At 67.3% G+C, this 57,671-nt stretch carries 49 protein-coding genes (2 of these 49 only partly in view); 30 read left to right on the top strand and 19 right to left on the bottom strand.

Features of this window, described 5'->3' with window-relative positions; all coding sequences use genetic code 11:
- Positions 1 to 95: the final stretch of a ferredoxin--NADP reductase gene (locus CXR42_RS02140; RefSeq protein ID WP_103255860.1), read on the top strand. It extends 727 nt beyond the left edge of the window; only the last 95 of its 822 coding nucleotides appear in the window; the start codon falls outside the window, past its left edge; its stop codon occupies positions 93 to 95.
- Between the two features lie 271 nt (positions 96 to 366).
- Here CXR42_RS02140 and CXR42_RS02135 read toward each other — a convergent pair whose 3' ends face one another.
- Positions 367 to 969: a hypothetical protein gene (locus CXR42_RS02135; protein ID WP_103255859.1), complete on the bottom strand. Its 603-nt coding sequence runs from the start codon at positions 967 to 969 to the stop codon at positions 367 to 369.
- A 169-nt stretch (positions 970 to 1,138) separates the two neighbouring features.
- Here CXR42_RS02135 and infC point away from each other — a divergent pair, with 169 nt between their 5' ends.
- Positions 1,139 to 1,717 (top strand): translation initiation factor IF-3, encoded by a 579-nt coding sequence (infC, locus tag CXR42_RS02130; RefSeq protein ID WP_425444848.1) that lies wholly within the window; start codon positions 1,139 to 1,141, stop codon positions 1,715 to 1,717.
- 49 nt (positions 1,718 to 1,766) lie between these two features.
- On the opposite strand, the gene CXR42_RS02125 is transcribed toward infC, so the two are convergent.
- From CXR42_RS02125 to CXR42_RS02095, 6 genes are all read right to left on the bottom strand, one after another.
- On the bottom strand, positions 1,767 to 2,762 hold the full coding sequence (locus CXR42_RS02125) for a molybdopterin-binding protein (RefSeq protein WP_103255857.1): 996 nt from the start codon (positions 2,760 to 2,762) through the stop codon (positions 1,767 to 1,769).
- Positions 2,763 to 3,749: an XdhC family protein gene (locus tag CXR42_RS02120; protein ID WP_103255856.1), complete on the bottom strand. Its 987-nt coding sequence runs from the start codon at positions 3,747 to 3,749 to the stop codon at positions 2,763 to 2,765.
- A gap of 93 nt (positions 3,750 to 3,842) precedes the next feature.
- Positions 3,843 to 6,182 (bottom strand): OmpA family protein, encoded by a 2,340-nt coding sequence (locus CXR42_RS19645; RefSeq protein ID WP_219727915.1) that lies wholly within the window; start codon positions 6,180 to 6,182, stop codon positions 3,843 to 3,845.
- 136 nt (positions 6,183 to 6,318) lie between these two features.
- The gene (locus CXR42_RS02105) at positions 6,319 to 7,578 is read right to left on the bottom strand and encodes a vWA domain-containing protein (RefSeq protein WP_103255855.1); all 1,260 of its coding nucleotides are present in this window, start codon (positions 7,576 to 7,578) and stop codon (positions 6,319 to 6,321) included.
- Positions 7,579 to 7,676: 98 nt separating this feature from the next.
- Positions 7,677 to 8,582 carry an AAA family ATPase gene (locus CXR42_RS02100; protein WP_103255854.1) on the bottom strand — a complete coding sequence of 302 codons (906 nt, stop codon included), beginning with the start codon at positions 8,580 to 8,582 and terminating at the stop codon, positions 7,677 to 7,679.
- Entirely contained in the window at positions 8,579 to 9,517 is a 939-nt protein-coding gene (locus CXR42_RS02095) for a LysR substrate-binding domain-containing protein (RefSeq protein ID WP_103255853.1), read from the bottom strand. Before CXR42_RS02095 ends, CXR42_RS02100 begins: the two co-directional genes overlap by 4 nt.
- 88 nt (positions 9,518 to 9,605) lie before the next feature.
- On the opposite strand from CXR42_RS02095, the gene CXR42_RS02090 reads away from it, so the two are divergent.
- The 3 genes from CXR42_RS02090 (at position 9,606) to CXR42_RS02080 (ending at position 13,045) form a co-directional block, all read left to right on the top strand.
- On the top strand, positions 9,606 to 10,838 hold the full coding sequence (locus tag CXR42_RS02090; protein ID WP_103255852.1) for an acyl-CoA dehydrogenase: 1,233 nt from the start codon (positions 9,606 to 9,608) through the stop codon (positions 10,836 to 10,838).
- A 108-nt stretch (positions 10,839 to 10,946) separates the two neighbouring features.
- Positions 10,947 to 11,975 (top strand): glycosyltransferase family 2 protein, encoded by a 1,029-nt coding sequence (locus tag CXR42_RS02085; protein WP_103255851.1) that lies wholly within the window; start codon positions 10,947 to 10,949, stop codon positions 11,973 to 11,975.
- Between the two features lie 176 nt (positions 11,976 to 12,151).
- Positions 12,152 to 13,045 (top strand): phosphoadenosine phosphosulfate reductase, encoded by an 894-nt coding sequence (locus CXR42_RS02080; RefSeq protein ID WP_103255850.1) that lies wholly within the window; start codon positions 12,152 to 12,154, stop codon positions 13,043 to 13,045.
- Positions 13,046 to 13,195: 150 nt separating this feature from the next.
- Here CXR42_RS02080 and CXR42_RS02075 read toward each other — a convergent pair whose 3' ends face one another.
- Positions 13,196 to 13,588 carry a lysozyme inhibitor LprI family protein gene (locus CXR42_RS02075; protein ID WP_103256978.1) on the bottom strand — a complete coding sequence of 131 codons (393 nt, stop codon included), beginning with the start codon at positions 13,586 to 13,588 and terminating at the stop codon, positions 13,196 to 13,198.
- A gap of 88 nt (positions 13,589 to 13,676) precedes the next feature.
- Between CXR42_RS02075 and pyrC the strand changes: the two genes are divergently transcribed.
- From pyrC to CXR42_RS02055, 4 genes are all read left to right on the top strand, one after another.
- Entirely contained in the window at positions 13,677 to 14,717 is a 1,041-nt protein-coding gene (gene pyrC, locus CXR42_RS02070) for a dihydroorotase (protein WP_103255849.1), read from the top strand.
- 82 nt (positions 14,718 to 14,799) lie between these two features.
- Positions 14,800 to 15,480 carry an orotate phosphoribosyltransferase gene (locus CXR42_RS02065; RefSeq protein ID WP_103256977.1) on the top strand — a complete coding sequence of 227 codons (681 nt, stop codon included), beginning with the start codon at positions 14,800 to 14,802 and terminating at the stop codon, positions 15,478 to 15,480.
- Between the two features lie 220 nt (positions 15,481 to 15,700).
- The gene (locus CXR42_RS02060) at positions 15,701 to 17,203 is read left to right on the top strand and encodes a replicative DNA helicase (RefSeq protein WP_103255848.1); all 1,503 of its coding nucleotides are present in this window, start codon (positions 15,701 to 15,703) and stop codon (positions 17,201 to 17,203) included.
- A 128-nt stretch (positions 17,204 to 17,331) separates the two neighbouring features.
- On the top strand, positions 17,332 to 18,111 hold the full coding sequence (locus CXR42_RS02055; RefSeq protein ID WP_103255847.1) for an L-fucose dehydrogenase: 780 nt from the start codon (positions 17,332 to 17,334) through the stop codon (positions 18,109 to 18,111).
- A gap of 39 nt (positions 18,112 to 18,150) precedes the next feature.
- Here the strand turns inward: CXR42_RS02055 and CXR42_RS02050 are convergent, their stop codons facing one another.
- Positions 18,151 to 20,046 carry a heavy metal translocating P-type ATPase gene (locus CXR42_RS02050; RefSeq protein ID WP_103255846.1) on the bottom strand — a complete coding sequence of 632 codons (1,896 nt, stop codon included), beginning with the start codon at positions 20,044 to 20,046 and terminating at the stop codon, positions 18,151 to 18,153.
- A 102-nt stretch (positions 20,047 to 20,148) separates the two neighbouring features.
- On the opposite strand from CXR42_RS02050, the gene alr reads away from it, so the two are divergent.
- The 9 genes from alr to CXR42_RS02005 all read left to right on the top strand — a co-directional run bounded on the left by alr (position 20,149) and on the right by CXR42_RS02005 (position 28,006).
- A complete protein-coding gene (alr, locus tag CXR42_RS02045) occupies positions 20,149 to 21,198 on the top strand; it encodes an alanine racemase (RefSeq protein WP_103255845.1) in 1,050 nt (349 codons plus the stop codon).
- Entirely contained in the window at positions 21,195 to 21,971 is a 777-nt protein-coding gene (locus CXR42_RS02040) for an MlaE family ABC transporter permease (RefSeq protein WP_103255844.1), read from the top strand. Before alr ends, CXR42_RS02040 begins: the two co-directional genes overlap by 4 nt.
- Complete coding sequence (locus CXR42_RS02035; protein WP_103255843.1) at positions 21,968 to 22,714, top strand: ABC transporter ATP-binding protein; 747 nt, start codon at positions 21,968 to 21,970, stop codon at positions 22,712 to 22,714. Before CXR42_RS02040 ends, CXR42_RS02035 begins: the two co-directional genes overlap by 4 nt.
- A gap of 94 nt (positions 22,715 to 22,808) precedes the next feature.
- Positions 22,809 to 23,234, top strand: coding sequence for a paraquat-inducible protein A (locus CXR42_RS02030; RefSeq protein WP_103256976.1), 426 nt, complete (start codon positions 22,809 to 22,811; stop codon positions 23,232 to 23,234).
- 100 nt (positions 23,235 to 23,334) lie between these two features.
- Entirely contained in the window at positions 23,335 to 24,690 is a 1,356-nt protein-coding gene (gene radA / locus CXR42_RS02025) for a DNA repair protein RadA (RefSeq protein WP_103255842.1), read from the top strand.
- Positions 24,691 to 24,722: 32 nt separating this feature from the next.
- Positions 24,723 to 25,334, top strand: a complete 612-nt coding sequence (locus tag CXR42_RS02020) for a CvpA family protein (protein ID WP_103255841.1) — start codon at positions 24,723 to 24,725, stop codon at positions 25,332 to 25,334.
- Between the two features lie 98 nt (positions 25,335 to 25,432).
- Positions 25,433 to 26,896, top strand: a complete 1,464-nt coding sequence (gene purF, locus CXR42_RS02015; RefSeq protein ID WP_103255840.1) for an amidophosphoribosyltransferase — start codon at positions 25,433 to 25,435, stop codon at positions 26,894 to 26,896.
- The gene (locus CXR42_RS02010; protein ID WP_103255839.1) at positions 26,893 to 27,270 is read left to right on the top strand and encodes an iron chaperone; all 378 of its coding nucleotides are present in this window, start codon (positions 26,893 to 26,895) and stop codon (positions 27,268 to 27,270) included. The genes purF and CXR42_RS02010 overlap by 4 nt, the downstream gene beginning before the upstream one ends.
- A gap of 79 nt (positions 27,271 to 27,349) precedes the next feature.
- Positions 27,350 to 28,006 carry an SDR family NAD(P)-dependent oxidoreductase gene (locus CXR42_RS02005; RefSeq protein WP_103255838.1) on the top strand — a complete coding sequence of 219 codons (657 nt, stop codon included), beginning with the start codon at positions 27,350 to 27,352 and terminating at the stop codon, positions 28,004 to 28,006.
- Positions 28,007 to 28,061: 55 nt separating this feature from the next.
- On the opposite strand, the gene CXR42_RS02000 is transcribed toward CXR42_RS02005, so the two are convergent.
- From CXR42_RS02000 to CXR42_RS01970, 7 genes are all read right to left on the bottom strand, one after another.
- Entirely contained in the window at positions 28,062 to 29,168 is a 1,107-nt protein-coding gene (locus CXR42_RS02000) for a cystathionine gamma-lyase (RefSeq protein ID WP_103255837.1), read from the bottom strand.
- Between the two features lie 2 nt (positions 29,169 to 29,170).
- Positions 29,171 to 30,070 (bottom strand): NAD(P)-dependent oxidoreductase, encoded by a 900-nt coding sequence (locus tag CXR42_RS01995; protein WP_103255836.1) that lies wholly within the window; start codon positions 30,068 to 30,070, stop codon positions 29,171 to 29,173.
- 40 nt (positions 30,071 to 30,110) lie between these two features.
- Positions 30,111 to 31,544: an aldehyde dehydrogenase family protein gene (locus CXR42_RS01990; protein ID WP_103255835.1), complete on the bottom strand. Its 1,434-nt coding sequence runs from the start codon at positions 31,542 to 31,544 to the stop codon at positions 30,111 to 30,113.
- Between the two features lie 7 nt (positions 31,545 to 31,551).
- Positions 31,552 to 33,105 carry a trimethylamine methyltransferase family protein gene (locus tag CXR42_RS01985; RefSeq protein ID WP_103255834.1) on the bottom strand — a complete coding sequence of 518 codons (1,554 nt, stop codon included), beginning with the start codon at positions 33,103 to 33,105 and terminating at the stop codon, positions 31,552 to 31,554.
- The gene (locus CXR42_RS01980; RefSeq protein WP_103255833.1) at positions 33,102 to 33,932 is read right to left on the bottom strand and encodes an isocitrate lyase/PEP mutase family protein; all 831 of its coding nucleotides are present in this window, start codon (positions 33,930 to 33,932) and stop codon (positions 33,102 to 33,104) included. The genes CXR42_RS01985 and CXR42_RS01980 overlap by 4 nt, the downstream gene beginning before the upstream one ends.
- Entirely contained in the window at positions 33,929 to 36,367 is a 2,439-nt protein-coding gene (locus tag CXR42_RS01975; RefSeq protein WP_103256975.1) for a GcvT family protein, read from the bottom strand. Before CXR42_RS01975 ends, CXR42_RS01980 begins: the two co-directional genes overlap by 4 nt.
- A 68-nt stretch (positions 36,368 to 36,435) precedes the next feature.
- A complete protein-coding gene (locus CXR42_RS01970) occupies positions 36,436 to 38,862 on the bottom strand; it encodes a GcvT family protein (RefSeq protein ID WP_103255832.1) in 2,427 nt (808 codons plus the stop codon).
- 177 nt (positions 38,863 to 39,039) lie between these two features.
- On the opposite strand from CXR42_RS01970, the gene CXR42_RS01965 reads away from it, so the two are divergent.
- The 7 genes from CXR42_RS01965 (at position 39,040) to CXR42_RS01935 (ending at position 48,342) form a co-directional block, all read left to right on the top strand.
- Positions 39,040 to 39,885 carry a LysR family transcriptional regulator gene (locus tag CXR42_RS01965; RefSeq protein WP_103255831.1) on the top strand — a complete coding sequence of 282 codons (846 nt, stop codon included), beginning with the start codon at positions 39,040 to 39,042 and terminating at the stop codon, positions 39,883 to 39,885.
- A 140-nt stretch (positions 39,886 to 40,025) separates the two neighbouring features.
- Complete coding sequence (rffA, locus tag CXR42_RS01960; RefSeq protein ID WP_219727913.1) at positions 40,026 to 41,171, top strand: dTDP-4-amino-4,6-dideoxygalactose transaminase; 1,146 nt, start codon at positions 40,026 to 40,028, stop codon at positions 41,169 to 41,171.
- 10 nt (positions 41,172 to 41,181) lie between these two features.
- Positions 41,182 to 41,757, top strand: coding sequence for an acyltransferase (locus CXR42_RS01955; protein WP_103255829.1), 576 nt, complete (start codon positions 41,182 to 41,184; stop codon positions 41,755 to 41,757).
- Positions 41,754 to 42,647 carry a hypothetical protein gene (locus CXR42_RS01950; protein WP_103255828.1) on the top strand — a complete coding sequence of 298 codons (894 nt, stop codon included), beginning with the start codon at positions 41,754 to 41,756 and terminating at the stop codon, positions 42,645 to 42,647. The genes CXR42_RS01955 and CXR42_RS01950 overlap by 4 nt, the downstream gene beginning before the upstream one ends.
- 96 nt (positions 42,648 to 42,743) lie before the next feature.
- Positions 42,744 to 43,649, top strand: a complete 906-nt coding sequence (locus CXR42_RS01945; protein WP_103255827.1) for a DMT family transporter — start codon at positions 42,744 to 42,746, stop codon at positions 43,647 to 43,649.
- Between the two features lie 455 nt (positions 43,650 to 44,104).
- Positions 44,105 to 47,791 carry a vitamin B12-dependent ribonucleotide reductase gene (locus CXR42_RS01940; protein WP_103255826.1) on the top strand — a complete coding sequence of 1,229 codons (3,687 nt, stop codon included), beginning with the start codon at positions 44,105 to 44,107 and terminating at the stop codon, positions 47,789 to 47,791.
- Positions 47,791 to 48,342: an ImmA/IrrE family metallo-endopeptidase gene (locus tag CXR42_RS01935; RefSeq protein WP_146037979.1), complete on the top strand. Its 552-nt coding sequence runs from the start codon at positions 47,791 to 47,793 to the stop codon at positions 48,340 to 48,342. Before CXR42_RS01940 ends, CXR42_RS01935 begins: the two co-directional genes overlap by 1 nt.
- A 432-nt stretch (positions 48,343 to 48,774) precedes the next feature.
- On the opposite strand, the gene hutU is transcribed toward CXR42_RS01935, so the two are convergent.
- The 3 genes from hutU to hutI form a co-directional block, all read right to left on the bottom strand.
- A complete protein-coding gene (hutU, locus tag CXR42_RS01925) occupies positions 48,775 to 50,460 on the bottom strand; it encodes a urocanate hydratase (RefSeq protein WP_103255823.1) in 1,686 nt (561 codons plus the stop codon).
- A gap of 65 nt (positions 50,461 to 50,525) precedes the next feature.
- Positions 50,526 to 52,082, bottom strand: coding sequence for a histidine ammonia-lyase (gene hutH / locus CXR42_RS01920; RefSeq protein WP_103256974.1), 1,557 nt, complete (start codon positions 52,080 to 52,082; stop codon positions 50,526 to 50,528).
- Positions 52,060 to 53,253, bottom strand: a complete 1,194-nt coding sequence (hutI, locus tag CXR42_RS01915) for an imidazolonepropionase (protein ID WP_103255822.1) — start codon at positions 53,251 to 53,253, stop codon at positions 52,060 to 52,062. The genes hutH and hutI overlap by 23 nt, the downstream gene beginning before the upstream one ends.
- A 66-nt stretch (positions 53,254 to 53,319) precedes the next feature.
- On the opposite strand from hutI, the gene CXR42_RS01910 reads away from it, so the two are divergent.
- From CXR42_RS01910 to CXR42_RS01890, 5 genes are all read left to right on the top strand, one after another.
- Positions 53,320 to 54,663 (top strand): formimidoylglutamate deiminase, encoded by a 1,344-nt coding sequence (locus tag CXR42_RS01910; RefSeq protein ID WP_103255821.1) that lies wholly within the window; start codon positions 53,320 to 53,322, stop codon positions 54,661 to 54,663.
- Entirely contained in the window at positions 54,664 to 55,347 is a 684-nt protein-coding gene (locus tag CXR42_RS01905) for a histidine utilization transcriptional repressor HutC (protein ID WP_103255820.1), read from the top strand.
- A gap of 127 nt (positions 55,348 to 55,474) precedes the next feature.
- Positions 55,475 to 56,752: a phosphopyruvate hydratase gene (eno, locus tag CXR42_RS01900; RefSeq protein ID WP_103255819.1), complete on the top strand. Its 1,278-nt coding sequence runs from the start codon at positions 55,475 to 55,477 to the stop codon at positions 56,750 to 56,752.
- Positions 56,753 to 56,853: 101 nt separating this feature from the next.
- The gene (locus CXR42_RS01895; RefSeq protein WP_103255818.1) at positions 56,854 to 57,384 is read left to right on the top strand and encodes a pseudouridine synthase; all 531 of its coding nucleotides are present in this window, start codon (positions 56,854 to 56,856) and stop codon (positions 57,382 to 57,384) included.
- On the top strand, positions 57,369 to 57,671 hold the 5' portion of the coding sequence (locus CXR42_RS01890) for a cupin domain-containing protein (protein WP_103255817.1). Its footprint extends 129 nt past the window's final position; the window shows 303 of its 432 coding nt (coding positions 1-303); the start codon lies at positions 57,369 to 57,371; its stop codon lies off the right edge, out of view. The genes CXR42_RS01895 and CXR42_RS01890 overlap by 16 nt, the downstream gene beginning before the upstream one ends.

Raw genomic sequence — 57,671 nt, 5'->3', positions numbered from 1 at the left:
AGGCGATCCTGGAAGGGTTTGGCTTGCGCGAGGGGGCAAATTCGGATCCGAAGGAATTCGTGGTCGAAAAGGCCTTTGTGGGCGACGGGATCTGATCTGTCCACGGTGGACATTTTTGGATAATCCCACTTATTCAAATTCTTAACCCGCCGCGTTAGGGTGGTGTTAACCTTTGCCGACAGAGGGGGCCGCGGGGTGATCCTGCGGCCTTTTGCATGGGCGGCAGGCGTGGCACCGGCAAGACAAGGCTGGGCGCGGGGCGTCCGCGGGCGTCTTTCGGACCTGCGGCACCGATCCCGTCCAGCCATGAAAAAGGCCGCAAGGTTTCCCTTGCGGCCTTTCGTTTTCCGGCCAAGGGCCGAAGGCTTACATGCCCAGAGCGGTCTTGACCTGGGCGACGGTGTCGGCAACCAGCGCGGGGTTCGCGCGGGCGGCTTCGACGGCGGTCTTCAGCGTGGTCTTGGTCGCATCGTCCAGAGCCGAGCCGTCGATCAGCGCGACCACGGCATCGGCGTTGAAGTTCGCCGGGTCCAGAGCGGCAGCAGCCGCGTCGGTAGCGGCGGCAGCGCCTTCGGTAGCAGCCTCGGTCGCAGCGGCAGCACCCTCGGTCGCGGCTTCGGTCGCGGCGGCGGCGCCTTCGGTCGCTGCTTCGGTTGCGGCGGCGGCACCTTCGGTCACGGCTTCAGCCGCGCCTTCGACGGCTTCGGCAGCGCCCTCGACCGCGTCGGTCGCAGCTTCGGTAGCGGTGGCAGCAGCTTCGGCAGCGGCAGCGGCCTCAGCCTCGGCGGCGGCGGCTGCTTCTGCAGCAGCGGCTTCGGCGGCAGCAGCTTCCGCGGCGGCAGCTTCGGCGGCCTTGGCGGCAGCCTCTTGCTCCATCGCGGCTTCCTGCGCCGGCTTGTAGCTGAACTGGTAGTAGCCGAGACCGGCAAGAATGACGACGATCGCGCCGATGATGACAGTTCTGTTCATGTGAAATACTCCATTGACCCGAGCTGGGGCCCGGACGCGGCTGATATGGCAGCTTGCACCGGCAATGAAAAGGCCGCATGTCCCGGAAGCCGCCGCACCGCCGTTTTTCCGCTGATTTTCTGGCAATTCCCCCTCGCAGCCGGTTGCGGGCCGGCGCTGCACAGACTAGATTGCCGCCGCCTGTATCCACGACCAAAGGACCACTGCCATAGCCCGTCGCCCCCACAATGCCCCGCCGCAACGCGAAACCGGCCCTCGTATCAACGACCGCATCCGCGCTCCGGAAATCCGCCTGATCGGGGCGGATGGCGAAAACGTCGGGGTCGTGACCCCCGCCCGCGCCATGCAGATGGCCGAAGAGGCCGGGCTGGACCTGGTGGAAATCTCGCCTACCGCCGTGCCACCGGTCTGCAAGATCATGGACTTCGGCAAGTTCAAGTACGAGACGCAGAAGCGCGAGGCGGAAGCGCGCAAGAAGCAGAAGATCATCGAGATCAAGGAAATCAAGTTCCGTCCCGGCACCGACACGCATGACTATGACGTGAAGATGCGCTCGGTCGTGAAGTTCCTGGAGGAAGGCGACAAGGTGAAGGTCACCCTGCGCTTCCGCGGCCGCGAGATGGCCCACCAGGAGCTGGGGCTGGAATTGCTGAAGCGGGTCGAGGCCGATGTGGCCGAGATCGGCAAGATCGAAAGCTTTCCGCGGCTGGAAGGCCGCCAGATGGTGATGATGATCGGCCCGAAGTAAGGCATTCCGGTTCAGTCTGGACCTGTGCGGGGGCAATTTGCCCCCGTTTTCATTTCGCCTCGCGCAGGCGGCCGCGCTGGGGGATTTCCTTCAGCAGCCCCCCTACCCCCATGCAGGCGATGTCACGCGCCGTGACGGGCAGGCCACAGATCACCCGCTCCAGCACCCAGTCGGCCCCGTTCAGCGCCGGGCTGCGGACACAGCCGGGCAGGCCGATGACCGGCGTGTCGTCAAGGCTGCCCAGGAACAGAAGATTGCCCGGATCGACCGGCATCCCGAAGCGGTCGACCCGGCCCCCCGCCCGGCGCAGCGCCGCTGGCGCCACGTCAGCCGGGTCCGAGGTGGCCGAGGCGGTCAGGATCAGGATAAGATCGGCCCCGGCGATGCCCGACAGGGTGGCGGCCAGATCGGACTCGCGGTGCGGGCTGTGCAGATGGGCCGCCAAGCTGACCCCCAGCGCGGCAAGACGGTGGGTCACCGCCTCGGCCCCCAGGGGGCGGGCGGCGGGGTCGGTGTGGGTCTCGACCAGGACCGCGCGGGTGGCGCGCGCGGGGTGCAGGCAAAGCGCCCCGGCCCCGGCGGCGCAGGCAGCCGCAACCGCTGCGCCGGGAACGCCATAGGCGATGATCTTGACCGTGGCCGCCATCTCGCCCGCCGCCAGGCGTTGCCAGCGGGGGACGGTGGCAAGCGTCAGCATCGGATGGGTGGCGTTCAGCGCATCGACGCGGTCGGCCAGCACCTCGACCACGCCGGGCGCGGTGGCGTGCAGGTTGACCCGCCCGGTGCCGACGGCGCGCAGGTCCAGCCCCTGCGTGACCGGATCGGGCACCAGCGCCTGCGCCACGGCCAGGGCAGCGGCATCTTCGTGCAGGTCGTCGGGGTCAAGGCGGGCGACCGTGACGTGGGTCAGTCCGGCGGCGGTCAGGCGGGCCAGTTCGTCCGGGCCAAGGGTGCAGCCCTTGCGCAGCCGGCCCCCCGGCAAAGGCACGGAATGGGCAAGGATTGCGCCGGCCGCTTCCGTCAGGGGAACCGGACCGAAGCGCATCTAGGTCCGCAAGGCGTGGGTTATCTGGGCCATGATCGACAGCGCGATCTCGGCCGGGGTGCGGGCGCCGATGTCCAGGCCGACTGGGGCATGGATGCGGTCGATCTGCTCGGGCGAGAGGCCGGCGGCTGCCAGCCGCTCCAGCCGCTTGGCATGGGTCTTTTTGGAGCCCAGGCAGCCCAGGTAAAAGGCGGGCGAGGCCAGCGCCGCGCGGATCGCCGGGTCGTCCAGCTTTGGGTCGTGGGTCAGCGTCACGATGGCGGTGCGGGCGTCGGGGGCTAGGGCCGCCAGCGCCTCGTCCGGCCAGTCGTCCAGGATCGTCTCGCCCGGGAAGCGGGACTGAGAGCCGAAGGCGGCGCGGGGGTCGATCAGGGTGGGGGCATAGCCGCAGGTGCGTGCGATGGTCAGCAGGGGCTGGGCGATATGGACCGCACCGACGACGATCAGGCGCAGGGGCGGGTTGTGGACGGCGATGAAGCGGCCGTCCTCTTCCATGCCGGCGCGGTCGGACTTGAAGCGGGCGTCGGTGGCGGGGTCCTCTCCCGGTGCGGCAAGGTGGCGGGTCCAGGTGGCCGGGGTGGTGACAAGGGCGAGGGCGCGAGACGCGGAGCGGGCGTCGACAAGGGCGGCCAGGAGAGAGTCGGGCAGCGCCTCGGGGCCGTCGCCGACGGGTTCCACCAGGACGCGGATCGTGCCGCCACAGGCCAGGCCCGCGGCGAAGGCGGTTTCGTCGCTGACCCCGAAGGTCAGGATGCGGGACTTGCGGTCCTGGAGGGCCTCCAGCGCCTCGGTGATGACGGCGCCCTCGACGCAGCCGCCCGAGACCGAGCCAAGCATCTCGCCCGTGCCGCTGATGGCCAGCTGGCTGCCGGCCTGGCGCGGGGCCGAGCCCCAGGTCTCCACCACGGTGGCAAGGGCAGCGCCCTGGCCCGCGCGGTGCCAGGCGAGGGCGGCTTCGGGGATCTGGTCATGCTGGGCGCGGGTCATGGCGCGAGTATGCGTCTCTGCGCCCGGGGATGCCACCAAAATGAACGCGCCGCGAGGAGGACCCCGCGGCGCGTCTTTGGTCTGGGCGGCAGATCAGCCGCGGTCGGCGGTGCGCAGAAGCGGCGTGATCACCCGGACCTCGACGCGGCGGTTGGCCGGTTCGTTGGCCTGGGTGTCGACCAGAAGCTCGGTCTCGCCATAGCCCTGCACGACCATGTTCTCCGGCGGGATGTCGAAGTACTCGGTCAGGGCCAGAGCCACCGATTCCGCGCGGCGGTCAGAGAGGGCGAGGTTCATCGCCGCCTTGCCGGTCGCATCGGTGTGGCCTTCGACCAGGAACACCTCACGCGGGTTTTCGTCCAGCAGCTCCTGCATCACCCGGCCCAGGTCGGCCAGGTTGCGCGCCTCGCTGGCCGAGATGGCCGCCGAGCCGGAAGCAAACGTGACGTTCTGGACGTCGATCACCGCCGCCAGCGCCCGGACTTCCGGGATCTCGCGGATCTGGCGCAGGCTGAACTTGCGACCCACGCTTTCCGCCTCAAGCGCGGCAAGCTCGCGCTTCAGGGCGGCATCGCTGTCCGAGGACGAGATCACGATGCGGCGTTCCGGGCGCGGCAGGTCGCGGACCACCACGACTTCCTCGGGCGCCAGGTCGTCGATCAGCACGATCTCGCGGCCCAGGTCGTCATAGGTCGCCCGGCGCAGCACGCGGCCGGTCGCATCGCGGATTGTCACCACCTGGGTGCCATCGGCCCGCTCCACGATCGTCCGGGTCGAGCCGTCGCGGAAGGTTTCCGTCCGCACATCCGAGCCGGGGCGACGGATCACGGTGTCGTCGTCCTTCAGCACGCGGTAGGTCCCGTCGGGCTGCAGCACGATCACGCGGTCGCCGGTGTTCGAGACGACACGGCTGCCGCCGCTGGTCGAGACAGTGGTGTCCGCCGCGGCCTCGCGGTTGTTCTTGATGATCGCGCCGACGGCCAGCGCGCCCAGCACCAGCAGACCGGCCTTTTCAAGGTCGGAAAGACCGCTCTTCTTGCCTTCCGACAGCGTCACCGGCGCGGCCGCGAATTCCTCGGACGAGGTGCGGACCGAGTCTTCGGTGATCCGGGTTTCGGTCACTGCCGACAGCAGTTCTTCCGGCGTCGGGGCGAAGGTGGCAGGCGCGCCCTCTTCGGCGGGAGGCGCCTCGGCCACCGCCTCGGCAGCCGCAAGCGCGGCCGGATTGATCGCGGTCGGATCGGCGGTCAGAAGTTGGGTCAGCGTCTCGACCTCGGCTTCCGAGACTTCGGGCGCATCAACCGGCTCGACTTCGGTCATGTCCACCGGCTCGGCCACACGGAGGCCGGCTGCGGGATCGATGATCTCGCCCCCGTCGGTGATGGCCAGTTCTTCCTCGGCCGCCTGGACCGCCTGCATCGCGGTTTCCGCGTCGATCAGATCGCCGGTGGCAGGGTCGATGACGCTGCCTTCGGGCACTTCGGTCGGTTCGACGACCAAAGCTTCGGCAGCGGCTTCACCTTCGACTGCAGCTTCGCCTTCCACGGCGGCGTCGGCGGCGGGTTCTTCCGTTGCCGGTTCTTCCGTTGCAGGTTCTTCGGCCACCGGTTCCTCGGCAGCGGGTTCTTCAGCCGCAGGCTCTTCTACAACCGGTTCTTCGGCGACAGGTTCTTCGGCAGCCGGCTCGTCCGCCACAGGCTCCTCGGCAACCGGTTCTTCGGCGGCAGGCTCCTCGACAGCGGGTTCTTCAGCGGCAGGTTCTTCAACGGCAGGCTCTTCCGCAGCCGGTTCTTCAGCAACCGGTTCTTCCGCCACGGGTTCTTCCGCAGCCTGCTCTTCGGCGGCAGTCACCGCTTCAGAAGCGGCGGCCTCGGCCTCGGAGGCGGCGGCCGATGCGGCATCGGCTTCGGCTTGTGCCTGGGCGGCAGCCTCGGCTTCAGCCTGGGCCTGCGCGGCGGCTTCGGCCTCGGCCTGGGCGGCGGCTTCGGCAGCAGCAGCGGCTTCGGCGGCGGCCTGGGCCTCGGCCTCGGCAGCGGCCTGGGCTTCCGCGTCGGCTTCGGCGGCGGCAGCTTCGGCAGCGGCCTGGGCTTCGGCTTCCGCCTGGGCGGCGGCCTCGGCCTCGGCCTGGGCGGCGGCTTCCGCAGCAGCGGCTTCGGCAGCGGCGGCTTCGGCGGCAGCAGCCTCGGCGGCGGCAGCTTCAGCGGCGGCCTGCGCCTCGACCTCGGCCTGGGCGGCGGCTTCGGCGTCGGCCTGCAATTGCAGCACGATCGCGTCGAAATCGCAGGCCGCGTCAGCGGTCGGCGCGCAGATCACGGTGCCGTCCGGCCCGGTGACTGAGCCGTCGTCGTTCAGCACTTGGGCATAGCTTGGCAGCGTGCCCATCGGGCTCATGGCGACCGAGAGCGCCGTGGTGGAGATCAGAAGCTTTCTCATATCCAGGTCCTTATCCTGATGGGCTGTGCAGAAAACGCAGACGATTCGTCCCGGTTCCCGTTGGCCCGACACCGTGTAACTAGGGCTTGGCGCCGTGATATGCGATATCACGGACTTGCCAAGGGATAACCTGCACTTAACCCGAAGGGTTGCGGAGAAGCGCCAACAGCCGCGCCTTCTCTCCCCCGTCGCCCGGGTCCGAGATCGCCTGACCGAGGGCCTGAAGCGAGGCGATGGAGTGCCCGGCGCGAAAGCTGTCGACATGGGGCAGCATGGCGCGGATTCCGGCGGCTTTCGGGGCAAAGCCGGTCCAGCGCAAGAGCGGGTTCAGCCAGATCAGCCGCCGGCAGGAGAGGTGCAGACGCTCGATCTCTTTGCCCAGGAGCCCGGCGTCGTCGCGGTCAAGGCCGTCGGTGATCAGAAGGACCACTGCCCCCTGCCCCAGCACGCGGCGCGACCAGTCGCGGTTGAAGGCGTGCAGCGACTGGCCGATCCGGGTGCCGCCGGACCAGTCCTGCGCTTCGGCCCCCGCCGCTTTCAGCGCGGCATCCACGTCGCGGGCGCGCAGGTGGCGGGTGATGTTCGTAAGGCGCGTGCCGAAGGTGAAGGCGTGGACGCGCGCCCAGCCCTGGCCCTTGCGGTTGGCGACGGCGTGGACGAAGTGCAGGACCATGCGGGAGTAATCCGACATCGAGCCGGAGATGTCGCAGAGGACCACCAGGTTCGGCCAGCGCGTGACCGGGGCCTTGCGGGCCAGCGTGGTGACCTCGCCGCCGTGGCGCAGGGCCTCGCGCAGGGTGCGGCGGGCGTCGATGCGCGGGCCGGCGGGGGTGGGCTGGCTGCGGCGGGTCAGGATCGGGCGGACCGGCAGGGCAAGTCGCGCAAGCATCCGCTTGGCCTGGGCCATCTCGTCCGCCGACATCTGTTCGAAGTCGAGGGTCTTGAGCCGTTCCTCGGCGGACATGGTGGCGGAGGCGTCGATCTCGATCTGCTCGGGCGCCTCGCCGGTTTCGGGCATGGGGGGGAGTTGCCCGTCCAGAAGCGCCTCGGCCGCGCGCTTTTCGGCGGCCTGGGCGGCGCGGTCCTCGGCCACCCCGCGGATCTGGGGCAGCATGAGGGTCATCATGTGCTCCATGTAGCGCGGGTCGCGCCAGAAGAGGCGGAAGACCTGGGCGAAGAGGGCGCGTTCCTCGGGGCGGGAGACGAAGATGGCTTGCAGGGTGTGGAAGAAGTCGTCCTTGCGGGCAAAGCCGGCCGCCGCGACCGCGCGGATGGCGTCAAGCGTGCGGCCGGGGCCGACGGGCAGGCCGGCCTTGCGCAAGGCGCGGGCGAAATGCGCGATGTTCTCGGCCAGTTTGCCGTTTTCGGGCAGGGGAAGGTCCGGGAACGTTGCCATTTTGACGACCCCCGCGGGGTTTCACACCCCCCGGACCCCCCGTGGGATATTTCCGCCAGTATGAAAGGACTTGCGGGGGCCAGTCATGCGGGGGCCAGTCATGCGGGAGCCAGTTCGCGCCGGACCTCGTCCAGAAGGCGCTTGGCGTCCGAGCCTTGCAGTTTGGCGATGTCGTCCTGGTATTTCAGGATCGCGCCCAGGGTGTCGGCAATGACCTCGGGCGAGAGAGCGATCACGTCGAGGGCAAGAAGGCACTTGGCCCAGTCGATCGCCTCGGCCACGCCGGGTTTCTTGAACAGGTCCTCATGCCGCAGGCGCTGGACGAAGGCGACGACCTCGCGGCTGAGGGCGGCCTGGGCCTCGGGGACGCGGGCGTTCAGGATCTGCAATTCGCGGTCGAAGCTGGGGTAGTCGACCCAATGATAAAGGCAGCGGCGTTTCAGGGCGTCGTGCACCTCACGCGTGCGGTTCGAGGTGAGGATGACGATGGGCGGTTCGGGGGCCTTGATCGTGCCGAGTTCGGGGATCGTGACCTGAAAGTCGGAGAGAGCTTCCAGGAGGAAGGCCTCGAACGGTTCGTCCGTGCGGTCGAGTTCATCGATCAGGAGAACCGGCGCGCCGCCGGGTTGCGGGCGCATCGCCGCAAGCAGGGGGCGTTCGATCAAATAGTCTTCGGTGAAAAGCTCGGCCTTCAGCTGGTCGCGGTCGGTGCTGCCTTCTGCGGTGCGGATGGCGATCATCTGGGCGGCGAAGTTCCATTCGGCGACGGCCGAGGCGGCATCAAGGCCTTCGTAGCATTGCAGGCGGATCAGGCGACGGCCAAGGGCGGCGGCCAAGGTCTTGGCAATCTCGGTCTTGCCGACGCCGGCCTCGCCTTCCAGGAACAGGGGGCGGCCGAGTTTCAGCGCAAGGAACACCACCGTCGCCAGCGCGCGCGAGGCGACATAGCCTTGGCCCGAAAGCAGGGTTTCCACGCCGTCGATGCTGGTCGGGATCTGGGTCACGGGGCCTCCGCTGTTCCGGCCAGAGTGGCGGGCGGGTCAGTGTCGGTCAAGGCGGGATCGCGGGTTTCGCCCTGCAACCACAGCCGCAGCGACCGCAGCGGCGCGCGTTCCGGGGTCATGGCGGGCCAGACGAGGTAATAGGAGCCAAGCGCCGGGACCGGCGGGCCGTAAAGCGGGACCAGCCGCCCCTCGGCCAGTTCGCGCTGGATCAGGAAGGTCGGGATAAGCGCGGCCCCCATGCCGTGGATCGCGCCCTGGGTCAGGGTGGCGAACTGGTCGAACATCATGCCGGGCGGCCTTTGGCCGGGGTGGCCGTGGTGGGCCAGCCAGCGGCCCCAGTCGCCGGTGCGCGATTCCAGTTGCAGAAGCGGATGGCGCAGGATGTCGGTCGCCTTGTCCAGCGCGGCAAAGCCGGGGGCGGCCACGGCGATCACCTCTTCCTCCATGAGTTTCAGGTAAGCGACGCCGGGCCAGTCCTGCCGGCCATAGTGGATGGCGGCATCGAAGCTGGAGCCGGCAAAGTCGAAGGGGCGCAGGCGGGTGGAGAGGTTGATCGTGACCTCGGGGTGGGTCTGCGCGAAGCGGGCCAGGCGCGGGGCCAGCCAGTGCATCCCGAAGGCCGGCAGGATCGCCAGGTTCAGCGCGCCGCCGGTGGGATTCGCGCGTAAGGTGATGGAGGCAGAGGCCAGCAGATGCAGGGCCTTGCGCACCTCGGCCACGTAATCGCGCCCGGCGGGCGTCAGCCGCAGGCGCTGGCGTTCGCGGATCAGGAGGGGCACGCCAAGCTGCGCCTCGAGCCCCTGCAGGGCCCGGCTGATCGCGCCCTGGGTGAGGGAGAGTTCATCGGCCGCAGCGGAAGCTGTGCCCAGGCGGTCGACGGCTTCCAGCGCCATCAGCGCGGGGATCGGCGGCAGGTAGCGGCGGGGCAGCATTATGAGTTTCCCTCATCAACCCGTGCGAGGGAGTCGATAGCAGGCCCCTGCCCTTTCGTGCAATAGTGATGCAGGCGAATGGAGGCCCGACATGCCCGACACCCTGAACAGCGCACCGAAACTGAAAGCCAAGGACGCGCCCGACCTGGGCCGCTTCGACTGGGAGGACCCGTTCCGGCTGAACGATCAGCTGACGGAAGAAGAGCGGATGCTGCGCGATGCGGCGCGGGCCTATGCGCAGGAAAAGCTCCAGCCGCGCGTGGTGGCGGCCTACCGCGAGGAGACGACCGATCCGTCGATCTTCCGCGAGATGGGCGAGATGGGCCTTCTGGGCGTGACCGTGCCCGAGGAATACGGCGGGCTGGGGGCGTCCTATGTCGCCTATGGGCTGGTCGCGCGCGAGGTGGAGCGGGTCGATTCGGGTTACCGCAGCATGATGTCGGTGCAATCGTCGCTGGTGATGTATCCGATCTATGCCTACGGCACCGAAGAGCAGCGGCAGAAATACCTGCCGAAGCTGGCCAGTGGCGAATTCATCGGTTGCTTTGGCCTGACCGAACCCGATGCGGGGTCGGACCCGGCCGGGATGAAGACCACGGCGAAAAAGACAGCCAACGGCTATGTGCTGAACGGCGCGAAGATGTGGATTTCCAACGCGCCCATTGCGGATGTGTTCGTGGTCTGGGCCAAGTCCGAGGCGCATGGCGGCAAGATCAAGGGCTTTGTGCTGGACAAGGGCATGAAGGGGCTGTCGGCGCCGAAGGTCGGGGGCAAGCTGTCGCTGCGCGCCAGCGTCACCGGCGAGATCGTGATGAAGGACGTGGAGGTGGGCGAGGATGCGCTTCTCCCCTTCGTCGAGGGGCTGAAAGGGCCGTTCGGTTGCCTGAACCGCGCGCGGTACGGGATCAGCTGGGGGGTCATGGGCTCGGCCGAGTTCTGCATGCACGCGGCGCGGCAGTATGGGTTGGATCGCAAGCAGTTCGGCAAGCCGATCGCGGGGACGCAGCTGTTCCAGCTGAAGCTGGCCAACATGATGACCGAGATTTCGTTGGGATTGCAGGCAAGTCTGCGCGTCGGGCGGCTGCTGGACGAGGCGAATGCGGCACCGGAGATGATCAGCATCATCAAGCGCAACAACTGCGGCAAGGCGCTGGAGGCGGCCCGCTGGGCGCGCGACATGCATGGCGGCAACGGGATTTCCGAGGATTTCCAGGTGATCCGCCACATGGTCAACCTGGAGACGGTGAACACCTATGAGGGCACGCATGACGTCCATGCGCTGATCCTGGGCCGGGCGATCACGGGGTTGCAGGCCTTCTTCTAGGTTGGCCGGCCTTCGGGGTCCGTGCTACGCCTTGCCGGCGTAGTGCTGGGTGGAGAGGGCGGATGCCTCCGGCGGGGATATTTGGGCCAGTATGAAAGGGCGGGCGGGGTGAAGATCACGGCCGTCCTTTGCGTGCGTAACGAGGGCGCCTTCCTTTTGGAGTGGCTGGCGCATCACCGGGCCTGCGGGATCACCGATTTCCTTGTCTTTTCCAACGATTGCGACGACGGGACGGACGCCATGCTGGACCGGCTGGCGGCGCTTGGCTGGCTGGTCCATGTGCGCAATCCGGGGCCGCATCCCGAGGGGCCGCAATGGGCGGCGTTGAAGCAGGCGGACAGGCATCCCTTGGTCACCGGGGCGGACTGGCTGCTGGCGCTGGATATCGACGAGTTCGTCAATGTCCATGTCGGCGACCGGACGCTTTCGGCGCTGCTGCTGGCGCTGCCCGAGGCGACGGCGATCCCGCTGACCTGGCGGCTCTTCGGCAATGCCGGCGTGGTGTCCTATGCGGATCGGCCGGTGACCGAAACCTTTACCCGCGCTGCGCCGGCCGTGCTGCACTGGCCCTGGCGGGCGATGCTGTTCAAGACGCTTTACCGCAACGACGGGACCTATCGGAAGCTGGGCGTCCACCGCCCCCGCAGCCCGGCGGCGGACGGGCAGCCACGCTGGTTCGACGGATCGGGGGACGAACTGCCGGCGCTCTATCACCGCGGCCGGATCTTCAGTGCGCTTGGTCAGGATCATCACCGGCTGGTCCAGTTGAACCATTATGCGTTGGGGGCGGTGGAGAGTTATCTGGTGAAAGCCGACCGTGGGCGCGCGAATGTGGTGGGCCGGCTGGGCATGGACTATTGGGTCGAGCGGAACTTCGATACTGAGGAGGACCGGACGATCCTGACCCTGGACAGCGCCGCCATGCGCGCGGGGCTCCTGGCCGATCCGGTCCTGGGTCCTTTGCACACCGCCGCCGTGGCCTGGCGCAAGGCCCGCTTTGCCGCGCTGATGGCCGATGAGACCTGGCGCGCGCTGTATGGCCGGCTGCTTTTGACCCCGTCCAGCCGGATCCTGTCGCAAACCGAGGCCGAAACGGTTTGGAAACCCTGGGCGAGGCAGATTTCCACCTCTGGTTGATAATCATTCATTAACCCTTTCGCGAGAGTTGCCGAAACAGGCCGCGGGGAAACAGTCTTGCGCGGTTGTTTGCGGCAAACGCGGGCATTTGATCACTCAAAGCCTTGTCGAGACTTGGTTTTCGCCCCATGCTCTAGACAGAAAAGTTCCAGAATTACCCGTGAAAGCCCAACGTCATGCCAGATATCGACGCGCCCCCCGATTGGCAGCGCGCAATGCTTGCGATTGCCGAGGGCGATGGTGACTTCCTGCCATTGGGCGACAAGCATTACGCGTTCTTTGCCGAAGAACGGCCAATCCTGCTGGTGACATTCGAGGATGTCGGAGCGGTGCAGGACCGGGCTGACAATCTGCCGGAGTTCTACCAGATGGCCAAGGCGCGGGGCTGGTCGCTGTTGACCATCCTGGCTGACGGCGAGACCTGGTGGCGCGATCCGGCGGTGTTTCGCTATTTCGACCGGCTGGCCGATGACGGGTTCCTGGAGGATTTCGACCGGGTGATCTTTTACGGCGCCGGGCCGGCGGGCTATGCGGCGGCGGCCTATTCGATCACCGCGCCCGGGGCGGAACTGGTGCTGGTCGCCCCACGCGCCACGCTGGACCCCGCCCTGGCCGGCTGGGACGAACGCCACCGCACCGCGCGCCGGATCAACTTTCGCAGCCGCTATGGCTATGCCCCCGACATGACCGAAAGCGCCTCGCGCGTCTGGCTGATCCACGATCCCCTGCACCGGCCAGATGCGATGCACGCCGCCCTGTTCCAGCGGCCCTGGGTCACGCCCCTGCACGCCCGCCACACCGGCGAGGGGACCGAGGACACGCTGAAGGAAATGCGCATCCTGGACCGGATCCTGGAAGCCGCGATGGAGGGCAAGTTCTCGCCGGCCTATTTCTCGTGGCTCTGGCGCGGGCGGCGGTCGAACGGCAGCTATCTGCGGGCGATCCTGGCGGCAGCCCGGCTGCAGGGCCACCGCCAGCGCGAGATCATGATCTGCCGCTCGGTCACCTCACGGCTAAACGCGCCGCGCTATGCCCGACGGCTGGCCGAACTGACCGGACTGGAGGACTAGCGCCGCAGGGTGGTCTGGTTGACCCTTTCCCTGACGCGGTGTCGCCGCCTTTACTGTCGCGCAGAGGAGATGTCCTGCGCTGACGCATGGGGGAACGCCCAGCCCTTCCGTTCTTTGGGTCCGGGACGGCCCAGCCTGAACGGCGCGTGATCAGCGGTAAGCGTCGACCATGCCGGTAAGGTGGGCGGTGCGCTCTTCGGTCAGGACGCGCATGCAACCATAGACCAGCAGCGGCTCGGCGCTGCCGCCCTTCATCGCATAGCCTTCGGCCGCGCAGGCCTGGTCGCGGAAGGTGATCCAGGCGCGCTGCGCTTCGCGCAGGGCCTCGGCCCCGCCCTGCTCGTCGGCGGGAAGGTTGGCGTCCCAGTCCCGCAACAGGTCCATCGCGTCCTGATAGGCGTCGTTCAACTGCGCATCGGCGGCTTCCCAATCGTCATAGGCGCATTGGTTCAGATCCATCTGCGCCATGGCATCGGCACAGTCGATCTCTTGCGCGGCGGCGGGAAGGGACAGGCAGGCAAGGACGAGGAACGGGCGGAACATGGCGGTCTCCTGATTTGCGGCGATCCTGTCGCAATAGGCCATGCGATGCCACTGGAAACGGGGTCGGGTTTACGTTACCTGCCGGACCATGCTCAGCCTTACCCTACCCCGCCCCGACGACTGGCACCTGCACCTGCGCGATGGCGCGATGCTGCAGGCCGTCCTGCCCGAGACCGCCCGCCATTTCGCGCGGGCGATCATCATGCCGAACCTGGTGCCGCCGGTGGTGACACTGGACGATGCCCGCGCCTACCACGCGCGCATCCTGGCCGCCCTGCCCAAGGGCATGGCTTTCGAGCCACTGATGACGCTGTACCTGACCGAGGGCACCGATCCCGCGGATGTGGAACGCGCCGCGGCCTCGGGCCTGGTGAAGGCGGTAAAGCTGTATCCTGCGGGGGCGACGACGAACTCGCATTCCGGGGTGCGCGACCTGACCAAGGTCATGCCGGTGCTGGAGGTGATGGCGCGGATCGGCCTGCCGCTTTGCACGCACGGCGAGGTGACGGACAGCCACGTGGACATCTTCGACCGCGAGGCGGTGTTCATCGACACGGTCCTTGACCCCTTGCGCCGCCGCCTGCCCGAATTGCGGGTGGTGATGGAGCATATCACGACCGAAGAGGGCGTGGCCTATGCGGCCGAGGGTGGGGACAGTCTGGCGGCAACGATCACCACGCATCACCTGATCATCAACCGCAACCATATCCTCGCGGGCGGGATCAAGCCGCACTACTATTGCCTGCCGGTCGCCAAGCGCGAAAAGCACCGGCTGGCGCTGCGCCGGGCCGCGACCTCTGGCTCGCCCCGGTATTTCCTGGGCACCGACAGCGCGCCGCATGTCGATGCGCTGAAGGAACATGCCTGCGGCTGCGCGGGCTGCTTCACGGCGACCAACACCCTGTCCCTGCTGGCGCATGTGTTCGAGGAAGAGGGCGCTTTGGACCGGCTGGAAGGGTTCGTCTCGCGCCACGGGCCGGCCTTCTATGGCCTGCCGGTGAACGAGGGCACGATCCGGCTGGAAAAGCGGGCGGAGGCCTGCGTCTGGCCCGAGAAGATCCACGCCGACCCCGGCCCCGTCACCGTTTTCCAACCCGGTTTCCCCGTGCATTGGCACGTCGTGACCTGACCGCTCCTCGATGACTTCGTCACTCGTCGCCCGCGAGGAGAAGACGCAGTCGCACGATGAGCCCGCCCGAAAGGACCCCCGCATGATCCCCTCTGCCTTCCCGCCGAAAGAAGAAATCGCCCGCCTGACCGCCCGCGCGCTGTTGGAGATCAAGGCGGTCCACTTCAACGCGGAAACGCCGTTCACGCTGGCCTCCGGCCTGCCCAGCCCGACCTATATCGACTGCCGCAAGCTGATCAGCTACCCGCGCATCCGCTCGACCCTGATGGACTTCCTGTCGGTCACGGTGATGCGCGAGGCGGGGTTCGAGGCCTTCGACAATATCGCCGGCGGCGAGACGGCCGGCATCCCCTTTGCCGCGCTTGTGGCCGAACGGCTGGCCCTGCCGATGACCTATGTGCGCAAAAAGCCAAAGGGCTATGGCCGCAACGCCCGGATCGAGGGCGCGATGACCGAAGGCCAGCGTGTGCTGCTGGTCGAGGACCTGACCACCGATGGCGGCTCGAAACTTTCCTTCGTCGATGCGATCCGCGAGACGGGCGCGACCTGCGGCCATACGGCGGTGATCTTCTACTACGGCATCTTCCCGGACACCGAGGCGAAGCTGGGTGCCCATGGCGTGAAGCTGCATCACCTGTGCACCTGGTGGGACGTCCTGGCCGAGGCGCGGGCGCAGGGGTCATTTGACGAAACGACCCTGGCCGAGGTGGAAAGCTTCCTGCAAGCGCCCCGCGCCTGGCAAGAGGCGCGGAAACCCGCCTGACGCGGCGAGGAATGACGGAAAAGCGGTGGGCAGATCTGTGGGCGGACCTGGGGACAAGTCCCCGCGACTCGATCTGCCCACAGTCGCCGGCCGAAATGTGGTAGGCTGAAGCCGGGACTTCACAACACCAAGCGAGTCGCCCCGCCTTGTCCACAGGGATGTCCCGGGATTGCCGGACCCGCCCCGGATAGGGCAGAGAAGGCGACGGCAGGAGGCAGACATGACCGAGATTACCGCCCTACGTCCCATGGTGCCGGCGCAGGCAGCCCCCGAGACCGAGGTGCTTCCCCATAATATCGAAGCCGAACAACAGCTTCTGGGCGCGATCCTGACCAACAACGAGGTGTTCGACCGCATCTCCAGCCTGGTGAAGGCCGAGCATTTCTTCGACCCCGTCCACCAGCGCATCTTCGAGGTGGCGGCCGCGCGCATCCAGAAGAACGCCCTGGCCTCGCCAGTCACGCTGAAGGCGTTTCTGGAGGATGACGCGGGGCTGCGCGAACTGGGCGGGCCGTCCTACCTGGTGCGGCTGGCGGGGGCGGCGATCTCGGCCTATGCCGCACGGGACTATGCGCAGATGGTCTATGACCTGGCCGTCCGGCGCGAGCTGATCCAGCTTGGCCGCGACATCTCGGCCCAGGCGGCCAAGGTCGAGGTGGCCTCGGAACCCAAGGACCAGATCATCGAGGCCGAACAGCGGCTTTACAAGCTGGGCGAACAGGGCGTTGCGGAACGCGGTTTTCAAAGCTTTCTCAAGGCTGTAACCGACGCAGTGAATGTGGCCAATGCGGCCTACCAGCGCGATGGGGGCCTTGCCGGCATCTCGACCGGCCTCATTGACATGGACAAGAAGCTGGGCGGGCTGCACCCTTCGGACCTGCTGATCCTTGCCGGCCGTCCGTCGATGGGCAAGACCTCGCTGGCGACCAACATCGCCTTCAACATCGCCAAGGCCTACAAGCGCGGCCGCTTGCCGGATGGCGGCGAGGGGGCGGTGGAAGGCGGGGTCGTCGGGTTCTTCAGCCTGGAAATGAGCGCCGAGCAGCTGGCCGCCCGTATCCTGTCAGAGGCGGCCGAAGTGCCCTCGGAACAGATCCGCCGCGGCGACATGACCGAACAGGAATTCCGCCGCTTCGTCGAGGCCGCCAAGGCGCTGGAAGCTTGCCCGCTTTACATCGACGACACCCCCGCCCTGCCGATCAGCCAGGTCGCGGCCCGCGCCCGGCGGTTGAAACGGACGCATGGGCTGGATGTGCTGATCATCGACTACCTGCAGCTTCTGAAAGGGTCGTCCAAGGAAAACCGGGTGCAGGAAGTCAGCGAGATCACCCAAGGGCTGAAGGCCATCGCGAAAGAGCTGAACATCCCGGTCATCGCCCTGTCGCAGCTTAGCCGTGCGGTGGAAAGCCGCGAGGACAAGCGGCCGCAACTCAGCGACCTGCGGGAATCCGGCTCGATCGAGCAGGACGCCGACGTCGTGATGTTCGTCTACCGCGACGAGTACTACAAGGAACGCGAAAAGCCCGGCGATCACGAGCTGGAAAAGATGGCCCAATGGCAGGCGATCATGGAATCGGTGCATGGCAAGGCCGAGGTCATCATCGGCAAGCAGCGCCACGGTCCCATCGGCACGGTGGAACTGTCGTTCGAAGGCCGGTTCACCCGGTTCGGCAACCTGGCCAAGCCATGGCAGGGCTCGGGCGGGCCGGACGTCGGCTTCTGACACCCGGCGCCGCCGCGTCCCGGTTCTTCCCCGGCAGCGCCGCCTGAGGGGCTCGATGCCCCGATGGCGGCCCCCTTTCCAAGCACGGGCGGCTGGGGCAGTCTTGACCGACTGCGCGGGGGCAGGCCATGGATCTGGGGATGAAGGACAAGGTGGTGGTGGTCACCGGCGGCGGGTCGGGGATCGGCGCGGCGATCAGCCTGGCGCTGGCCGAGGAAGGCGCGGTGCCGGTGATCTTCACGCGCCACGCGCCGCCCGACAGTTTCCTGGCAAGGCTGACCGCCCTGCAACCGGAGGCGACCGTGATCCTGGCCGACCTTGCGCGCGACGAGGACTGCCGCCGCGCGGTCGCGATGGCGCGGGGCCGTTTCGGGCGGATCGACGGGCTGGTGAACAACGCGGGCACCAATGACGGGGTGGGGCTTGAGGCCGGGCCCGAGGCGTTTCGCGCCTCGCTGGACCAGAACCTCCTGCATTACTACACGCTGGTGCATCTTCTTTTGGCGGACCTCAAGGCCGCCAGGGGGGCGATCGTCAACATCGCGTCCAAAACCGCGCTGACCGGCCAGGGGTCCACGTCGGCCTATGTCGCGGCAAAGGCGGCGCAACTCGGTCTGACGCGGGAATGGGCGGCAGCACTGGCAGCGGATGGAGTGCGGGTCAACGCGGTGATCCCGGCCGAGGTGATGACGCCGATGTACCGGCAATGGCTGGACAGCTTCGCCGATCCGACCGCGCAAGAGGCGCTGATCACCGCGCGTATCCCGCTGGGCCAGCGAATGACCACGGATGCCGAGATCGCCGCGACGGTGGTGTTCCTGCTGTCGGCGAAGGCCAGCCATACGACCGGCCAATGGCTGTTTGTCGACGGCGGCTATGTGCATCTGGACCGCGCACTGGGTCGCTAGGACGGGTGCGCTGGAAGCACACCCTACGCTGCCGCGCCCTTAGCGCGACCGGATCGGGTCGGCCAACAGGCGCAAGCCGTTCAGCACCACCAAGAGCGTGCCGCCTTCGTGCCCCAGGACCGCCAGCGGCAAGGGCAGTTCGAAGAACAGGCTGCCCACCACCAGCACCAGCATGGCCCCCAGCGCCAGCGTCAGGTTCTGCCGGATGATCCGCGCCGCACGACGGGCCAGAGCCTGCGCGGCGGCCAGCTTCTGCAGGTCCTCGGCCATCAGCGCCACATCGGCGGCCTGCAGCGCGACCTCGCTGCCGGCGACGCCCATCGCCACGCCGACATCGGCCCGTGCCAGCGCCGCGGCATCGTTCACCCCGTCGCCGATGAAGGCGACCCTGCCCCGCTGCGCCGCCTGATCGACCAGTTGCACCTTGTCGGCCGGCAAGAGGCCCGCGTGGATCTCGTCCGCCGCCAGGCCCAGCCGCGCGCCGATGCGCTGCGCCACGGCCGGGCGGTCGCCGGTCATCATCAGGATCGCCGCACCCGAGGCTTTCAACGCCGCCACCGCCCGGGCCGCAGTTTCCCTAGGGGCATCCGCCACGGTCACCGCGCCCAGCACGCGCGGACCGCGCCCGACCAGGACCAACGTTTCGGCCCCGTCAGCCAGGTCTGCCAGAGCATCGGGCAGTTGGCCACCCTGGGCGGCCAGCATCCGGGCATTGCCGGCCCAGACCGGGCCTTCGCCGTCCTGGCCAGTGATCCCCTCGCTGGGATGGGCGCGCATGTCGCGGACCGCGACCGGGGTCAGGCCCCGCGCCACCGCATGGGCGCGGATCGCGGCGGCGATCGGGTGTTCGGACTGCGCCTCCAGCCCGGCGGCCAGTGCCAGGAAACCGGACTCGTCCCTCTCCAGCGCGGTTACGGCGGTGACAACGGCCTGCCCCGTGGTCAGCGTGCCGGTCTTGTCGAAGGCAAAGGTGCGGACCTCGGCCAATGTCTCCAGTGCCGCGCCCCCCTTGAACAGGACCCCGCCCCGCGCCGCCGCCGAGAGCGCCGACAGGATCGCCGCCGGGACCGAGATCACCACCGCGCAGGGGCTGGCCGCGACCAGAAGCGTGGCCGAGCGATAAAGCGCCTCGCCCCCGTCATGGCCCATCGCGCGAAAGCCGAACCAGGACAGGACCGACCCCACTAGCACCAGGATCGTATAACGCTGCCCGAACCAGTCCGAGAACCGCTCGGACGGCGATTTCATCGCCTGCGCCTCGGTCACCAGCTTGATCATCTGGGCCACCGTGCTGGAGGCAAGCGGGCGCAGCACCTCGACCGTCAGGATGCCGTCCAGGTTCACCGTCGCCTCATGCACCGGACTGCCGTGGTCCTTGCGCACGGGCAGCGATTCGCCGGTCACGGTGCTTTCGTCCATGTGCCCGCTGCCCGCCACCACGCGCCCATCGACCGGCACCCGCGCGCCGGGGCGCAGGATCACCCGGTCACCTGGCACCAGGTCGGCGACCGGCACTTCCTCGACCACGCCCCCCGCCCCCTCGCGCAGGGCGGTTTCGGGGCGCAACTGCATCAGCGCCTCGACCGCGCGGCGGGCCTTGCCCATGGCCCGATGCTCCAGCGTCTGCGACAGCGAGAACAGGGCCAGCAGGACCGCCCCCTCCAGCGCCGCGCCGACCGCCGCCGCCGCAAGTGCTGCGACGACCATCAGAAGGTCGATGTCCAGCCGGCGGTCGTGCCACAACTCGTTCAGCGCCGAGCGGGCGGCGGGCAGGCCCCCGGTCAGGAAAGCCAGCCCCAGCGCGGCCCAGGTCAGGCCCGCCGGCAGGGGTTGCACAAAGGCGTCCAGCGTGGCGACGCCCAGCCCGATCCAGCACAGGACCGTCAGCCAGAGATCCGCCGCCTCGTCCGTCGGCGTGTGGTCATGGGTACTCATCCGGCCACCCTTGCGCGGCCGTGGGCCAACCTCAACCCCCGCCGGTGCCGCACCTTTGCTTTTCCCTTGACCACGGCCCGCGCCCGGTCGAAAGAAGCGGCCATGTCGACTGCAACCCTGACGATTGATCTTGATGCGATTGCCGCCAACTGGCGCGCGCTGGACCGCCTGACCGGGCCAGAGGTGCAGACGGCTGCAGTGGTAAAGGCTGATGCCTATGGGCTGGGCGTGACGCGGGTCGCCCGCGCGCTGGCGCAGGCGGGCGCACGCCGGTTCTTCGTCGCCTATGCCGAGGAAGGTGCGGCGGTGCGCCAGGCCCTGGGGCCGGGACCGCAGATCGCGGTCCTGTCGGGGCATATGGCCGGCGACACCGAGATGATCTTCGACCTTGATCTGACGCCGATGCTGAACAGCCTGGACCAGATCACCCGCCATCTGGAATCGCTGCCCGGCCATCCGTTCGGGGTGCAACTGGACACCGGCATGAACCGCCTTGGCGTCGAGATGCTGGAATGGCAGGCCGTGGCCCCCATCCTGGTCGATGCCGGCCCCGAACTGCTGATGAGCCACCTGGCCTGTGCGGACGAACCCGACCATCCCCTGAACGAGGCGCAGTTGCGCGCCTTTCATGCGATGACCGACGGCACCGGCCTGCCGCGCAGCCTGGCGGCCACGGGCGGCATCCTTCTGGGGCCGCGCTATCACTTCGACCTGACCCGCCCCGGCGTCGGGCTTTATGGCGGCCTGCCCCATGCGGCGGCGCATCCCGTGGTCACGCTCTCGCTTCCCGTGATCCAGACCCGCGAGGTCGAGGTGGGCGAGGCCGTGGGTTATGGCTGCACCTGGATTGCGGACAAGCCCTCGATCATCGCCACGGTCTCGGGCGGCTATGCCGACGGACTGCCGCGCACCCTGTCGAACAAGGCGCAGCTTTGGGATGGGGACACGCCCTGCCCGCTGGTCGGTCGCGTCTCGATGGACCTGATCACGGTGGACATCACCCACCTGCCCGAAGTGCCGCGCTTTCTGGACATCCTGGGCCCGCATCAGGGCGTCGACGCCCTGGCCGAGTTTGGTGGCACCATCGGCTACGAGATCCTGACCGGCCTTGGGTCCCGCTATGCCCGCCGCCATCAGGAGGGGGCCGCGTGACGGCGGCGCTTGGCGCCATCGGCCGTCCTGTCCTGCTGGCGCTGGCTTCGGTCGGCCGGGTCGCCCTGTTCGCGGCGCAGGTCATTGCCCATATCCTGCGCCCGCCCTTCTACCTGCGCGAATTGGGCCATGCGATCCTGCAGATCGGCTGGTTCTCGCTGCCCGTGGTCGCGCTGACCGCAATCTTCACTGGCGGCGCCCTCGCCTTGCAGATCTATGCCGGCGGCAGCCGCTTCAACGCGGAAACCGTGGTCCCCTCGATCGTCGCCATCGGCATCACCCGCGAGCTTGGTCCCGTCCTTGGCGGGCTGATGGTGGCCGCACGGGTCGCAAGCTCCATCGCGGCCGAGATCGGCACGATGAAGGTGACCGAGCAGATCGACGCGCTGGTGACCCTTTCGACCAACCCCTTGAAATACCTGGCCGTGCCCCGCGTCCTGGCCGCGACCCTGTCGATGCCGGTCCTGGTCGCGGTGGGCGATGCCATCGGGATCATGGGCGGCTGGCTGGTCGGGATCACGCGGCTGGACTTCAACTCGGCCGTCTATCTGAAGAACACCGTGGATTTCCTGGAAGGCTGGGACGTTGGCTCGGGTCTGGTCAAGGGCGCGGTCTTTGGCTTCATCGTGGCGCTGATGGGCTGCTATCACGGCATGACCTCGGCCCGGGGCGCGCAGGGCGTGGGGGCGGCGACCAAGGCGGCGGTGGTCTCGGCCAGCGTGCTGATCCTTGCGTCGAACTATGTCCTGACCGAGGTGTTCTTCACCTCATGATCGAACTTTCGGGCGTCCATAAGCGGTTCGGCGAGAACCGGGTGCTGCAGGGGGTGGACCTGACGGTGGCCTCGGGCACCTCGATGGTGATCATCGGCGGGTCGGGGACGGGCAAGTCGGTCCTGCTGAAATGCATTCTGGGGCTGGTCCGCCCGAATTCCGGCACGATCACGCTGGACGGCCAGGACGTGACGAAAGCCGACCGCGACGCCTTTCTGGCCCGGTTCGGGATGCTGTTCCAGGGCGGGGCCCTCTTCGATTCGCTGAAGGTCTGGGAAAACGTCGCCTTCCGCCTGGTCCGGGGGGCAAAGCCGCTGCCGAAACCCCAGGCGCGCGAGATTGCCATCGAGAAACTGCGCCGCGTCGGGTTGAAACCCGAGACCGCCGACCTTTTCCCCGCCGAGCTTTCGGGCGGGATGCAGAAACGTGTCGGCCTCGCCCGCGCCATCGCGGCGAACCCCGAGATCATCTTCTTCGACGAACCCACCACCGGCCTTGACCCGATCATGGCCGGCGTGATCAACGCCCTGATCCGCGAGATCGTGACCGAGATGGGGGCCACGGCCATGACCATCACCCACGACATGTCCTCGGTCCGCGCGATTGCGGACAACGTGGCGATGCTGCATGGCGGCGTGATCCGCTGGACCGGCCCGGTCAGTGAATTGGACGCCACGCCGGATCCTTACGTGCAACAGTTCATCCATGGTCGCGCCGAAGGGCCGATCGCTGCTATCCGCTGACGCCGCCAGCCGCTTTCCCTTCCTGAAATATCCCACGGGAGGTCTGGAGGGTGTGAAACCCTCCAGTCCCGCCCTCAGCCACCAGGGCCGCAAGATGAAATTCCTGAACCTCGCCCTCCTGATCCTCTTCCCCCTCGCCTGGTTCGCGCCCCTGCTGCGGGCCGCCCTGTTGCCGATCTTCGGGATGGACGAGATCAGTGTGATCACCGGCCTGCAGGCGCTGTGGGAGACGGACCCGGCGCTGGCGCTGCTTGTCACCTTCCTGGCGATCTTCGCGCCCTATGCCAAGACCATCGGCCTTGCGCTTCTGCACTGGAACCTCCTCTCCCCCCGCACCCTTCCGGCGCTGGAGCTTCTGGGGAAGCTGGCGATGGCCGACATCTTCCTGATCGCGCTTTACATCGTGATCGTGAAGGGCGCGGGCATGGTCACGATCGAGACCGCCTGGGGGCTGTATCTGTTCAGCGGCTGCATCCTGGCGCAGGTCCTGATCTCGTGGAAATCAAAGCCCGCCGGCTGATCGGCGCCAAATTCCTTCGAAGGAATTTGCAAGGGTTTTCGAAAACCCTTGGCCCCCGCACAAGCTTGCGGTCCAAGGGCAAACGGGGCAGGGTCGCGCCATGAAACAGACGGCCTCCTTCACCTGCACCGCCTGCGGCGCCTCTTACCGGAAATGGGCGGGCAAATGCGATGCCTGCGGCGGCTGGAATACCATCGTGGAAGAGGCCCCGCTGTCCACTGGCCCCAAGGCCCTTGGCGCCAAGGGCCGCACGATCCCGCTGACCGACCTTGCGACCGAAGAGGCGGCCCCGCCCCGCGCCTCGTCTGGCATCGACGAGTTGGACCGGGTGCTGGGCGGCGGTCTGGTGCCGGCCTCGGCGATCCTGGTGGGCGGCGATCCGGGGATCGGGAAATCGACGCTTCTGTTGCAGGCTGCGGCAAGCTTCGCCCGCAAGGGTCTGAAATGCCTCTATATCTCGGGCGAGGAAGCCAGCGCCCAGGTGCGGATGCGTGCCCAACGCCTGGGGTTGACGGATGCCTCGGTCCAATTGGGCGCCGAGACCAACCTGCGCGACATCCTGACCACGCTGGACGCCGAACGCCCCGCCCTGGCGGTAATCGACTCGATCCAGACCATGTGGCTGGACTCTGTCGAGGCCGCGCCCGGCAGCGTCAGCCAGGTCCGCGCCGCCGCGCATGAACTTGTCACCTTCGCCAAGCGGCGCGGGGTCGCGATCATCCTGGTCGGCCATGTCACCAAGGACGGCCAGATTGCCGGGCCGCGCGTGGTCGAGCATATGGTCGACACCGTCCTTTATTTCGAGGGCGAGCGGGGCCACCAGTTCCGCATCCTGCGCGCGGTTAAGAACCGCTTCGGCCCGGCCGACGAGATCGGAGTGTTCGAGATGACCGGCGGCGGCCTTGCCCAGGTCCCGAACCCCTCGGCCCTGTTCCTGGCCAACCGCGACCAGCCCGCCCCCGGATCGGCGGTCTTTGCCGGGATCGAGGGCACGCGCCCGGTCCTGACCGAGATTCAGGCGCTTGTCGCCCCCTCTACCCTGGCCAGCCCGCGGCGCACGGTCGTCGGGCTGGATTCCGGCCGCGTCTCGACCATCCTGGCCGTGCTGGAGGCGCGCTGCGGCATCCCCTTTGCGGGCCTCGACGTGTTCCTGAACGTCGCCGGTGGCCTGCGCGTGAACGAGCCTGCGGCCGACCTGGCCGTCGCCGGCGCGCTTCTGTCGGCGCGCGAGGATGTGGCAATACCGCCCGAGATGGTGCTTTTCGGCGAAATCAGCCTTTCCGGCGCGCTGCGGCCAGTCGGACAGACCGAAAACAGGTTGAAAGAAGCGTCGAAACTTGGTTTCTCACTGGCAACCCTGCCCTCGGGGTCCAAGATCGAGGGGGCGGCCGGCATGACGGTGCGGCAGATGCCGGACCTGACGGCCTTTGTGGGCGAAATGTTCGGGGCAGGATAAGCCCTTGCGAAAAAAGGGAATGGGGACAGAAGATGGAAAACCTGACCGCGGTTGACGGTGGTGCGGCGCTGATCATCCTTGTCTCGGCGATCCTCGCCTTCTCGCGCGGTCTGGTGCGCGAGTTGATGTCGATCCTGGGCTGGATCGGTGCGGCCATCGCCGCCTACTACTTCGCCCCGGGCGTCCAGCCCCTGGTGAAAGAGCTTCCCGTGGTGGGTGAGTTCCTGTCCGACAGTTGCGAACTGTCGGTCGTCGCGGCCTTTGCCGGGGTTTTTGTCGTCGGCCTGATCGTCGCCGCGCTGTTCACCCCGCTCTTTGCCGGGGCGGTGCAACGCTCGGCCCTGGGCGGGATCGACCAGGCGCTTGGCTTCCTGTTCGGCGTGGCGCGCGGCGTGTTGCTTATTGCCATCGGCTTCATCGTCTATGACCGCGTCCTGGCCGACCAGGCGATCCCGATGGTCGACGAAAGCCGCACCGCGCTGGTTTTCGCCAACTTCCAGGCCCAGATCGACGAAAGCATCCCGACCGATGCGCCGGGCTGGATCGTCGACCGCTACAACGAGCTGACGAATGTCTGCGCCACCGGTACCGCACCCGAGCCGGTGACCCCCGCCGCGCCTGCCGCTCCGGCCACGAACGGGTGATCGGCAGTCCTTCCGGCGTTTCAGGGCGTGACAGCCCCGCGCGGCTGCCGTAAAGGACCGGCAACCGCGCAACGCACGCCCAAGACAGGAATCGGACGATGACTCCTTTCCGCTCGCACCCCTTCGATGACGACAAGCTGAAGGAGGAATGCGGGATCTTCGGCGTGGTCGGCGTGGCCGACGCGTCGAACTTCGTCGCCCTTGGCCTGCATGCCCTGCAGCACCGCGGGCAAGAGGCAGGCGGCATCGTCAGCTATCACCCCGACCACGGCTTCAACTCGGCCCGCCGCTTCGGCTATGTCCGCGACAATTTCACCAAACCCGATGTGATGGACACCCTGCCCGGCCAACTGGCCATCGGGCATGTCCGCTATTCCACCGCCGGGTCCAAGGGTGCGACCGCGATCCGCGACGTGCAGCCCTTCTTCGGCGAATTCTCGATGGGCGGCTGCGCCATCGCGCACAACGGCAACCTGACCAACGCCGCCGCCCTGCGGCGCGAACTGATCGAGCGCGGGTCGATCTTCCAATCCTCGTCCGATAGCGAGTGCATCATCCACCTGATGGCGCGCTCGATCCAGCAGAACCTGTCCGAACGGATCAAGGACGCGCTGCGCCGCGTCGAGGGCGCGTTCAGCGTCGTCGCCATGACCCGCACCAAGCTGATCGGCGTCCGCGACCCCCTGGGCGTCCGGCCCCTGGTCCTTGGCCGGATCGGCGACCACGGCTGGGCGCTGTCGTCGGAAACCTGCGCGCTGGACATCATCGGTGCCGATTTCGTCCGCGAGATCGAGCCGGGCGAGATGGTGGTGATCGAAGGCAACAAGGTGAACTCCACCCGGCCCTTCACCCCGGCCAAATCGCGCTTCTGCATCTTCGAGAACGTCTATTTCAGCCGCCCCGACAGCATCATCGGCGGCCGTTCCGTCTATGAAACCCGCCGCCAGATCGGCGTGGAACTGGCGCGCGAAGCCCCGGTGGATGCCGACCTCGTCTGCCCCGTCCCCGATTCAGGCACGCCTGCCGCCATCGGCTACAGCCAGGAAAGCGGCATCCCCTATGCGATGGGGATCATCCGCAACCAGTACATGGGCCGCACCTTCATCGAGCCGACCGACCAGATCCGCAACATGGGCGTGCGGCTGAAGCTGAACGTCAACCGCGCGCTGATCAAGGGCAAGCGGGTGATCCTGGTCGACGATTCGGTCGTGCGCGGCACCACCAGCCGCAAGATCAAGGACATGATCCTTGAGGCGGGCGCCGCCGAGGTCCACTTCCGCATCGCCTCGCCTCCCACCGCCTGGCCCTGCTTCTACGGTGTCGACACGCCGGAACGATCGAAGCTCCTGGCCGCGACGATGTCCGAGGACGAGATGCGCGACTGGATCGGCGTCGACAGCCTGAAGTTCATCTCGCTGGACGGCCTCTACCGCGCAGCGGGCGAAGCGGCGGGCCGCGACCCGGCCAGCCCCAAGTTCTGCGACGCCTGTTTCTCGGGTGACTACCCGGTGGCCCCCTCGGACAAGATCGAGGAAGGGTTCGAGATGAAGGCGGCCGAGTGAGCGCCGATCCTGCATCGGTCGACGCCTACATCACCGCCCTGCCCGACGACCAGCGCGCCGCGCTGACCGACCTTCGTTCCCGGTTGCGCGCGCTTCTCCCCGACCATTCAGAGGTCATGTCCTACGCCATGCCCGGCTTCCGCCAGCCGGGGCCGAAGGGCCGCATGGTTGTGGGCTACGCGGCCTTTGCGAAACACCTCGGTCTCTACCCCCATTCCGGCAGCGTCATCCCGCAGATCGACTGCACTCCGTTCAAGACCTCGAAATCCGGCGTCCTATTTACCCCTGATACACCGCTCCCCAATGCGCTCCTTAGGCAGATCATCGAAACACGCCAGACCGAACTCACTGCGGGCTATGGTCGCAAGGCTTGAACAGTACTTCCCCTTGCCCTTTCATCTTTGCCCAAATATCCCCGCCGGAGGCTCCGCCGCCTGCCAGAAGGACTGACCCATGAACGACAAGATCGCCCTCGTCACAGGGGCCTCGCGTGGCCTCGGCGCCGCATTGGCCGAACAGCTTGCCCTGCGCGGCTGGCATGTGGTCGCCGTGGCCCGCACCGTCGGCGGGTTGGAAGAGCTGGACGACCGGGTGAAACGCGCCGGGCTTCCGGGCGCGGGCGGCCTGACGCTGGCGCCGATGGACGTGACCAACGACGACGCGATGCGGCACCTGTGCCGCAGCATCCATGACCGCTGGGGCGGGCTGGGCCTCTGGGTTCATGCGGCGATCCACGCCGCCCCGCTGGCCCCGGCCGGGCACCTGGACCAGAAGGACTGGGACAAGTCGCTGGCGACCAATGCCCGCGCCACCGGCATGCTGATCCCGATGGTCGAACCCCTGCTGCGTGCCCATCAGGGCACCGCCCTGTTCCTGGACGATCCGCGCGCGGGGCAAATGTTCTTCGGCGCCTACGGGTCCACCAAAGCCGCCCAAATGGCGCTGGCGCGCAGCTGGCAGGCCGAGACGGCCAAGCACGGACCGCGCGTGATGATCGCCACGCCAGAGGCCCTGCCCACCGCCACCCGGGCGCGGTTCTTCCCAGGCGAGGACCGCAGCAAGCTGGCCGATGTGCAGGCCGAAGCGGCGCGGATCCTGAACGACCTATAAGCCGGGACCAAATTCCTTCGAAGGAATTTGCAAAACTTTTCGAAAAGTTTTGTCCCTACCCAGCCAGCGCGCCCTCGATCCCGCGCCACAACTCCTCGACCGGCTCGATCCCGACCGACAGCCGCAGGAACCCCTCCGGCACGGCATCGCCCCAGCGCGCCCGCCGCTCGGCCGAGGAATGGGTCGCCCCGAAACTGGTGGACTGCGCCAGATAGGGACAGGCCGACAGGAACCGCTCGGCCACGCCGGCATCTGCCAGGGTAAACCCGATCAGAAAACCGCCATTGGCCATCTGTCCCCCGACCATCCGGTGCGAGGGATCGCCCGGCAGCCCCGGATAGCGCAGGTCGCGCACCGCCCCATGCGCCGCCAGCCGTTCAGCGATGAACCGGGCGCTTGCGCACATCCGCTCCAGCCGCAGTTCCAGCGTCTCCAGTCCCCGGTGCAGAAGCCAGGCCTCGAACGGGCCCAGCGTCGCGCCGGAAAGCCGCCGCCAATCGCGCACCCGCGCCATCAGCGCGGCATCGCGGCCCGCGACATGGCCCGCCAGCAGGTCGGAATGGCCCCCCGGCGCCTTGGTGTCGGCGGCCACCACCAGGTCCGCGCCCAGATCGAGCGGGCGCTGCAGGAAGGGGGTCATCGTGGTGTTGTCGACCACCACCCGCGCGCCCGCCGCCCTGGCCCGCGCCGCGATGGCCGCGATGTCGCAGACATCAAGCCCGGGGTTCGACGGCGTCTCGATATAGACCAGCGCCGCCCCGCCCAGGTCGGCCGAGTCATAGTCCCGCGTCGCCAGCATCTGCGCCTCGACGCCGAGCCCCGCCAGGAACTCGGTCGCCAGCACCCGGGTCACATAATAGCCATCGGCGGGCAGGATCACCCGGTCGCCGGCCTTCAGGCAGGCAAAGAGCGCCGCCGCGATCGCCGCCATGCCCGAGGGGAAGACGACCGTCTCTGCCTCTTCCAGAAGCGACAGTTGCGCCTCCAATTCGGTCCAGCCGGGCGTGCCGGCGCGGGAATAGCCATTGGCCCCGGTGCCGTTCGCGGGCAGATGAAAGGTGGTCGCGGGCACGATGGGCGGCGCGATGGGCTCGCCGGGGGTCAGGCCGGCCTTGCGGTGGTGCAGAAGTTGCGCGGCGCGGCGGGCGTTGGCGTCGGTCATGGTCACTCCAGCCGGGCGGGGAAGCCAGCGGCGCGAAGGTCGGTGCCCAGAAGGTCCTCCAGCAGCTTGGCGATCATCGGCGACTGCGCCTCGCCGCCAAAGGCCGCCTTCGCCGCGATATAGGTCTGGTTCGTGATCGAGGCGAGGTCCAGCGGCACGCCGAATTCCTTGCCGAAGCCCAGGGCAAAGCCCAGGTCCTTCAGCGCCAGGTCGACCGAGAAGGCGATGTCGTAGGACCCGTTCAGGATCAGCGCGCCTTCGGTTTCATGCACGAAGCTGTTGCCGGAACTGGCCTGGATCGCATGCCAGGCCTGCCCCAGGTCCAGCCCGCCGCGCTTGGCCAGCATCAGCGCCTCGGAGGTGGCTTTAAGATGGATGAAGGCCAGCATGTTGGTGATGACCTTGATGATCGCCGCCGACCCCAGGGGGCCCATATGGAACATCCGGTTGCCGATCACCGACAGCGCCGGGCGGTGCAGGTCGATCAGGTCCTGGTCCCCGCCCAGAAGCACCGTGATCTCGCCCCGCGCCGCCAGATGGACCCCGCCGGTCACCGGGGCCTCCAGCAGCCTGATCTTGCCGGTCCGCGCCAACCCTGCCAGCCGCAGCACATCTTCCCGCGACAGGGTAGAGTTCTCGATCCAGGTCGCGCCGGGTTTCAGCCCGGTCATCAACTCGGCCAGCACCGCCTCCGAGACAGCGGGGCTGGGCAGGCAGGTAAAGACATGATCCACCGCCTCGGCCAGGGCCGAGACCGAGGCGGCGACGGTGGCCCCCATCTCCCGATGCCGCTCGGCCAGGGCGGGGTTGCGGTCATAGACCGTGACCTGATGGCCCGCCTTCAGAAGGCTGGCCGCGATGTGGCCGCCCAGATTGCCCAGGCCGATGTATCCGTAACGCATGATCCCCCCGTGAACGATTTTTCTGCGAAAAATCGGTCTCTTACGCCTCGCCGTAGCCGACGATGCCCTTCACTTCGCAAAAGTCGTGGATGCCCCAGTCGGCATACTCGCGACCGTTGCCCGACTGCTTGTAGCCGCCGAAGGGGGCCGAGGTGTCCCAGTCCGGGTAGTTCAGGTTCACCGTCCCCGCGCGCAGGCGGCGGGCCACGGGTTTGGCATCCTCGACCGGGCCGGCGATATAGGCGGCCAGGCCATAGACCGTGTCGTTGGCTTGGGCGATCGCATCCTCGATGCTGTCATAGGGCTGGATCGCCAGCACTGGGCCGAAGATCTCTTCCTTGGAAATGGTCATGCTGTTGACCACGTCGCCAAAGACCGTGGGCCGCACGAACCAGCCGCGGTTCAGGTCGGCAGGCCGGCCCACCCCGCCGGTGACCAGCGTCGCGCCCTCGTCGATCCCGGCCTGGATCAGGCGCTGCACCTTGTCGAACTGCAGCTTCGAGATCAGCGGCCCCATTTCGGTGCCCTCGTCGCGCGGATCGCCGACCTTGATCTTGTCGGCGGCCTCCTTCGCGGCGGCCAGCGCCTCGGCCTGGCGGGCGCGGGGGACCAGCATCCGGGTCGGCGCGTCGCAGGACTGGCCGGTGTTCGACATGACCGCGGTGACGCCGGCGGCCACCGCCTCGGCGATGTTGGCGTTGGGCAGGATGATGTTGGGGGACTTGCCGCCCAGTTCCTGCGCCACGCGCTTCACCGTCGGCGCGGCGGCGGCGGCAATCGCGGTCCCGGCGCGGGTCGAGCCGGTGAAGCTGACCATATCCACCTCGGGATGTTCCGACATGCGCGCGCCAACCTCGGGGCCGGCGCCGTGGACCAGGTTGAACACCCCCGCCGGCACCCCTGCGTCATGGCAGACCTGCGCGAAGAGCGTGCCCGACAGCGGCGCGATTTCCGACGGTTTCAGCACCATGGTGCAGCCCGCGATCAGCGCCGGGGCGACCTTGCAGGCGATCTGGTTCATCGGCCAGTTCCACGGCGTGATCAAGGAGCAGACGCCGATCCCCTCATGCACGATCCGGGTGGTGCCGCGGCTGTATTCCCAGGCAAACTCCTCGCCCGCCTTGATCGTCGCCTCGAAATGGACCTGGCCGGCCCAGGCTTGGGCGTTGCGCGCCCAGGTGATCGGCGCGCCCATTTCGGTCGACATGACCTGGGCAAAGTCCTCGTACCGTTCGTTGTAGATTTCCAGGATCCGCTTCACCACCGCGATGCGCTCGGCCGCGGGGCGGTAGGTCCAGCCGTCGAACGCCGCACGCGCCGCCAGGATCGCGCGGTCGGCGTCCTGAGCATTGCCCATGGCAACTTCGCAGACGATTTCCTCGGTGGCGGGGTTCTCGACGCCCATCCGGTTTTGCGAGATCGGGTCGACCCACTGACCATTGATGTAGAATTTCAGCATGTTGGCGGGGATCATTGCGACCTCACTTGAAGTAGATGTTGAAGCGGGCTCGGATGGCGCGGTCGATCTCGGGATCGATCCGGCTGCCCGCTTTGGCAAGGATAGAGTTCTTGCGCGCGATGGCAGTGTCAAGGAGCAACGGCTTCCCCGCCTCGTTCCATTCCTTCGGCGACATGCGGTTGCCGACATTGGGATAGATGTATTCGGTCTGCATCAGCTTCAGCGTCTGGTCTGACCCCAGATAATGCCCTGGCCCGCCCAGGCAGACCTCTTTCATCGCATCCAGGCTGGTCGAATCCGGCGTCACGTCGATCCCGCGCACCAGCCGCATGGTCTGGCCCAGCAGGTCGTCGCCCAGGACCAGGCTTTCCAGGCAAAAGCCCAGCAAGCTGGCATGCATGCCCACCGCCTCATAGCACATGTTCAGGCCGGCGAGGCCCGCCAGCGCGTTGGTGATCCCCTGTTCCCATCCCGCCTGCATGTCGGGAAGCTTCGAGTCGCTGATCCCCGAGGCCGCGCCCCCCGGCAGGTCGTAGAACCGGTGCATCTGCGCGCAGCCTGCCGTCAGCAGCGCCTGCTCGGCGCTGCCGCCCGACATGGCGCCGGTGCGCAGGTCGCTGACGAACGGCCAGGTGCCAAAGATCGCCGGCGCGCCGGGCTTGATCGCGTTGACGTAGACGACCCCGGCCAGACATTCGGCCACCGCCTGCACGATGGTCAGCGCGATCGGCGCGGGCGCGGTCGCCCCGGCCTGCCCCGCGCTGAGAAGCAGCATCGGCATCCCGCGACGGATGCAATCCTCCATCGTGATGCAGCTTTCTTCGGCGAACTTCATCGGCGGGACGACAAAGCAGTTGGAGTTGCTGACAAACGGCCGCTCCAGCCACTTTTCCTCGCCCCCTGCCACCATGTGCAGCATCTCGAAACAGTCCGCGACATGCGACGGGTCCGAGAACGAGGTGCCGACATGCTTCGTCGTCCCCGACAGACTGCCGTACAGGGTGTTAAGGTCCATCTCCTTGTTGTCGGCGATGTCGCGGCAGACCATCGTTCGCTGGTAGAAATGGATGTTGTCCAGATTGTCGACGAGGCGGGCCGCGTCATACAGATCCTGCGCGGTGCTGTCGCGATACTCCAGCGTGACCGGGTCGACGATATGCACCGCCGCCCCCGCCGTGCCGTAATGCACGTTCGTGCCGGACAGGTGCAGGTCCTGCCTGGGGTCGCGGGCATGCAGGGTGATGTTGCGCGCGGCGATGGCCAGCATGTCCTCGACCAGCGCGCGGGGGAAACGGATGCGGCCGTCATCGCCCAGGATCGCGCCGGCCTCGGTCAGCAGCTTCACGCCTGACGGGGGGGCTTGGGACAGGCCGATCTCTTCCAGCGCGTCCAGCGCGGCGGCGTGGATCTGCTGGACGCCTGCCTCGGACAGGGGTTTGTACTGACCGCCGGGCAGGCCGGGACGAACCGGCTTCACATCGTCGGCCAGGGGGGCGGCCCGCAGTGCGACGCGGGCGGTCCGGCCGCCCGAGCGGCGGTTGCGGGCGGGTTCGCAGATATCGCCGATTTCGGTCATTTGGGAGTTCCCTTGAGGAGAAGTGCGTCGATGTCCTCGCCGCTGGCGGTGCCGGCAAGCGGGTCGAAATGGCCGTGGTCCAGCATCGCCACCGTGGCATCGCGGATGGCAGCATGGGTCAGGCGGGCGATCTGGCTGCCGGTCGAGATGCGGCGCACGCCCATTGTTGCCAGATCAGCAACGGTCAACCGCTTCAGCGGTCCCGCCGCCAGCGCATTCACCGGCTTGGTGACCGAAGCCAGCACCTGCGCCAGTTCCGCGCGACCCGGCGGCACCGGAAGGTAAAGAAGGTCCGCCCCCGCGCGCTCAAAGGCCTGCAGGCGGCGGATGCCCTCGGCCAGGTCATAGGTGCCATGCATCACGCCATCGGCGCGGGCGCAAAAGATCAAGGGGCGGCCCAGGGCCCGCGCGGCCGCGGCCCCGGCCCGGATACGTTCCACCGCCAGATCAAAGGCATAGGGCGCATTGCCGGGGATCATCTGCGTATCCTCGACGCTGATCCCGGACAGGCCCGCCTCGCCCGCCAGCCGCACGGTCTCGGCCACCGCGTCGGGGCTGTCGCCAAACCCGTTCTCGAAATCGCCCGAGACCGGCAGGTCCGTCGCCGCCAGCAGGTCCTGCGCATGGGCCAGTGCCTCGTCCCGGCTGACGCCGCCCAGATCGGGCCGGCCCAGCGTAAAGGCATGCGCGGCCGAACTGGTTGCCAGCGCCTTGGCCCCCAGCGCCGCCATCATCCGCGCGCTGCCCCGGTCCCAGGGGTTCGGGATGACGAAACACCCCGCCTGGTGCAGGTCGTGGAAGGCCTGATGCCGCTGGTCCAGCCTCATGCGCGCACCCGGTCCGAGTTGGGGTCATGCATCGGCACCAGCGAGGCGACTGCCTCATGCCGCTGGCCCGCCACCTCGATCTCATAGCGCGCGCCAAGGATATCGGCGTCCGTCTGCCCCTTGGCCGGCACATAGCCCATCCCGACCGCCCCGCCCAGGAAATGCCCATAGTTGCCGCTGGTCACTGGCCCGACGATTTTCCCATCGCGCACAATGGCTTCGTTGTGGAACAGAAGCGGCTCGGGGTCCGTCAGCCGGAACTGGACCATCCTGCGGTCCAGCCCCGCCTCCGCCTTGCGCAACACCGCCTCGCGGCCCAGGAAGCCAGGTTTCTTGCGGCTGACGGTGAAGCCCAGCCCCGCCTCCAGCACGTGATCCTCATCCGTGATGTCATGGCCCCAATGGCGGTACGCCTTCTCGATCCGGCAGGAATCCAGCGTGTGCAACCCGCACAGCTTCACCTCAGGCGCGGCCTCCATCAAGGCCTCGAAGACATGGGCCGTCTGGTCGGCACTGACATAAAGCTCCCAGCCCAGCTCGCCGACATAGGTCACCCGATGCGCCCGGGCGAGGCCCATGCCAATCTCGATTTCCCTAGCTCGACCAAAGGGATGCACCACATTGCTGAAGTCGTTCGGCGAGACCTTGGCCAGAACCTCGCGCGACTGCGGCCCCATCAGGCACAGCACCGATTCCGCCGCCGTCACATCGGTGATGACGGCAAAGTCCTCGCCGACATGCGCCCGCATCCAGGCCAGATTGCGTTGCAAGGTCGCCCCCGGCACCACCGCCAGATAGGCGGTCTCTGACAGGCGCGTCACGGTAAGGTCGGCCTCTATCCCCCCGCGATCATTCAGGAACATCGTATAAACGATCCGCCCCGGGTCCACATCCATCTGCGCCGAGCAGATGCGGTTCAGGAAAGCGCAAGCGTCGCGCCCCTCGACCCGGATCTTGCCGAAGCTGGTCATGTCGAACAGCCCAACGCCGGTGCGCACGGCCATATGCTCGGCACGCTGGTTCTCGAACCAGTTCTGCCGTTTCCAGGAGTAGCGATACTCCCGCTCCTGCCCCTCATTCGCGAACCAGTTCGCGCGTTCCCAGCCCGCGACCTCGCCAAAGACCGCGCCGCGCGCCTTCAGATGCTCATAGATCGGCGAACGGCGGACGCCGCGCGAGGTGACGACTTGCCGATAGGGGAAGTGGTCGGCGTAGAGAAGGCCCAAGGTCTCGGTCACCCGCTCTTTCAGGTAGCGGCGGTTCTTCTGGAACGGCTGCGCGCGGCGGATGTCGACTTCCCACAGATCGAAGGGCGGCTCGCCTTCGGTGATCCAATGCGCCAGCGCCTGCCCCGCGCCGCCCGAACTGACGATGCCGATGGAATTGTATCCAGCCGCGATCCAATAGCCACGCACCTCGGGCGCCTCGCCCAGGTAGTAGCGGTCGTCGGGGGTAAAGCTTTCGGGGCCGTTGAAGAAGGTGTGGATGCCCGCGGTCTGGAACAGCGGCATCCGGTTCATCGCGTGTTCCAGGATGGGCATGAAGTGGTCCCAATCCTCGGGCAGCGTGTCGAATTCAAAATCCTTGCGGATGCCGTCCATGCCCCAGGGCTTGGCCTTGGGCTCGAAGGCCCCCAGCATCATCTTGCCGGCATCCTGCTTGTAATAGGCGCATTCGTCCGGCACCCGCAGGACCGGCAAATCCTTCAGCCCGTCAACGGGTTCGGTGACAAGGTAGAAGTGTTCGCAGGCGTGCAGGGGCAGCGTCACCCCGTTCTGCGCGGCCAGATCGCGGCCCCACATCCCGCCGCAGTTGACGATCACATCGGCCGCGATATGACCCGGCCCCTCGGCGGTCTCATAGTCCACCCCGGTCACGCGGCCCGCCGACGTCGTGACCTTCGTCACCAGCGCGCCCTCAAAGACCTTCGCGCCCCGCATCCGCGCGCCCTTGGCCAGCGCCATCGCGATATTCGCCGGGTCGCACTGCCCGTCCAGAGGCAGGGCCACCGCCCCCACCACGTCCGAGACGTTCAGCTGCGGATAGCGCGCCTTCACCTCACCCGGCGAGATCTCATGCACCTCGACATCGAAAATCCGCGCGACGGTGGCCTGCCGCAGCAACTCCTCATGCCGTTCTGCCGTCAGCGCGACCGAGATCGAGCCGACCTGCTTCATCCCGGTGGCGACCCCGGTTTCGGCCTCCAACCCACGATACAAATCCGCCGAGTACTTCGCCAACCGGGTCATGTTCGCCGACCCGCGCAATTGCCCGATCAGCCCCGCCGCATGCCAGGTGGTGCCAGAGGTCAGCTTCCTCCGCTCCAGAAGCACCACATCGGTCCAGCCCGCCTTGGCCAGATGATAGGCCACCGAACAGCCCGAGACCCCGCCCCCGATCACCACCGCCCGCGCTTTCGTCGGTATATCAGCCACCACCCAGCCTCATTTTCTGTCCAAAAATATCCCGGGGGTCCGGGGGCTGGCCCCCGGTCCGCCGCCCGTCACGCGCGGATGCGCTCGTTCTTCGCGTCCCAGGCCGGACCGTCCGACAGAATCGTAGCCTTGACCCGCTCGCCGAAGATTTCCACCTCGACCTCGGTCCCCGCCACCGCCAGGTCCGCCCGCAGCATGCCCAGCGCCATTGAATGCCCCACGCGGTAACCCCAGGCGCCCGAGGTCGTCTCGCCGACGACCTGACCCGCATGCCACAGCGTCGACATATAGGGCGCGTCACACTCCCCCGCTTCGACCTTCAACGACACGAACCGCTTCTTCACCCCACGCTGCTTTTCCGCCGCCAGGGCCGCCTTGCCCGGGAAATCATGCCCCCAGTCGATGAACCGCTCCAACCCGCCTTCCAGCAGCGAATAGTCGGTGGACAGATCGCCCTTCCAGGCGCGGTAGCCCTTCTCGATGCGCATGGAATTCAGCGCTTTCATCCCAAAGGGCTTGGCCCCCCCAGCCAAAAGCGCGTCGTAGATATGCGCAGCATCCCCCCGGTCACAGTGGATTTCCCAGCCAAGCTCTCCGGCAAAGGACACGCGCACCAGCGCCACGTCCTTGCCCGCGACCTTGGCGAAATACTGGACCGAGAGCCAGGGCAGCGTCAGGTCGGCCTCACTGATCCCCGCCAGAAGATCCCGCGCCTTGGGGCCGGTGACGATGAAACAGTGGATCTTGTCCGACCAGTCCTCCAGCGTGACACCCTCGGGCAGGCCCTTGCGCAGGATGTCGGCGTCGTGGCCTTGCGCGACGGCAGCGGTGATGACGCCCACATCCTCGTCGCTGAACGGCAGGCAGGTCATCTCGGTGACGATCCGGCCCCGGTCATCGGCAAAGTAGATCAGCCCCATCCGCCCCGGCTGCGGCAGTTTCGACGCGGTCAGGCTGGCCAGATGCGCCCGCGCGCCCGGCCCGACCAGCCGCAGCCGCGTGAAGCCCGGCAGGTCCAGGACCCCGACCCCATCCCGCACCGCCTCGCACTCGGCCTTGATCCGCGCCTCCCACGGGCCCGCGCGGCCCCAGGTCTGCGTCGCCTCCCAGCCGGTGTCGTCGCCAGGGGCGGCGAACCATTCCGCCCGCTCCCAGCCGTTATAGGGCGAGAATTGCGCGCCCAGCGCCTTCAGTCGGTCATGGACCGGCGAGAGCTTCCGGTCCGCCCCCGCAGGCCAGCGCGCCATCGGGAAATGCATCCCGTATTCGTGGCCATAGACCTCCATCCCCTTGGCGACCAGATAGTCGTGATCCTCCCAGCCGTTGAAACGGCGCGGGTCGCAGGACCACATGTCCCATTCGGTCCCGCCCTCGGTCACCCATTCCGCCAGCACCTTCCCCGCGCCGCCCGCCTGGCAGATGCCGAAGGTAAAGACGCAGGCCTCGAACGCATTCGGCACGCCGGGCATCGGCCCGATGAGGGGGTTGCCATCCGGCGTATAGGGGATCGGCCCATTGATCACCTTGGTCAGGTTCGCCTGCGCGAGCAGTGGCACCCGCGCCATCGCGTCGTTGATATGCCACTCCAGCCGCTCCAGATCGTCGGGGAACAGCTGGAAGCTGAAATCCTCCGGCATCGGATCGTCCGGCGTCGCCCAATGCGCGCGGCAGGGGTTCTCGTATGGCCCCAGGTTGAAGCCCATCTTCTCCTGCCGCAGGTAGTAGCTGGAATCCACATCCCGCAGCAAAGGCAGCTTGTGGCCCGTCTCCTTGGTCCAGGCCTCCAGCGCGGGGATGGTGTCGAACAGCATGTACTGGTGGCTCATCACCATCATCGGCACCCGGCGCCCGAACATCGCGCCGACCTGCGCGGCATAATAACCGCCCGCGTTCACCACATACTCGGCCCGCACCTCGCCCTTCGGCGTCGACAGAACCCACTCCGACCCCGTCCAGCGCGCCGCCGTCACCGGGCAGAACCGCTCGATCCGCGCCCCCAGCTTGCGCGCCCCGGTCGCCAGCGCCTGCGTCAGCTGCGCCGGGTCGATGTCGCCGTCATAGGGATCATACAGCGCCCCCCTCAGGTCATGCGTCTCCACGAACGGATAGCGCGAGGTGATCTCGTCCGGCGCCAGGATATCCAGGTCCATCCCCTGATAGCGCCCCATCCCGACAACGCGCTTGAACTCCTGCAACCGCTCCTTCGAGTGTCCCAGGCGGACCGACCCGGTGACATGATAATTCATCGGATACCCGACCGCCTCGCCCAGGCCCCGGTAAAGGCCCGCCGAATAGCGCTGCATGTTCATGATCGACCAGGACGACGAGAACGTCGGCACGTTGCCCGCCGCATGCCAGGTCGACCCTGCCGTCAGCTCGTTCTTTTCCAGCAGCAGCGCATCGGTCCAGCCCGCCTTGGCCAGGTGATACAAGGCCGAGGCCCCGACCGCCCCGCCCCCGATGATGACCACCCGTGCAGACGCAAATTCCGCCATCGCCGCCTCCCTGACTTGGCGACACTATCCGCTGCAATGCACCCGCTTTCAATTCGGCCAGAACCGGGCTATTGATCGACAAACCCGATCACTGTCCATTTTCTGTCCGCAAATATCCTCTGGGGGTCCGGGGGGCGAAGCGCCCCCGGGGTCTGCCACAAACGCAACGGCCCGCCCATGCAGATCGACCTCCTCGACACCTTCCTCGACCTTGCGGAAAGCCGCAGCTTCCACCGCACGGCCGAGCGTTTGCGGATCACCCAGTCCACCGTCTCGGCCCGCGTCTCCGCCTTGGAGCAAGCGGTCGGCCAGCGCCTTTTCGACCGCTCCCGCGCCGGAACCGACCTCACGCCCGAGGGCAAGCGCTTCGAACCCCATGCCCGCGCCCTGCGCCATGAATGGAACGAGGCCAAGCGCCGCATCCAGATCCCGCAGGGGGCGGCGCAACTTCTTCGCCTCGGCATCCAGAACGACCTTGCCGCCGTCTACCTGGGCGACTGGGTGGCCGAGTTCCGCGCCGCCTTTCCCGAAACTGCCTTCTACGTCGAGCCGGATTATTCCAACCAGATGTGCGCCGACCTCTTGACCGGCATCCTGGACTTTGCGGTCATGTTCAGCCCCAAGCCGCACCCCGACCTGCATTTCGACAGCGTGGGCGAGGTGACGTACCGGATGATCTCGACCGACACCCCGCATCTGGCCGAAGTCCGCGCGAACCGCTTCGTCTTTGCCCATTTCTCCCCGGCCTTCGAGGAGATGCACCGCCAGACCACCCCCGACCTTGCCGCCTCGCCCGTCTCGGTGGGCCAATCGGGCTCGGTCGTCTCGCTGCTGACGGCGATGGGCGGGTCGGGCTATGTGCTGGAAAAGACGGCGCAGGACCTGATCGCCGCCCCGCGGTTCATGGCCGTGGCGGATGCTCCGGCCCTGCGCCAGCCGGTCTTTGCCGCCATCCACATCCGGCACCGGACCCTGCCGCTGCACCGCAAGCTGACGCAACTCGTCGCCCGGCATTTCGGCTAGGCCCGCACACGCCTGCCCACCACCAGCCCGGCGGTCGCCCGGCCGACCGTCGCCGCCCTGACGGGACCGGCCTTGACCATTCCGCTGTCGGTTGTGATAGCTGGGGACAGGCGCGTATGAGTTATGGGTGGCGGTCGATCTTGGCGAAGATACCATTCAACCGTCCCTCGATCCTGGGCCGCGAACTTGTCAACCTGCAGGAAGCCGTCGACCTGGGCCAGCTTTCCGGCGACGGGGCCTTCACCCGCGCCTGCAACCAGCGCATCGTCGAGATGACCGGGGCAAAGGCGGCACTTCTGACCCATTCCTGCACCGCCGCGTTGGAGATGGCGGCGCTGCTGTGCGACCTTGCACCGGGGGATGAGGTCATCATGCCCTCTTTCACCTTCGTCTCGACCGCCAACGCCGTCGCCTTGCGCGGCGCGGTGCCGGTCTTTGTCGACATCGACCCCGCGACGCTGAACCTTGACCCCGTGGCCACGGCCCGCGCCGTGACGGCCCGCACCAAGGCGATCTTCGCCGTCCACTACGCGGGCTTTCCCGCCGCGATGGACCAGCTGGCGCAGACCGCCCGCGAACACGGGCTGCTTTTGGTCGAGGATGCGGCCCAGGCGCTTGGCTCTACCCTGCACGGCCGCCCGGCGGGAAGCTTGGGCGACATGGCCGCCTTCAGCTTCCACGAGACCAAGAACATCATCAGCGGCGAGGGTGGCGCACTGACGCTGATGCGCCCCGACCTGGTCGAACGGGCCGAGATCATCCGCGAAAAGGGCACCAACCGCTCGCGCTTCCTGCGCGGGCAGGTCGACAAGTACACCTGGGTCGACCTTGGCTCGTCCTACCTGCCGGGCGAGCTGATCGCCGCCTTCCTGTCCGGCCAGCTTGACCATGCCGAGATGATCCGCGCCCGCAGGCTGGCGATCTTCGACCACTATGCCACCGGCTTTGCCGAGATGGAGGACACCGGACGCCTGCGCCTGCCCCATGTGCCGCCCGGCGTCACCGGCAACGGCCACATGTTCTACCTCCTTCTGCGCGACATCGAGGACCGCGACGCCTTCATCGCCCATATGCGCGGCCAGGGGATCATCACCCCGTTCCACTATGTCCCGCTGCACTCGGCCCCTGCCGGGCTGCGCTATGGCCGGGCGGCGGGCGCGCTGCCGGTGACCGACGACATCTCGGCCCGGCTGGTCCGGCTGCCGATGTTCCAAGCGCTGACGGACGAGGGCGTGGACCAGATCATCCGGGCGGCGCGGGATTGGCTGCGCGCCGACAACACCTGAAGGAAAACCGATGGCGTATCTAAGTCAGGAAGCACTTGAGGCGATGGGGTTTGCCTATCTCGGCAAGAATGTGCGCATCTCGGACAAGGCATCCATATACAACGCAGATCAGATGCGGATCGGCGACAACAGCCGGATCGATGATTTCTGCGTGGTGTCGGGCAAGGTTGAAATCGGACGGAATGTCCATATCGCGCCCCTTTGCCTGGTCGCCGGGGGCACTCCGGGGATCGTTTTCGATGATTTCTCGGCGCTCGCCTATCACGGATCGGTATTCGCCCAGTCTGACGATTACTCAGGGGCTTTCCTGACCAACCCAACCGTACCGGCCCGCTTCACGCATGTGACCCGCGCCGCAATCCGTATTGGCAGGCATGTCCTTATCGCGACGAACTGCACGATTTGCCCCGGTGTGGAACTCGGCGACGGTTCCGCTGTCGGCGCATGTTCGCTTGTCATGAAGTCTTGTCCGCCGTGGACAATTCTTGCAGGTTCACCAGCCAAGAAGTTGAAGGACCGGCGCCAGGACATGCTCAAGCTTGAAGCCGAGTATCTGGCATCTGAAACCGCGTCCGCCGAGAAATGAACCCCCGCTACCTGGTGGTGGCCCCACCCTACAGCCCCGACCAGGGCGGCGCGATCTTCCTGCACCAGCTGGTCCATGCGCTGAACCGGCTGGGCGCGCCGGCAGCACTCTGGCCGATCCGACAGCGGGCGCGCCATCAGCTGCTGGACCGGGCGCGCGACCTGCTGCGCCGACCCTCTCGGCTGTGGCGCCCGCCCGCCTTTGCAACCTCGCCCGCGCTGGACACCCCCGTCGCCACCCCTGCCCAGCTGACGCGCGACAGCATCGTCGTCTACCCCGAGATCGTGCTGGGCAACCCCTTGAAGGCCCGCCACGTTGTCCGCTGGCTCCTCTACCGGCCCGGCCTGCGCGATCCCTACCAGTTCGGCCCCGACGAGATGTTCTTCCGCGCCGGCGAGATGTCGGACCTGCCCGACCTGACCGGCGGCGCGCCGGACCTCTTTCTCTGGGCGGTGAACCCCGCCTACCGCGACGAAGGGCGCACCGACCGCAAGGGGGCCTGCTTCCTGGTGCGCAAGGGCGACCAGAAGCCCCGCATCCCGCAGACCGAGGGCGCGATCCAGATCGACGGGCTGCCGCACGAGGAAATCGCCGCGATCTTCAACCGCTGCGAGGTGTTCTATTCCTATGACGAGGCCAGCTTCTACTCGCAATACGCCGCCATCTGCGGCTGCCGCAGCGTGGTGGTGCCGGGCCTCTACCCCTCGCGGCAGGACTGGGTGCGCGAGCATCCGGTGGCCGAGTTCGGCGTCGCCTATGGCCTGGACGACCTGGCCCATGCCGACGCGACGCGTCACCGGGTGATCGACCTGCTGCGCGCGAAAGAGGCCGCGGGGCTGGAGACCGTCCGCACCTTCATCACCCTGACCGCAGCGCGGTTTCCCGGATAGACCCCGGCCGAAGGTGGGTGACTCACCCACCCTCCCCCGCTTGCCGCCGCAGCACCGCCCGTGCCACAACCCCGACCAGCGACAGGAGAGACCGCGATGCGCAAGGACCGGCTTGATGCCTTCGGGGGGGCGGCGCTTTTGGGGGTGACGGCCCTTCTGGCCTTCAACCAGATCCTGATCAAGCTGGTGAACACCGGCCTGCAACCCGTGTTCTTCGCCGGCCTGCGCTCGGCCCTTGCCGTGCTGTTCGTCTGGGCCTGGCTGGTCTGGAAGCGCCGACCGCCGCATCTGAGTCGGGCCTCGCTTGGTCCCGGCCTGCTGATCGGTGCCGTGTTTGCGGCCGAATTCCTGTTCCTGTTCCTTGCCCTGGACCTGACCACCGTCGGCCGCGCCTCCATCATCATGTATTCGATGCCGGTCTGGTTCGCGATCCTGGCGCATTTCGGCCTGGGCGAGCGGATCACGCCGCTCAAGGCCACTGGCCTTGCGCTGGCCTTTGCCGGATGCGCCACCGCGATCCTGTCGCGCCCCGCCACCGGCGAGGCCAGCCTGATCGGCGATCTCTGCGCGCTTGGCGCGTCCTGGGGCTGGGCGCTGACGGCCTATGTCGCGCGCCGCCCGGTGATGCGGGCCGAGGGGCCAGAGATGCAGCTGTTCTGGATGGTGCTGGTCTCGGCCCCGCTCCTGCTGCTGCTGGCACCCCTGTTCGGGCCCTTGGTGCGTGAGCTGACCTGGGTCCACCTTGCCGGGCTTTTGTTCCAGTCCTCGGTCGTGGTGGCGGGGGGCTTCATCACCTGGCTTTGGCTGATGTCGGTCTATCCTTCGGCCACCGTGGCGTCCTTCTCGTTCCTGACGCCGATCCTGGCCCTGGCCATGGGCGCGTTAATCTTTGGCGAATCCATCACTTGGGCGATTCTCCTCGCGTCGGCTCTGGTTGGGGCCGGCATCGTCTTGATCAACCGCCCCGCCGCCCGCGCGCCGGGCACCGCCCCCGCCCGGTAGAATCGCGTCCCCGGGGGTTTTCCCGTCCCCGGTCGGGTTTCAGGCTTGCCCCGCAACCGGGCCGCATTCCTTGCAAATCCGCCGATCTTCACAAACCGTGCGAAGTCTGTCCCCAGACCTGTCCACATCCACGCCCCGCCCACAGGGCGAAATCGCTGGTTGTGTCCCCCTGATCGTCAAGGCGCAAAATTTTCATTCGTGCCAAATTTTCTCGTTGATCGACGGGGATGATTACGACACTTTGACGAAGCGGTCGAAGATACCACTAAATCTAGTGCCGCGACGAACAGGTTAGACAAGCACCCCAAAGCGGCATCCGAAGGGATGCGACCCTCTCTGCGGCCATGCCGCAGGGCTCGGGTTGGTATTGTCTGTGCGTCGCGCAGCAGGGTGGGTCGGACCGGGGACCAGAAACGAAAAGCGGCCACAGGGCCGCATGAACGGAGACCAGGGGCATGCAGATCGAGCGGAAGTTCACCCAGGCGGCAACCGGCGCCTATGGCACGATGGCTTTCACCACCACCGTATCCGAAATCCGTAACCCGGATGGCAAGATCGTGTTCCGCAACGAGGCCGTCGAGGTCCCCGAGGGCTGGAGCCAGGTCGCCTCGGACGTGCTGGCCCAGAAGTATTTCCGCAAGGCCGGCGTCCCTGCCGTCTCGAAGCGCGTGAAGGAAAAGGGCGTTCCCGAATTCCTGTGGCGCTCGGTCCCCGATGAGGACGCGCTGGCCCAACTGCCGGAAGATCAGCGTTTTGTCGGCGAGACTTCGGCCAAGCAGGTCTTTGATCGCCTCGCCGGGGCCTGGGCCTATTGGGGCTGGAAGGGTGGTTATTTCACCACCGAAGCCGACGCCCGCGCCTATTACGACGAGATGCGCTTCATGCTGGCCCGCCAGATGGCCGCGCCGAACAGCCCGCAATGGTTCAACACCGGCCTGCACTGGGCCTACGGCATCGACGGCCCGTCGCAGGGCCACTTCTACGTCGACCACCAGACCGGCAAGCTGACCAAGTCGGCCTCGGCCTACGAACACCCCCAGCCCCACGCCTGCTTCATCCAGTCGGTCAAGGACGACCTGGTGGGCGACGGCGGCATCATGGACCTCTGGGTCCGTGAAGCCCGTCTCTTCAAATACGGCTCCGGCACCGGGACCAACTTCTCCTCGCTGCGCGGCGAGGGCGAAAAGCTTTCGGGCGGCGGCAAATCCTCGGGCCTGATGGGCTTCCTCAAGATCGGTGACCGGGCTGCCGGTGCCATCAAGTCCGGCGGCACCACCCGCCGCGCGGCCAAGATGGTCATCATCGACATGGACCACCCGGACGTCGAGGACTTCATCAACTGGAAGGTCATCGAAGAGCAGAAGGTCGCCAGCCTTGTCGCCGGCTCCAAGATGCATGAGGCCCGCCTGAACGACATCTTCGCCGCGATCAAGTCCTTCGACGGCAGCATGGACGGCGCGACCGACCCGACCCTGAACCCGGCCCTCAAGGCCGCAATCAAGGCCGCCAAGAAGGCGATGATCCCCGACACCTACACCAACCGCATCCTGCAATACGCACGGCAGGGCTTCACCTCGATCGAATTCCCGACCTACGACACCGACTGGGATTCCGAGGCCTACATCTCGGTCTCCGGCCAGAACTCCAACAACTCGGTCCGCGTCACCGACGCCTTCCTCAAGGCCGTCCGCGATGACAAGCCGTGGGAGCTGATCCGCCGCACTGACGGCAAGGTCGCCAAGACCGTCTCGGCGCGCCAGCTTTGGGACCAGATCGGCCACGCCGCCTGGGCCTGCGCCGACCCGGGCATCCAGTTCCACGACACCGTCAACGCCTGGCACACCTGCCCCGAGGACGGCGCGATCCGGGGCTCCAACCCCTGCTCGGAATACATGTTCCTCGACGACACCGCCTGCAACCTGGCGTCGATGAACCTCCTCACCTTCTTCCATGACGGCAAGTTCGACGCCGACGCCTATGTCCATGCCACCCGGCTCTGGACCGTGACGTTGGAAGTCAGCGTGATGATGGCGCAGTTCCCGTCCAAGGAAATCGCCCAGCTCTCCTACGACTTCCGCACCCTCGGCCTCGGCTACGCCAACATCGGCGGCCTTCTGATGAACATGGGCCTTGGCTACGACTCGGACGAAGGCCGCGCCCTCTGCGGCGCGCTGACGGCGGTGATGACCGGCGTCTCCTATGCAACCAGCGCGGAAATGGCCAAGGAACTCGGCCCCTTCTCCGGCTACCAGCGCAACGCGGCCCACATGCTGCGCGTCATCCGCAACCACCGCGCGGCAGCCCACGGCACGGCCTATGAGGGCCTGAACGTCCCCGCCGTTGCCCTTGACCACGCGAACTGCCCCGACCAGGCCCTTGTCGCCCTTGCGAAATCCGCCTGGGACGAGGCGCTGCGCCTGGGCGAAGCCCACGGCTACCGCAACGCCCAGACCACCGTGATCGCCCCCACCGGCACCATCGGCCTGGTCATGGACTGCGACACCACCGGGATCGAGCCTGACTTCGCCCTCGTCAAGTTCAAGAAACTCGCCGGCGGCGGCTACTTCAAGATCATCAACCAGTCGGTCCCCGCGGCCCTCGAAACCCTGGGCTACTCCACCTCCCAGGCCGCCGAAATCGTCGCCTACGCCGTCGGCCACGGCTCCCTCGGCCAGGCCCCGGCGATCAACCACACCGCGCTGATCGGCCACGGCTTCGGCCCGCGCGAGATCGAGAAGATCGAGGCCGCCCTGCCCTCGGCCTTCGACATCCGCTTCGTGTTCAACCAGTGGACCCTGGGTGAAGAGTTCTGCAAGGGCACCCTCGGCATCCCGGCGGAAAAGCTGAACGACCCCACCTTCGACCTGCTGCGTCACCTTGGCTTCACCAAGGCCCAGATCGACGCCGCCAACGACCATGTCTGCGGCACGATGACCCTGGAAGGCGCGCCCTTCCTGAAGGAAGCGCATTACAAGGTTTTCGACTGCGCCAACCCCTGCGGCAAGAAGGGCAAGCGTTTCCTCTCGGTGGAAAGCCACATCCACATGATGGCCGCCGCCCAGTCGTTCATCTCGGGCGCGATCTCCAAGACGATCAACATGCCGAACAACGCCACCATCGCGGAAACGCTGGCGGCCTATGAACTCTCCCACTCGCTGGGGATCAAGGCCAACGCGCTTTACCGCGACGGCTCCAAGCTCAGCCAGCCGCTGGCATCGGCGCTGATCGAGGACGACGAAGAGGCGGAAGAGATCCTGACCAACGGCTCGATCATGGAAAAGGCCCAGGTCGTCGCCGAGAAGATCGTCGAAAAGGTGATCGTGAAAGAGATCATCAAATCGCACCGCGAAAAGCTGCCCGAGCGTCGCAAGGGCTATACCCAGAAGGCCATCGTCGGCGGCCACAAGGTCTATCTCCGCACCGGCGAATACCAGGACGGCAGCTTGGGCGAGATCTTCATCGACATGCACAAGGAAGGGGCCGGCTTCCGGGCGATGATGAACAACTTTGCCATCGCGGTCTCGGTCGGCCTGCAATACGGCGTCCCGCTGGAAGAGTTTGTCGAGGCTTTCACCTTCACCCGGTTCGAGCCCGCCGGCATGGTCCAGGGCAACGACAGCGTGAAGAACGCGACCTCGATCCTGGACTACATCTTCCGCGAACTGGCGATCAGCTACCTGGACCGCACCGACCTTGCGCATGTCGCCCCCACCGGCGCCAGCTTCGACGACCTTGGCCGCGGGAATGAGGAAGGCAAGCGCAACATCGCCGAGCCGAGCGACGTGGCCGCGTCCAAGTCGCTGGAGGTTCTGCGCCAGGTCGCCTCGACCGGCTACATGCGCAAACGCCTGCCGCAGGAATTCACCGTCCTGCAAGGCGGCCAGGGTGTCAGCGCCTTCGGCGGCTTCGCCACCGGCACCGACAGCGCCGCCCCGATGGCTGCCATGGTCAGCGAGACCCGCGTCAGCGGCTTCTCGGAATCGACCAGCACCTACGCCATCGGCACCGCCGACGCCCGCACCAAGGCCAAGCTGCAAGGCTACACCGGCGACAGCTGCGGCGAGTGCGGCAACTACACGCTGGTCCGCAACGGCACCTGCCTGAAGTGCAACAGCTGTGGCGCGACGACCGGGTGCAGCTGATGAGTGGTTATCTTTTCAGTAAGGATCCTCGCATCCAGGATTGGGAACGGCAGAAGCTGAGGAGCTTTTGCACTACCCTTGAGCGCGACACCGTTGTGCTTGCGGGCCAGTTTGGGCTTAAAGTCTTCCAGAAGGAAATGCTGCCTTACGAACGTGGTTCACTCGACAAAGCCCCCGAATTTGGCTCGAAGTCCGGTTGGGTGATCAGGGTTAACGGAAACGACCGGCTTGAGACGCAGAATTTCACGATCGCTCATGAATTGGGACACTTTGTCCTTCATCGTGCGCGTTTGGCTGCCCTTGACGCTTTCGATGGCCGAGTCCACCGAGATAGTGAGAACGCTACTGACCCGTTCACATATCTTGACGAGCGGGACCCGATCATGGAGGCCGAAGCAAATGGCTTTGCAGCTGCTTTGCTCATGCCCTTGAACCTTTTCCGTCCGGCCCACCGCCGCCTAAATGGAGATTGCGCTGCGCTTTCGCGTCTCTTCGTAGTGTCTGAGGGGGCCGTTCGGAAGCGGGTGATAGAGCTTCGGGATGCTCTGTGAGGAGTTAAGTCGATGGCAACCAACCCGCCGAGCGGAGACAATCGCCGAAAGGGTTCGGTAAAGGATCGGACTAAGGTCCATAATCCAGTGACCGATACTTGGACCAAGCGGGGACCCGACGGGCGCTTCATGGACGGCAAGAAGGATGGAACTCCGTTCAAAGGCGTAGCGAAGGAGCCGGACGGCCGCAGGAAGAAGTAGGCGCGCAGAAAGGCCCATTTCCTTCCCGAAATATCCCACGGGGGTCCGGGGGTGTGAAACCCCCGGTCCGCCGCCAGCCCGCGAAACCTCGGTTGGGAACAGAACGCCTCCCCCAACCCTAGGGAACGTATGGGTGGGGGCAGCCGGTGCAAACCTTAACACCACCCTAACGGAAACGACCAACCCGTTGAAATCCCACCAGAACCCAAATCTGTCCACCGTGGACAGCCCTCAGTTCCCCAGGATTCCCGGCAGCCGCAACCCATGCTCCTTCGCGCAGGTGATGGCCGTCTCGTACCCCGCATCCGCATGCCGCCAGACGCCCGAGGCCGGGTCGTTCCACAAGACCCGTTCCAGCCGTTTCGCGGCCTCCGGCGTCCCGTCGGCGACGATCACCACCCCGGCGTGCTGGCTGAACCCCATCCCGACCCCCCCGCCATGATGCAGGGAAACCCAGGTCGCCCCCGAAGCGGTGTTCACCAGGGCATTCAGAAGCGGCCAGTCCGACACCGCATCCGACCCGTCCCGCATCGCCTCGGTCTCCCGGTTGGGGCTCGCGACCGACCCCGAATCCAGATGATCCCGCCCGATCACGATCGGCGCCTTCAACTCTCCGCTCGCCACCATCTCGTTGAACATCAGCCCTGCCCGGTGCCGGTCCCCGAGGCCGATCCAGCAGATCCGCGCCGGCAGCCCCTGAAACGCGATCCGCTCGCCCGCCATGTCCAGCCAGCGGTGGAGGTGCGCGTTGTCCGGGAAGAGCCGCTTCATCGCCGCGTCGGTCTTGCGGATATCCTCGGGATCGCCGGAGAGGGCCACCCAACGGAACGGGCCGATCCCCTTGCAGAACAGGGGGCGGATATAGGCCGGCACGAAGCCGGGGAAGGCGAAGGCGTTCTCCAGCCCCTCTTCCTTCGCGACCTGGCGGATGTTGTTGCCGTAGTCCAGCGTCGGGACCCCGGCATTCCAGAAGCCCACCATCGCCTCGACATGCACCCGCATCGAGTGTCGCGCCGCCGTCTCGACCGCGGCAGGGTCCGTTTCTTGCTTCGCCCGCCACTCAGCCACCCTCCAGCCCAGCGGACAGTAGCCGTGCAACGGATCGTGGGCCGAGGTCTGGTCGGTCACGATATCCGGCCGCACCCCGCCCGCCTTCATCCGGGCCAGCAGCTCAGGAAAGACCTCGGCCGCGTTGCCCAGCAGACCCACCGACTTCGCCTCGCCCTTAGCGGTCCAGTCGGCGATCATGGCAAGGGCCTCGTCCAGCGTCCGGGCCTTGGCATCGACATAGCGGGTGCGCAGGCGGAAATCGATGCGGGTCTCATCAACCTCGACCGCCAGACAGCAGGCCCCCGCCATCACCGCAGCCAGCGGCTGCGCGCCACCCATGCCGCCCAAGCCCCCGGTGAGAATCCAGCGGCCCTTGAGGTCGCCGCCATAATGCTGCCGGCCCGCCTCGGCAAAGGTCTCGTAGGTTCCCTGCACGATCCCTTGCGTCCCGATATAGATCCAGGAGCCGGCGGTCATCTGGCCGTACATCATCAGGCCCTTGCGATCCAACTCGTTGAAATGCGCCCAGGTCGCCCAGTGCGGCACGAGGTTCGAGTTGGCAATCAACACCCGGGGCGCGTCCGCATGGGTCCGCACGATGGCGATGGGCTTGCCCGACTGCACCACCAGAGTCTCGTCGGCCTCCAGATCCTTGAGCCCGGCGACGATGCGGTCGAAATCCTGCCAGGTCCGGGCCGCGCGGCCGATGCCGCCATAGACCACCAACTCATGCGGGTTCTCGGCAACATCGGGATGCAGGTTGTTCATCAGCATCCGCATCGCGGCTTCGGTCTGCCAGCTTTTGCAGGTCCGCTCGGTCCCGGTCGGCGGGTAGATGTCACGCTGGTTGTGGCGGGGGTTCGTCATTGCGGGCTCCATCGCTGGTGGAGACCCCGGGGGCGCTTCGCCCCCCGGACCCCCAGAGGATATTTTCAGACAGAAAATGGGGTCAGATCGGGGAGGGCGAGTCCCGTAGCATGAGAGAGGGTGCCTGCGGCCACAAGGGCGGCGGCGCAGGCGAGGTCGGGGGCGAGGTAGCGGTCGTCGGTGAGAGCGGGTACTTCGGCGCGGAAGGCGCGGACGGCGGCTTGCAGGGGGGCGGAGGTCGTCAAGGGCGCGCGGAACTCCACGCCTTGTGCGGCGCACATCGCCTCGACGCCGAGGATGACGTTCAGGTTCTTCACCATGCGTCGCAACCGCCGCGCGCCGTGGGCGGCCATGCTGACATGGTCCTCCTGGTTGGCGCTGGTGGGTGTGCTGTCGATGACCGTCGGATGGGCGAGGTGCTTGTTCTCGCTCATCAGGGCAGCGGTCGTCACCTCAGCGATCATCAGGCCGGAGTTGAGGCCCGGTTTCGGCGTCAGGAACGCGGGCAGGTCGAAGCTGAGCGTCGGGTCCACCATCAACGCGACCCGGCGTTGGGCAATCGCGCCGATCTCGGCCAGGGCCATGGCGATCATATCGGCTGCAAAACCAACAGGTTCAGCGTGGAAGTTGCCACCGCTGACGATCTGGCCGTCGGACAGGACAAGGGGGTTGTCCGTGGCGGCATTCGCCTCGATTTCCAGGGTGCGGGCGGCCATGCGCAGGACATCCATTGCGGCGCCGGTGACCTGGGGCTGGCAACGGATGCAATAGGGGTCCTGGACGCGCGTGTCGCCGTCGCGGTGGCTGTCGCGGATCTCGCTGCCAGCTAGCAGCGCGCGCATCGCGGCGGCGGCGTCAATCTGGCCTGGCTGACCGCGCAGGGTGTGGATCTCCAGCTCCAGCGGCGCGGTGGAGCCCATGATCGCGTCGGTAGAAAGTGCCGAGATCACCAGCGCCTCTTGCGCCGCACGCCACCCCTGGAACAGGCCTGCAAGGGCATAGGCGGTGGAAAACTGGGTGCCGTTGATGAGAGCGAGGCCCTCCTTGGGGCCAAGCGTGATCGGCGAAAGTCCTTTTGATGCAAGCGCTTCCGCGCCGGTCATGATCTGACCATCCACCGTCGCCTCGCCGTGTCCGGTCATCACGGCGGTCATATGCGCCAGGGGTGCCAAGTCGCCAGAAGCCCCAACCGAGCCCTGGTCGGGGATCACCGGGGTGATGCGGTGGAGAAGCATCGCCTCGATCAGGTCCACGACCTGAAGCCGGACGCCCGAGGCGCCCCGGCCAAGGGAGAGGAGTTTCAGCACCATCATCAGGCGGGCGACATCCTCGGGCATCGGCGCACCCACGCCGCAGCAATGGCTGAGGATCAGGTTTTTCTGCAAGGTTTCCGTATCTTGCGGGGCGATCTTCACGGAAGCCAGCTTGCCGAAGCCGGTGTTGACCCCATAAACCGCCGCGCTGCCCTGTGCTGCCGCCGCGATGTGGCGGGCCGCCCGCAGGATGCCGGGTCTGGCGCTGTCATCCAGCCGGGCCGGACGCTGGTCGCGAAAGAGGCGTTCAAGCTGGGCGAGGGAGACCTGGCCGGGGATCAGGATTTCAGGCGTCAAGGCGGCCTCCATAGATGCGGGCGTGAAGGGGAGTGGCCCCGATGCGGTAGCTGAGTTCCGCCGGGTGGTCGGCCTCCCAGATGCAAAGATCGGCGCGAAGGCCGGGGGCAATGCGGCCCCGGTCGGCAAGGCCCAGGGCGCGGGCGGCATGGGCGGTGGTGCCCAAGAGCGCCTCCTCCGGCGTGAGGCGGAAGAGGGTGCAGGCCAGGTTCATCGCCAAGGTCAGCGAGGCCAGGGGCGAGGAGCCGGGGTTCAGGTCGGTCGCGACGGCCATCGGAACTTGCGCCGCGCGCAGGGCCTGGATCGGCGGGGCCTGGGTTTCGCGCAGGGTGTAGAAGGCACCGGGCAGGATCACGGCGACCGTTCCGGCTGCGGCCATCGCGGCGATGCCGTCGGGGGAGAGGTATTCCAGATGGTCGGCGGACAGCGCCTGGTGCCGGGCGGCGAAGGCGGCGCCCTGCTGGTCGGTCAACTGCTCGGCATGAAGCTTCACCGGCAAGTCCAGGGCGCGGGCCTCGGCAAAAAGCGGGGCGAGGTCGGCGGTGGAAAAGGCGATGGTCTCGCAGAAGGCGTCGACGGCGTCGACCAGTCCTTCGGCATGGGCAGCGCGGAGAGAGGGAAGCGCGACCTTCTCGATGTAACCCTTTGCATCACCTGTGAATTCCGGTGGCACGGCATGTGCGGCAAGGTGGGTAGTCTTCACCGTCACCGGCCGATGCAAGGCGATCTCGCGGGCGGCGCGCAGCATCTTCAGCTCGTCCTCGATCGTCAGGCCGTAGCCGGATTTCACCTCGACCGTCGTGGCACCCGAGGCGATCAGCTGGTCGATCCGTGGCAGGGCAAGGGCGAGGAGCTGGTCCTGCGAGGCGGCGCGGGTTGCGGTCACGGTGGACAGGATGCCGCCGCCGGCCTGCGCGATCTGGGCGTAGCTGGCGCCCTGCAGTCGCAACTCGAACTCGGCCGCGCGGTGGCCGGCGTGGATGGCGTGGGTGTGGCAGTCGATCAGGCCGGGGGTGACCAGGCGGCCCTGGCAGGCATGTTCGGGCAAAGTGCGGAAGGCGGTGGGAAGGTCGGCCATCGGGCCGGCCCAGGCGATGCGGTCCCCGTCAAGCGCCACGGCGGCGTCGCGGATCAGGCCGTAGCCTCCGGTCATCGTCGCAAGGGTGGCGTGGGTCAGGAGCATCGGCTTGCCTTATGCGCGTTTGATTGGCTAATATGTCTAGACATAATTCAAGTCAAGTGAGTCGCCATGATCCTGCACGCCGCCACTGCCCTGCTGCCTGACGGCTGGGCCAAGGATGTCCGCCTTCGCATCGAGGCCGGCCGGATCATCGAAGTGACGACCGGCGTTGCGGGTGCCGGGCATGGATGCCTGCTGCCGGCGCCGGTCAACCTGCACTCCCACACCTTCCAGCGCGCGATGGCCGGGCTGACCGAGGGGCGGACGGCCGGACAGGACAGCTTCTGGACCTGGCGCGCGCTGATGTACCGCTTTCTGGAACGGCTTTCGCCCGAGGATGTCGAAGCGATTGCCGCACAGGCGATGGTCGAGATGGCCGAGGCCGGGTTTGCGGCGGTCTGCGAGTTCCATTACCTCCACCACCCGGTTGGCGGCGGCAGCTATGCCGACCCGGCCGAGATGTCGGGGCGGATCGTCGCGGCGGCGTCCGAGACCGGCCTTGGCCTGACGCATCTGCCGGTGATCTATGAGCAGGGCGGGGTCGACGGGCGGGCGCTGGCGGGGGGGCAGTTGCGCTTTGGCTCCTCGCCTGCCCTCTTCGCGCAGGTGCTGGAGGGCGCGGGGCGGGCGCTGGTGGGGATGCCGGATGCGATCCTCGGCGTCGCGCCGCACAGTCTGCGGGCGGTCAGCCGGGGGACGCTGGACCGGGTGGCCGGAATGGCGCCGGGTGGCCCAGTGCATATCCACATTGCCGAGCAGGTGGCAGAGGTCGACGAGGTCCGCGCCGCCTGGGGTGCGCGGCCGGTGGAATGGGCGGTGGGGAACCTGCCCCTCGACACGCGCTGGTGCATGATCCATGCCACCCAGATGACGCCGGACGAAACGGCGGCCCTGGCCCGGACCGGGGCGGTTGCCGGCCTTTGCCCGATCACCGAGGCGAACCTGGGCGACGGGATCTTCGACGCGCCGGGCTGGCTTGCGGCCGGGGGCGCGTTCGGGGTGGGAAGCGACAGCAACGTCCGCATCGCGCTGGCCGAGGAGTTGCGGCTTTTGGAATACTCGCAGCGCCTGGGCCGGAAGGCGCGGGCGGTGATCGCCGACGAACGCTCCACCGGCCGGCGGCTGTGGGAGGCAGCGGCAGCGGGCGGCGCGCAGGCGGCGGGCCGGGGTCGTGGCGTGATTGCCGTTGGCGAATGGGCGGACCTGGTGGCGCTGGATACTGGCGATTTGCGGCTGGAGGGGATGGCGGGCGATCCGTTGCTGGATGCTTTCGTCTTTGCCGGCCGCGACGGGTTGGTGACCGATCTTTGGTCGGCGGGTCGTCACATCGTGCAGGGCGGCCGCCACATCGCCTGCGACGCGGTTGCGGCCCGGTTCCGCGCGACGATGCGCGGCCTGCGCGAGGCGCTGTAGATGCTGGGCTGGGAAGCTATCCGCGCCGAAGTCCTGCGCCGCATCCGTGCCCGCGACTGGCCCCCGGGCGGGTTGATCCCGGGCGAAGAGGCACTGGCCGAGGAATTCGGCGTCGCCCGCGCCACGGTGAACCGGGCCTTGCGCGACCTGGCCGAAGCCGGGGTGATCGAACGGAAGAAGCGCGCCGGCACCCGGGTGGCCGAACTGCCGGTGCGCCGGGCGCGGCTGGAAATCCCGGTGATCCGGCTGGACGTGCTGGGCCGGGGTCTGGCCTATGACTTCCAGCTGCTTGTCGACCGGATGGCCCCTGCCCCGGTTCCGGTCGCGGCCCGGCTTGGCCTGCCCGAAGCCGCCCCGATGCGCTATCTTGAGACGGTGCACCTGGCTGGGGGCCGGCCCTATGTGCTGGAGGCGCGCTGGCTGAACCCCGGGGTCCTGCCCCCCGACCCGCCGGACTTTTCCACTGTCAGTGCCAACGAATGGCTGGTGACGCATGTCAGCCTGGTCTCGGGCGACATCGCCTTCACCGCGGAAGCGGCCAGCCTGCGCGAGGCCGAGGTGCTGGGGGTCGCCCCCGGCACGCCGCTTCTGGTGGCGGAACGGACCACCCATGGCACCGAGGGGCCAGTCACGCTGGTCCGCCTGGCCCACGCGCCGGGCCATCGGGTGCAGATGGTGTTCTGAAGCCGGGCGTAAGGTGGGCGATATCGCCCACCCTACCCCCGACCAGGACGCAAACCGGCTTTCCTTGCGGCAGGCCAGGCGGTAAAGCGTGGCGGGAGAGCACCCTTCGGCCTTGAGGAAACCACCCATGAGCACGATCATCGACATTCACGCCCGCGAAATCCTGGACAGTCGGGGCAACCCGACGGTCGAGGTGGACGTCACGCTGGAGGACGGCAGCATGGGCCGGGCCGCCGTGCCCTCGGGCGCGTCCACCGGCGCGCATGAAGCGAACGAGCGGCGCGATGGCGACAAGGGCCGTTACAAGGGCAAGGGCGTGCTGGAGGCCGTCGCGGCCGTCAACGGCGAGATCGCCGAAGAGATCGTCGGCTTCGACGCCACCGAACAGGTCGGCATCGACCGCACGATGATCGAGATGGACGGCACCCCGAACAAGTCGCGCCTGGGTGCGAACGCGATCCTGGGCGTGTCGCTTGCGGTGGCGAAGGCCGCAGCCGAATACACCGCGCAGCCGCTGTACCGCTATGTCGGGGGCACTTCGGCCCGCGTGCTGCCCGTGCCGATGATGAACATCATCAACGGCGGCGAGCATGCCGACAACCCGATCGACATCCAGGAATTCATGATCATGCCGGTGGGCGCGTCCGATATCCGCGAGGCGGTTCGGATGGGGTCGGAAGTGTTCCACACGCTGAAGAAAGAGTTGCAGGCCGCGGGCCACAACACCGGGATCGGCGATGAAGGCGGCTTCGCGCCGAACTTGAACTCTGCCCGTGATGCGCTTGATTTCATTCTGAAATCTATCGAGAAGGCCGGCTATCGCCCGGGCGAAGATATCTATCTGGCGCTGGACTGCGCGGCCACCGAATACTTCAAGGGCGGCCGCTATGAGATGAAGGGCGAAGGCAAGTCGCTGAGCATCGAGGAGAACGTCGAGTTCCTGGCGGGTCTGGCTGCGGATTACCCGATCATCTCGATCGAAGACGGCTGCTCGGAGGACGACTGGGCGGGCTGGAAACTGCTGACCGACCGTCTGGGATCGAAGATCCAGCTGGTTGGCGATGACCTCTTCGTCACCAACCCGCGCCGTCTGGCCGAGGGGATCAAGGCCGGCTGCGCGAACTCCATGCTGGTGAAGGTGAACCAGATCGGCACCCTGACCGAGACGCTGCAGGCCGTCGATATGGCGCATCGCGCGCGCTATACCAACGTGATGAGTCACCGGTCGGGCGAGACCGAGGATTACACGATTGCCGATCTCGCTGTGGCGACGAACTGCGGCCAGATCAAGACCGGGTCGCTGTCGCGGTCGGACCGGCTGGCGAAGTACAACCAGCTGATCCGGATCGAGGAAATGCTGGGCGAGACGGCGGAATATGCCGGCCGTTCGGTCCTGAAGGGCTGACAGTTGGGTCCGGGGTTAAAAAACTCCGATCCACAGGAGGAAATCGACGGGCGCCTTCGGGTGCCCGTTTGCTTTTGCGCCCGGGCGTGGCAGCAAGGGCCATGATTATCCTGCTGAACAAACCTTATGACGTGCTCTGCCAGTTCAGCCGTGACGGCGAGCGGGCGGTGCTGGCGGATTTCGTGCCGGTGAAGGGGGTCTACCCAGCGGGGCGGCTGGACCGCGACAGCGAGGGGCTGGTGGTCCTGACCGATGACGGCAAGCTGCAGGCGCGGATCGCGGACCCTCGGCACAAGCTGGAGAAGACCTATCTCGCCCAGGTCGAGGGGGTGGTGAGCGAGGTCGCGCTGGAGCGGTTGCGGCGCGGGGTGGAGTTGAACGACGGGCCCACCCTTCCCGCCCGGGCCCAGGGCGTGGCAGAGCCCGCCTGGCTGTGGCCTCGGGTGCCGCCGATCCGGGTGCGGAAGTCGGTGCCGGATGGCTGGATCGAGCTGACCCTGCGCGAGGGGCGGAACCGGCAGGTGCGGCGGATGTGTGCGGCGGTGGGGTTGCCCTGCCTGCGGCTGATCCGCTGGCGGGTGGGCGACTGGACGCTGGAGGGGCTTTCCCCCGGCGCATGGAGGCAGGTGTGACGGACATCGAGGTGGCCGAGGCCATCATCCGGCGGCTGGAGTTGCAGCCGCATCCCGAGGGGGGCTGGTATCGGCAGACCTGGGTCGGGCCGGACGTGGCGGGGCGGGCCAGCGGCACGGCGATCCTGTTCCTCTTGCAGGCCGGCGAGCGGAGCCACTGGCACCGGGTCGATGCGGACGAGATCTGGCTGTGGCATGCCGGGGCGCCGCTGGTGCTGTCGCTGGGGGTGGAGGCGGCGCGCGAGGTGCGGCTGGGACCGGACGTTCTGGGCGATGAGGTGGTGCAG

The organism is Tabrizicola aquatica (assembly GCF_002900975.1).
Classification (GTDB): Bacteria; Pseudomonadota; Alphaproteobacteria; order Rhodobacterales; family Rhodobacteraceae; genus Tabrizicola; species Tabrizicola aquatica.
This window is presented reverse-complemented; position numbering and strand designations above follow the sequence as displayed.

Bases quoted from the DNA above. Each gene is read 5' to 3' on its own strand.
- CXR42_RS01995 (WP_103255836.1), bottom strand. From the start codon at position 30,070: ATGCGTTACGGATACATCGGCCTGGGCAATCTGGGCGGCCACATCGCG.
- CXR42_RS01905 (WP_103255820.1), top strand. From the start codon at position 54,664: ATGCTGGGCTGGGAAGCTATCCGCGCCGAAGTCCTGCGCCGCATCCGT.
- CXR42_RS02050 (WP_103255846.1), bottom strand. From the start codon at position 20,046: ATGAGTACCCATGACCACACGCCGACGGACGAGGCGGCGGATCTCTGG.
- CXR42_RS02075 (WP_103256978.1), bottom strand. From the start codon at position 13,588: ATGTTCCGCCCGTTCCTCGTCCTTGCCTGCCTGTCCCTTCCCGCCGCC.
- CXR42_RS01950 (WP_103255828.1), top strand. From the start codon at position 41,754: ATGAACCCCCGCTACCTGGTGGTGGCCCCACCCTACAGCCCCGACCAG.
- CXR42_RS01965 (WP_103255831.1), top strand. From the start codon at position 39,040: ATGCAGATCGACCTCCTCGACACCTTCCTCGACCTTGCGGAAAGCCGC.
- CXR42_RS02125 (WP_103255857.1), bottom strand. From the start codon at position 2,762: ATGCGCTTCGGTCCGGTTCCCCTGACGGAAGCGGCCGGCGCAATCCTT.
- CXR42_RS01910 (WP_103255821.1), top strand. From the start codon at position 53,320: ATGATCCTGCACGCCGCCACTGCCCTGCTGCCTGACGGCTGGGCCAAG.
- CXR42_RS01985 (WP_103255834.1), bottom strand. From the start codon at position 33,105: ATGACCGAAATCGGCGATATCTGCGAACCCGCCCGCAACCGCCGCTCG.
- CXR42_RS02020 (WP_103255841.1), top strand. From the start codon at position 24,723: ATGGAAAACCTGACCGCGGTTGACGGTGGTGCGGCGCTGATCATCCTT.
- CXR42_RS19645 (WP_219727915.1), bottom strand. From the start codon at position 6,182: ATGAGAAAGCTTCTGATCTCCACCACGGCGCTCTCGGTCGCCATGAGC.
- CXR42_RS01955 (WP_103255829.1), top strand. From the start codon at position 41,182: ATGGCGTATCTAAGTCAGGAAGCACTTGAGGCGATGGGGTTTGCCTAT.
- CXR42_RS02135 (WP_103255859.1), bottom strand. From the start codon at position 969: ATGAACAGAACTGTCATCATCGGCGCGATCGTCGTCATTCTTGCCGGT.
- CXR42_RS02055 (WP_103255847.1), top strand. From the start codon at position 17,332: ATGGATCTGGGGATGAAGGACAAGGTGGTGGTGGTCACCGGCGGCGGG.
- CXR42_RS02030 (WP_103256976.1), top strand. From the start codon at position 22,809: ATGAAATTCCTGAACCTCGCCCTCCTGATCCTCTTCCCCCTCGCCTGG.
- CXR42_RS01980 (WP_103255833.1), bottom strand. From the start codon at position 33,932: ATGAGGCTGGACCAGCGGCATCAGGCCTTCCACGACCTGCACCAGGCG.
- eno (WP_103255819.1), top strand. From the start codon at position 55,475: ATGAGCACGATCATCGACATTCACGCCCGCGAAATCCTGGACAGTCGG.
- CXR42_RS02005 (WP_103255838.1), top strand. From the start codon at position 27,350: ATGAACGACAAGATCGCCCTCGTCACAGGGGCCTCGCGTGGCCTCGGC.
- CXR42_RS02090 (WP_103255852.1), top strand. From the start codon at position 9,606: ATGCCCGACACCCTGAACAGCGCACCGAAACTGAAAGCCAAGGACGCG.
- radA (WP_103255842.1), top strand. From the start codon at position 23,335: ATGAAACAGACGGCCTCCTTCACCTGCACCGCCTGCGGCGCCTCTTAC.
- CXR42_RS01945 (WP_103255827.1), top strand. From the start codon at position 42,744: ATGCGCAAGGACCGGCTTGATGCCTTCGGGGGGGCGGCGCTTTTGGGG.
- CXR42_RS02105 (WP_103255855.1), bottom strand. From the start codon at position 7,578: ATGGCAACGTTCCCGGACCTTCCCCTGCCCGAAAACGGCAAACTGGCC.
- CXR42_RS01970 (WP_103255832.1), bottom strand. From the start codon at position 38,862: ATGGCGGAATTTGCGTCTGCACGGGTGGTCATCATCGGGGGCGGGGCG.
- alr (WP_103255845.1), top strand. From the start codon at position 20,149: ATGTCGACTGCAACCCTGACGATTGATCTTGATGCGATTGCCGCCAAC.
- CXR42_RS01990 (WP_103255835.1), bottom strand. From the start codon at position 31,544: ATGATCCCCGCCAACATGCTGAAATTCTACATCAATGGTCAGTGGGTC.
- CXR42_RS01895 (WP_103255818.1), top strand. From the start codon at position 56,854: ATGATTATCCTGCTGAACAAACCTTATGACGTGCTCTGCCAGTTCAGC.
- CXR42_RS01940 (WP_103255826.1), top strand. From the start codon at position 44,105: ATGCAGATCGAGCGGAAGTTCACCCAGGCGGCAACCGGCGCCTATGGC.
- hutH (WP_103256974.1), bottom strand. From the start codon at position 52,082: ATGGAGGCCGCCTTGACGCCTGAAATCCTGATCCCCGGCCAGGTCTCC.
- pyrC (WP_103255849.1), top strand. From the start codon at position 13,677: ATGCTCAGCCTTACCCTACCCCGCCCCGACGACTGGCACCTGCACCTG.
- CXR42_RS02000 (WP_103255837.1), bottom strand. From the start codon at position 29,168: ATGACCGACGCCAACGCCCGCCGCGCCGCGCAACTTCTGCACCACCGC.
- purF (WP_103255840.1), top strand. From the start codon at position 25,433: ATGACTCCTTTCCGCTCGCACCCCTTCGATGACGACAAGCTGAAGGAG.
- CXR42_RS02120 (WP_103255856.1), bottom strand. From the start codon at position 3,749: ATGACCCGCGCCCAGCATGACCAGATCCCCGAAGCCGCCCTCGCCTGG.
- CXR42_RS01935 (WP_146037979.1), top strand. From the start codon at position 47,791: ATGAGTGGTTATCTTTTCAGTAAGGATCCTCGCATCCAGGATTGGGAA.
- CXR42_RS02080 (WP_103255850.1), top strand. From the start codon at position 12,152: ATGCCAGATATCGACGCGCCCCCCGATTGGCAGCGCGCAATGCTTGCG.
- hutU (WP_103255823.1), bottom strand. From the start codon at position 50,460: ATGACGAACCCCCGCCACAACCAGCGTGACATCTACCCGCCGACCGGG.
- CXR42_RS02060 (WP_103255848.1), top strand. From the start codon at position 15,701: ATGACCGAGATTACCGCCCTACGTCCCATGGTGCCGGCGCAGGCAGCC.
- CXR42_RS02035 (WP_103255843.1), top strand. From the start codon at position 21,968: ATGATCGAACTTTCGGGCGTCCATAAGCGGTTCGGCGAGAACCGGGTG.
- CXR42_RS02065 (WP_103256977.1), top strand. From the start codon at position 14,800: ATGATCCCCTCTGCCTTCCCGCCGAAAGAAGAAATCGCCCGCCTGACC.
- hutI (WP_103255822.1), bottom strand. From the start codon at position 53,253: ATGCTCCTGACCCACGCCACCCTTGCGACGATGACCGGAGGCTACGGC.